Origin of the sequence: Guptibacillus algicola (assembly GCF_020171805.1) — a bacterium.
Lineage (GTDB): Bacteria > Bacillota > Bacilli > Bacillales > Guptibacillaceae > Guptibacillus > Guptibacillus algicola.
The window spans coordinates 1-57,671 of the sequence record NZ_JAIVAF010000001.1 but is presented as its reverse complement, the minus strand read 5'-3'; the positions used below and the strand labels follow the sequence as shown (position 1 = coordinate 57,671).

At 36.6% G+C, this 57,671-nt stretch carries 62 protein-coding genes (1 of these 62 running past the window's edge); 53 read left to right on the top strand and 9 right to left on the bottom strand.

The features are described from left to right. Together LCM09_RS00300 and LCM09_RS00295 are read left to right on the top strand one after the other, a co-directional pair. On the top strand, positions 1 to 82 hold the final stretch of the coding sequence (locus LCM09_RS00300; RefSeq protein WP_224877869.1) for a M20 family metallo-hydrolase. The gene continues 1,166 nt to the left of window position 1, outside the view; only the last 82 of its 1,248 coding nucleotides appear in the window; the start codon falls outside the window, past its left edge; its stop codon occupies positions 80 to 82. Between the two features lie 86 nt (positions 83 to 168). Next, on the top strand, positions 169 to 1,473 hold the full coding sequence (locus LCM09_RS00295) for a hypothetical protein (protein WP_224877867.1): 1,305 nt from the start codon (positions 169 to 171) through the stop codon (positions 1,471 to 1,473). A gap of 24 nt (positions 1,474 to 1,497) precedes the next feature. Here the strand turns inward: LCM09_RS00295 and LCM09_RS00290 are convergent, their stop codons facing one another. Beyond that, the gene (locus LCM09_RS00290) at positions 1,498 to 2,565 is read right to left on the bottom strand and encodes a DUF3900 domain-containing protein (protein ID WP_224877865.1); all 1,068 of its coding nucleotides are present in this window, start codon (positions 2,563 to 2,565) and stop codon (positions 1,498 to 1,500) included. 227 nt (positions 2,566 to 2,792) lie between these two features. Here LCM09_RS00290 and LCM09_RS00285 point away from each other — a divergent pair, with 227 nt between their 5' ends. The 9 genes from LCM09_RS00285 to LCM09_RS00245 all read left to right on the top strand — a co-directional run bounded on the left by LCM09_RS00285 (position 2,793) and on the right by LCM09_RS00245 (position 12,297). Continuing rightward, complete coding sequence (locus tag LCM09_RS00285; RefSeq protein WP_224879996.1) at positions 2,793 to 4,280, top strand: UDP-N-acetylmuramoyl-L-alanyl-D-glutamate--2,6-diaminopimelate ligase; 1,488 nt, start codon at positions 2,793 to 2,795, stop codon at positions 4,278 to 4,280. Between the two features lie 106 nt (positions 4,281 to 4,386). Continuing rightward, positions 4,387 to 4,989 carry a trimeric intracellular cation channel family protein gene (locus tag LCM09_RS00280; RefSeq protein ID WP_224877863.1) on the top strand — a complete coding sequence of 201 codons (603 nt, stop codon included), beginning with the start codon at positions 4,387 to 4,389 and terminating at the stop codon, positions 4,987 to 4,989. Positions 4,990 to 5,375: 386 nt separating this feature from the next. Then, positions 5,376 to 7,916 carry a KAP family P-loop NTPase fold protein gene (locus LCM09_RS00275; protein WP_224877862.1) on the top strand — a complete coding sequence of 847 codons (2,541 nt, stop codon included), beginning with the start codon at positions 5,376 to 5,378 and terminating at the stop codon, positions 7,914 to 7,916. Between the two features lie 116 nt (positions 7,917 to 8,032). Beyond that, positions 8,033 to 8,302: a hypothetical protein gene (locus LCM09_RS00270; protein WP_224877861.1), complete on the top strand. Its 270-nt coding sequence runs from the start codon at positions 8,033 to 8,035 to the stop codon at positions 8,300 to 8,302. Positions 8,303 to 8,387: 85 nt separating this feature from the next. After that, the gene (locus tag LCM09_RS00265) at positions 8,388 to 8,609 is read left to right on the top strand and encodes a hypothetical protein (protein ID WP_224877860.1); all 222 of its coding nucleotides are present in this window, start codon (positions 8,388 to 8,390) and stop codon (positions 8,607 to 8,609) included. A 469-nt stretch (positions 8,610 to 9,078) separates the two neighbouring features. Further along, the gene (locus tag LCM09_RS00260; protein ID WP_224877859.1) at positions 9,079 to 9,666 is read left to right on the top strand and encodes an NUDIX hydrolase N-terminal domain-containing protein; all 588 of its coding nucleotides are present in this window, start codon (positions 9,079 to 9,081) and stop codon (positions 9,664 to 9,666) included. A 77-nt stretch (positions 9,667 to 9,743) separates the two neighbouring features. Next, a complete protein-coding gene (locus LCM09_RS00255; RefSeq protein ID WP_224877858.1) occupies positions 9,744 to 10,103 on the top strand; it encodes a hypothetical protein in 360 nt (119 codons plus the stop codon). A 560-nt stretch (positions 10,104 to 10,663) separates the two neighbouring features. Continuing rightward, positions 10,664 to 10,933: a hypothetical protein gene (locus LCM09_RS00250; RefSeq protein WP_224877857.1), complete on the top strand. Its 270-nt coding sequence runs from the start codon at positions 10,664 to 10,666 to the stop codon at positions 10,931 to 10,933. A gap of 794 nt (positions 10,934 to 11,727) precedes the next feature. Next, entirely contained in the window at positions 11,728 to 12,297 is a 570-nt protein-coding gene (locus LCM09_RS00245; protein ID WP_224877856.1) for a hypothetical protein, read from the top strand. Between the two features lie 138 nt (positions 12,298 to 12,435). Here the strand turns inward: LCM09_RS00245 and LCM09_RS00240 are convergent, their stop codons facing one another. Beyond that, a complete protein-coding gene (locus LCM09_RS00240) occupies positions 12,436 to 12,786 on the bottom strand; it encodes a winged helix-turn-helix transcriptional regulator (protein WP_224877855.1) in 351 nt (116 codons plus the stop codon). Positions 12,787 to 13,105: 319 nt separating this feature from the next. Here LCM09_RS00240 and LCM09_RS00235 point away from each other — a divergent pair, with 319 nt between their 5' ends. The 9 genes from LCM09_RS00235 to LCM09_RS00195 all read left to right on the top strand — a co-directional run bounded on the left by LCM09_RS00235 (position 13,106) and on the right by LCM09_RS00195 (position 21,199). After that, positions 13,106 to 13,465, top strand: a complete 360-nt coding sequence (locus LCM09_RS00235; RefSeq protein WP_224877853.1) for a DoxX family protein — start codon at positions 13,106 to 13,108, stop codon at positions 13,463 to 13,465. 757 nt (positions 13,466 to 14,222) lie between these two features. After that, positions 14,223 to 15,743: an AbgT family transporter gene (locus LCM09_RS00230; RefSeq protein ID WP_224877851.1), complete on the top strand. Its 1,521-nt coding sequence runs from the start codon at positions 14,223 to 14,225 to the stop codon at positions 15,741 to 15,743. A gap of 443 nt (positions 15,744 to 16,186) precedes the next feature. Next, complete coding sequence (locus LCM09_RS00225; protein WP_224877849.1) at positions 16,187 to 16,696, top strand: GNAT family N-acetyltransferase; 510 nt, start codon at positions 16,187 to 16,189, stop codon at positions 16,694 to 16,696. 248 nt (positions 16,697 to 16,944) lie between these two features. Then, entirely contained in the window at positions 16,945 to 17,304 is a 360-nt protein-coding gene (locus LCM09_RS00220) for a hypothetical protein (RefSeq protein WP_224877847.1), read from the top strand. Between the two features lie 310 nt (positions 17,305 to 17,614). After that, positions 17,615 to 17,956, top strand: coding sequence for a YunG family protein (locus LCM09_RS00215; RefSeq protein ID WP_224877845.1), 342 nt, complete (start codon positions 17,615 to 17,617; stop codon positions 17,954 to 17,956). A 107-nt stretch (positions 17,957 to 18,063) separates the two neighbouring features. After that, positions 18,064 to 18,522 carry a 2-thiouracil desulfurase family protein gene (locus LCM09_RS00210; protein WP_224877843.1) on the top strand — a complete coding sequence of 153 codons (459 nt, stop codon included), beginning with the start codon at positions 18,064 to 18,066 and terminating at the stop codon, positions 18,520 to 18,522. Positions 18,523 to 18,704: 182 nt separating this feature from the next. Next, the gene (locus LCM09_RS00205; RefSeq protein ID WP_224877841.1) at positions 18,705 to 19,667 is read left to right on the top strand and encodes a helix-turn-helix transcriptional regulator; all 963 of its coding nucleotides are present in this window, start codon (positions 18,705 to 18,707) and stop codon (positions 19,665 to 19,667) included. Between the two features lie 74 nt (positions 19,668 to 19,741). Next, positions 19,742 to 20,368: a type 1 glutamine amidotransferase family protein gene (locus LCM09_RS00200; RefSeq protein WP_224877839.1), complete on the top strand. Its 627-nt coding sequence runs from the start codon at positions 19,742 to 19,744 to the stop codon at positions 20,366 to 20,368. A 438-nt stretch (positions 20,369 to 20,806) separates the two neighbouring features. Then, positions 20,807 to 21,199, top strand: a complete 393-nt coding sequence (locus LCM09_RS00195) for a hypothetical protein (protein ID WP_224877837.1) — start codon at positions 20,807 to 20,809, stop codon at positions 21,197 to 21,199. A gap of 126 nt (positions 21,200 to 21,325) precedes the next feature. On the opposite strand, the gene LCM09_RS00190 is transcribed toward LCM09_RS00195, so the two are convergent. Further along, on the bottom strand, positions 21,326 to 21,511 hold the full coding sequence (locus LCM09_RS00190) for a YjzC family protein (protein ID WP_224877835.1): 186 nt from the start codon (positions 21,509 to 21,511) through the stop codon (positions 21,326 to 21,328). A gap of 523 nt (positions 21,512 to 22,034) precedes the next feature. Between LCM09_RS00190 and LCM09_RS00185 the strand changes: the two genes are divergently transcribed. The 19 genes from LCM09_RS00185 (at position 22,035) to LCM09_RS00105 (ending at position 40,145) form a co-directional block, all read left to right on the top strand. Further along, positions 22,035 to 22,739: a hypothetical protein gene (locus LCM09_RS00185; protein WP_224877833.1), complete on the top strand. Its 705-nt coding sequence runs from the start codon at positions 22,035 to 22,037 to the stop codon at positions 22,737 to 22,739. Between the two features lie 75 nt (positions 22,740 to 22,814). After that, positions 22,815 to 22,940 (top strand): hypothetical protein, encoded by a 126-nt coding sequence (locus tag LCM09_RS20650; protein ID WP_263622798.1) that lies wholly within the window; start codon positions 22,815 to 22,817, stop codon positions 22,938 to 22,940. 154 nt (positions 22,941 to 23,094) lie between these two features. Continuing rightward, positions 23,095 to 23,511, top strand: coding sequence for a hypothetical protein (locus tag LCM09_RS00180; protein ID WP_224877832.1), 417 nt, complete (start codon positions 23,095 to 23,097; stop codon positions 23,509 to 23,511). 341 nt (positions 23,512 to 23,852) lie between these two features. Then, positions 23,853 to 25,121 (top strand): L-lactate MFS transporter, encoded by a 1,269-nt coding sequence (locus tag LCM09_RS00175; RefSeq protein WP_224877830.1) that lies wholly within the window; start codon positions 23,853 to 23,855, stop codon positions 25,119 to 25,121. A 245-nt stretch (positions 25,122 to 25,366) separates the two neighbouring features. Then, complete coding sequence (locus LCM09_RS00170; RefSeq protein WP_224877828.1) at positions 25,367 to 26,299, top strand: zinc-binding dehydrogenase; 933 nt, start codon at positions 25,367 to 25,369, stop codon at positions 26,297 to 26,299. Between the two features lie 176 nt (positions 26,300 to 26,475). Continuing rightward, a complete protein-coding gene (locus LCM09_RS00165) occupies positions 26,476 to 26,781 on the top strand; it encodes a hypothetical protein (RefSeq protein ID WP_224877826.1) in 306 nt (101 codons plus the stop codon). A 125-nt stretch (positions 26,782 to 26,906) separates the two neighbouring features. Continuing rightward, entirely contained in the window at positions 26,907 to 27,446 is a 540-nt protein-coding gene (locus LCM09_RS00160) for a GNAT family N-acetyltransferase (RefSeq protein WP_224877824.1), read from the top strand. Positions 27,447 to 27,517: 71 nt separating this feature from the next. Further along, entirely contained in the window at positions 27,518 to 29,302 is a 1,785-nt protein-coding gene (locus LCM09_RS00155; protein WP_224877822.1) for a M3 family oligoendopeptidase, read from the top strand. Positions 29,303 to 29,428: 126 nt separating this feature from the next. Continuing rightward, a complete protein-coding gene (locus LCM09_RS00150; protein WP_224877821.1) occupies positions 29,429 to 30,682 on the top strand; it encodes an aminopeptidase in 1,254 nt (417 codons plus the stop codon). Positions 30,683 to 30,872: 190 nt separating this feature from the next. Beyond that, complete coding sequence (locus LCM09_RS00145; RefSeq protein ID WP_224877819.1) at positions 30,873 to 31,307, top strand: GNAT family N-acetyltransferase; 435 nt, start codon at positions 30,873 to 30,875, stop codon at positions 31,305 to 31,307. A 247-nt stretch (positions 31,308 to 31,554) separates the two neighbouring features. Further along, positions 31,555 to 32,439, top strand: a complete 885-nt coding sequence (locus tag LCM09_RS00140) for an aminoglycoside 6-adenylyltransferase (RefSeq protein WP_224877817.1) — start codon at positions 31,555 to 31,557, stop codon at positions 32,437 to 32,439. Between the two features lie 188 nt (positions 32,440 to 32,627). Next, complete coding sequence (locus LCM09_RS00135) at positions 32,628 to 33,734, top strand: flavin monoamine oxidase family protein (protein WP_224877815.1); 1,107 nt, start codon at positions 32,628 to 32,630, stop codon at positions 33,732 to 33,734. A gap of 516 nt (positions 33,735 to 34,250) precedes the next feature. After that, complete coding sequence (locus LCM09_RS20645; protein ID WP_263622797.1) at positions 34,251 to 34,577, top strand: beta-lactamase family protein; 327 nt, start codon at positions 34,251 to 34,253, stop codon at positions 34,575 to 34,577. Between the two features lie 41 nt (positions 34,578 to 34,618). Continuing rightward, on the top strand, positions 34,619 to 35,269 hold the full coding sequence (locus tag LCM09_RS00130; protein ID WP_318246473.1) for a serine hydrolase domain-containing protein: 651 nt from the start codon (positions 34,619 to 34,621) through the stop codon (positions 35,267 to 35,269). A 590-nt stretch (positions 35,270 to 35,859) separates the two neighbouring features. Beyond that, the gene (abc-f, locus tag LCM09_RS00125) at positions 35,860 to 37,587 is read left to right on the top strand and encodes a ribosomal protection-like ABC-F family protein (RefSeq protein ID WP_224877813.1); all 1,728 of its coding nucleotides are present in this window, start codon (positions 35,860 to 35,862) and stop codon (positions 37,585 to 37,587) included. Positions 37,588 to 37,697: 110 nt separating this feature from the next. Continuing rightward, positions 37,698 to 38,045, top strand: coding sequence for a hypothetical protein (locus LCM09_RS00120; protein WP_224877811.1), 348 nt, complete (start codon positions 37,698 to 37,700; stop codon positions 38,043 to 38,045). A 118-nt stretch (positions 38,046 to 38,163) separates the two neighbouring features. Next, positions 38,164 to 38,820 carry a Type 1 glutamine amidotransferase-like domain-containing protein gene (locus LCM09_RS00115; RefSeq protein WP_224877808.1) on the top strand — a complete coding sequence of 219 codons (657 nt, stop codon included), beginning with the start codon at positions 38,164 to 38,166 and terminating at the stop codon, positions 38,818 to 38,820. A 267-nt stretch (positions 38,821 to 39,087) separates the two neighbouring features. After that, positions 39,088 to 39,555: a DinB family protein gene (locus LCM09_RS00110; protein WP_224877805.1), complete on the top strand. Its 468-nt coding sequence runs from the start codon at positions 39,088 to 39,090 to the stop codon at positions 39,553 to 39,555. 218 nt (positions 39,556 to 39,773) lie between these two features. Beyond that, complete coding sequence (locus LCM09_RS00105; RefSeq protein WP_224877803.1) at positions 39,774 to 40,145, top strand: GNAT family N-acetyltransferase; 372 nt, start codon at positions 39,774 to 39,776, stop codon at positions 40,143 to 40,145. Positions 40,146 to 40,304: 159 nt separating this feature from the next. On the opposite strand, the gene LCM09_RS00100 is transcribed toward LCM09_RS00105, so the two are convergent. Continuing rightward, positions 40,305 to 41,201 carry a LysR family transcriptional regulator gene (locus LCM09_RS00100; RefSeq protein ID WP_224877801.1) on the bottom strand — a complete coding sequence of 299 codons (897 nt, stop codon included), beginning with the start codon at positions 41,199 to 41,201 and terminating at the stop codon, positions 40,305 to 40,307. Between the two features lie 127 nt (positions 41,202 to 41,328). On the opposite strand from LCM09_RS00100, the gene LCM09_RS00095 reads away from it, so the two are divergent. After that, on the top strand, positions 41,329 to 42,504 hold the full coding sequence (locus LCM09_RS00095) for a serine hydrolase domain-containing protein (protein WP_224877799.1): 1,176 nt from the start codon (positions 41,329 to 41,331) through the stop codon (positions 42,502 to 42,504). A 124-nt stretch (positions 42,505 to 42,628) separates the two neighbouring features. Then, a complete protein-coding gene (locus tag LCM09_RS00090; protein ID WP_224879994.1) occupies positions 42,629 to 42,850 on the top strand; it encodes a hypothetical protein in 222 nt (73 codons plus the stop codon). A 74-nt stretch (positions 42,851 to 42,924) separates the two neighbouring features. On the opposite strand, the gene ltaE is transcribed toward LCM09_RS00090, so the two are convergent. Next, on the bottom strand, positions 42,925 to 43,950 hold the full coding sequence (gene ltaE / locus LCM09_RS00085; protein WP_224877797.1) for a low-specificity L-threonine aldolase: 1,026 nt from the start codon (positions 43,948 to 43,950) through the stop codon (positions 42,925 to 42,927). Positions 43,951 to 44,226: 276 nt separating this feature from the next. Between ltaE and LCM09_RS00080 the strand changes: the two genes are divergently transcribed. From LCM09_RS00080 to LCM09_RS00070, 3 genes are all read left to right on the top strand, one after another. Beyond that, on the top strand, positions 44,227 to 44,508 hold the full coding sequence (locus tag LCM09_RS00080; protein ID WP_224877795.1) for a hypothetical protein: 282 nt from the start codon (positions 44,227 to 44,229) through the stop codon (positions 44,506 to 44,508). 78 nt (positions 44,509 to 44,586) lie between these two features. Then, positions 44,587 to 44,979 (top strand): VOC family protein, encoded by a 393-nt coding sequence (locus LCM09_RS00075; protein WP_224877793.1) that lies wholly within the window; start codon positions 44,587 to 44,589, stop codon positions 44,977 to 44,979. A gap of 382 nt (positions 44,980 to 45,361) precedes the next feature. Further along, positions 45,362 to 45,790 (top strand): DUF4362 domain-containing protein, encoded by a 429-nt coding sequence (locus LCM09_RS00070; protein WP_224877791.1) that lies wholly within the window; start codon positions 45,362 to 45,364, stop codon positions 45,788 to 45,790. A gap of 91 nt (positions 45,791 to 45,881) precedes the next feature. Here LCM09_RS00070 and LCM09_RS00065 read toward each other — a convergent pair whose 3' ends face one another. After that, a complete protein-coding gene (locus LCM09_RS00065; protein ID WP_224877789.1) occupies positions 45,882 to 47,081 on the bottom strand; it encodes an iron-containing alcohol dehydrogenase in 1,200 nt (399 codons plus the stop codon). 534 nt (positions 47,082 to 47,615) lie between these two features. On the opposite strand from LCM09_RS00065, the gene LCM09_RS00060 reads away from it, so the two are divergent. Both LCM09_RS00060 and LCM09_RS00055 read left to right on the top strand, forming a co-directional pair. Further along, positions 47,616 to 47,990, top strand: a complete 375-nt coding sequence (locus LCM09_RS00060; protein WP_224877786.1) for a VOC family protein — start codon at positions 47,616 to 47,618, stop codon at positions 47,988 to 47,990. Positions 47,991 to 48,018: 28 nt separating this feature from the next. Then, the gene (locus LCM09_RS00055; RefSeq protein WP_224877784.1) at positions 48,019 to 48,264 is read left to right on the top strand and encodes a hypothetical protein; all 246 of its coding nucleotides are present in this window, start codon (positions 48,019 to 48,021) and stop codon (positions 48,262 to 48,264) included. Positions 48,265 to 48,475: 211 nt separating this feature from the next. Here LCM09_RS00055 and LCM09_RS00050 read toward each other — a convergent pair whose 3' ends face one another. Then, entirely contained in the window at positions 48,476 to 49,303 is an 828-nt protein-coding gene (locus LCM09_RS00050; protein WP_263622795.1) for an STAS domain-containing protein, read from the bottom strand. A gap of 622 nt (positions 49,304 to 49,925) precedes the next feature. On the opposite strand from LCM09_RS00050, the gene LCM09_RS00045 reads away from it, so the two are divergent. Together LCM09_RS00045 and LCM09_RS00040 are read left to right on the top strand one after the other, a co-directional pair. Next, the gene (locus LCM09_RS00045) at positions 49,926 to 50,261 is read left to right on the top strand and encodes a hypothetical protein (RefSeq protein ID WP_224877782.1); all 336 of its coding nucleotides are present in this window, start codon (positions 49,926 to 49,928) and stop codon (positions 50,259 to 50,261) included. 375 nt (positions 50,262 to 50,636) lie between these two features. Further along, positions 50,637 to 52,094 carry a UDP-N-acetylmuramoyl-L-alanyl-D-glutamate--2,6-diaminopimelate ligase gene (locus tag LCM09_RS00040; RefSeq protein ID WP_224877780.1) on the top strand — a complete coding sequence of 486 codons (1,458 nt, stop codon included), beginning with the start codon at positions 50,637 to 50,639 and terminating at the stop codon, positions 52,092 to 52,094. An 81-nt stretch (positions 52,095 to 52,175) separates the two neighbouring features. On the opposite strand, the gene LCM09_RS00035 is transcribed toward LCM09_RS00040, so the two are convergent. Then, positions 52,176 to 52,601 carry a VOC family protein gene (locus LCM09_RS00035; RefSeq protein ID WP_224877778.1) on the bottom strand — a complete coding sequence of 142 codons (426 nt, stop codon included), beginning with the start codon at positions 52,599 to 52,601 and terminating at the stop codon, positions 52,176 to 52,178. A gap of 162 nt (positions 52,602 to 52,763) precedes the next feature. Between LCM09_RS00035 and LCM09_RS00030 the strand changes: the two genes are divergently transcribed. The 5 genes from LCM09_RS00030 (at position 52,764) to LCM09_RS00010 (ending at position 57,335) form a co-directional block, all read left to right on the top strand. Further along, the gene (locus tag LCM09_RS00030; RefSeq protein WP_224877776.1) at positions 52,764 to 53,885 is read left to right on the top strand and encodes an NAD(P)/FAD-dependent oxidoreductase; all 1,122 of its coding nucleotides are present in this window, start codon (positions 52,764 to 52,766) and stop codon (positions 53,883 to 53,885) included. A 126-nt stretch (positions 53,886 to 54,011) separates the two neighbouring features. Continuing rightward, positions 54,012 to 55,049, top strand: coding sequence for a PQQ-dependent sugar dehydrogenase (locus LCM09_RS00025; RefSeq protein ID WP_224877774.1), 1,038 nt, complete (start codon positions 54,012 to 54,014; stop codon positions 55,047 to 55,049). Between the two features lie 236 nt (positions 55,050 to 55,285). Next, positions 55,286 to 56,107: a MerR family transcriptional regulator gene (locus LCM09_RS00020; RefSeq protein WP_224877772.1), complete on the top strand. Its 822-nt coding sequence runs from the start codon at positions 55,286 to 55,288 to the stop codon at positions 56,105 to 56,107. A 30-nt stretch (positions 56,108 to 56,137) separates the two neighbouring features. Continuing rightward, positions 56,138 to 56,617: a hypothetical protein gene (locus tag LCM09_RS00015; protein ID WP_224877770.1), complete on the top strand. Its 480-nt coding sequence runs from the start codon at positions 56,138 to 56,140 to the stop codon at positions 56,615 to 56,617. 163 nt (positions 56,618 to 56,780) lie between these two features. Continuing rightward, positions 56,781 to 57,335, top strand: a complete 555-nt coding sequence (locus LCM09_RS00010) for a hypothetical protein (protein ID WP_224877768.1) — start codon at positions 56,781 to 56,783, stop codon at positions 57,333 to 57,335. Positions 57,336 to 57,476: 141 nt separating this feature from the next. Here LCM09_RS00010 and LCM09_RS00005 read toward each other — a convergent pair. Beyond that, a partial coding sequence (locus LCM09_RS00005) for a transposase (protein WP_224877766.1) occupies positions 57,477 to 57,671 on the bottom strand: 195 nt, incomplete at its 5' end.

Sequence of the window (57,671 nt, the reverse complement as noted above, 5' to 3'; positions counted from 1 at the left end):
CCACCCTTCTGAGTATGCGACCGAAGGGGATATGGTCATGGGTGCTGAGATCTTAGCCCATTATTTGAAAAACGAAGCTTAGGAACAATCCCCTTCTATCCTGGAGGGGTTTTTTTCTAGTATTGAAATCTTTGGTATAGTAAAAGAAAAGGTGTTGGAGGGTGTGCGATGAGAACGAAGCTTGGGATTCTCGGACCAGAAGATTCAATCATGAGAATCAAAGAAATTGCAGAAAAAATGACAGACCTTGACGTACTTTATTTTCCTTATGAGCACGCCGGTCAGTCTGAATCGATTATTCGAGAAAATAACCATAAAATTGATCACTGGTTTCTATCTGGACCAGCATTGTATCAATATTTATTAAGAAAAGACTTAATTAATGAAGGGAATGCCAGCTTTCCAGATCTTTATGGAGCGAGTTTGATGGGCTCGATCGTTGAAATGATGACAACATCTCACACCTCAATCAATCGTGTTAGTTTAGATACGATTCAAAAGTCTGAAATGGACCGGGTAAGAAGTGATTTTTCAATCGACAATATAGCTTTCACCTTATATGGACAGCAAGAATTTCTCCCTGCAGAAGATGTCATCACCTTCCACAAAGACCTTTATGAACAAGGTAAAGTAGATGCTGTGATGACGTGTATAAAAACAGTTCATCTTAAAATGGAGGAGCTTGGGATACCATGTTTTCGAATATCTCCGTCTCGACTAGGAATCGAATTAGAACTCAGATACATTAGGGAGTATGGTCAGGCGAACTGGTATAGGAAATCTTCTCTTGGAATTGTAGGTGTAGAAGTAAATGCAAAAAGTCTCCACCAAGAACAACAGTTTTATTCCTACAAGATCAAACAGCAGATCTTGGATCTTAAACGACTATTATTGAATTTTTCTGAGCAAGTTCAAGGCTCTTTCGTTGAAGTTGGAGATGGATTGTTTTTTATCTATTCAACAAGAGGAGAGCTTGAAGTCAGAGAGGATAAATTCTTACCAGCACTCGTTCTAGATGATATGGAAAAACAAACAGGATTGTCTGTTCATCTTGGCATAGGTTATGGTATGACCGCATGGGGGGCGGAACAAAATGTGAGACATGCGCTTCAATTATCGAATAATAACGAGGATAAACAAGCGGTCCTCGTTGATGAAGAAAAGAAAGTAACCCTTTATAAGGACGATGAACGTGTTAGCTACCAAGAACGAATTCTCGGAGACGAATGGAGTGAGAAATTAAAAGAAGCAAAACTCAGCCCTGCAGTCGTCTCTAAACTTTCTTCCTACTACCGTCACTATGGAAGAGAAGCCGTAACGGCAAATGATATAGCTGGATGGTTAAAAAGCTCTGATCGAAATGCGAGGAGAATCTTATTGGAATTAGAACGCTTAAACTTGGCTGCGGTAAAAGGTGAGGAGGCTGCAGGTCAGAGAGGGCGTCCGAAAAAGGTATATGAGCTTTACATATAAGTAAAAGCCAGCGAACGCTGGCTTTTACTGTTCATTCTCATTCTTTTTATAAATCCGCTCTACCACTTCCTGAAGCGTATCAGGCTTATGGAACTCAACTGGAGAAAAACCTTTCTCAAACGTAATCGAATCCGCTTCGATCGCGAGTACATATTTTCCGTTTACTTTCGCAAGGTGAATGGATTCACCAAAGTCAGAAAGCATCGCTTTCACTGACACATGATCAAGTTTCAACTTCCATTCCACATCAGGAGACTGTTCAACGATCTGAGAAGTAGCTTCTACTACCTGTTCTGTGGTAAAGTGCTCCTGTAGTTCTCTTTTCGGACTCGATGCCCATTCTTCCATGACCTGCTCGAATTGTTCCTTTTCATCACTTTCAGGCTGAAAGGTTTCCTGAATGTGCTCCTGAACAATCCCCATCGTTTGCGTTTTGACGATTTCAGGCATCGACTTTTCATATTCAACCCATTTCAAGAAGTCTTCAAAATAACGTGCGTGTGAGGACTGGTGAACTTTTACCTCAGCGCTGTCGATCATGCCTTCTTCTGGCATGTATGGGTATTGGACGGATTTCATATTTTTCGTCGTAATCGCCATCTCTATGTTTTGGATGAGCGTTTCTTCGTTGGTAATGGTTGCCACTTTCGGTTCGAAGTCACATTTCATAATAAAAAGGAAAGGGTCATCGAATAGTTTAGTGAGCTTAGCAGTTGCAACAATCAATACACCACCGCGAATCGCGCTCGTATCGAGGTACATTTGAACGATTTGATCAGCTTCTGATTCGAAGTCGTCAGCAGTTTCAGAGTATCTAGCTCGGTGGAATAAGTTGAAGTTCGGGTTTGAAGTTAATTCGTGCCCAGGCTCAACCATAAAACGTCCGATTTTTGTTGGTGCGCCTTCTGATTTAGCATGACGATCGACTTTTCTTTTCGTAATTTTAGCGAGCTCTCCATCCAGAAAAGATTTGAGAGGGCTATCGTTATATTCTTCTTCATCTAACGTTTGAAAATGCTTATACTGTGCTTCTTCATTTTCCTTAGGACCTTCAACGAGGTAAAAGGATAAATATCTCATAGAAAATTCCATATTATCACCTGTTTTCTTAATACGTTTATCAAGTATAGGCAAGGAACATACATACGTCAATTACTCTCAAGCAAAAATGACCAGTAATTTCTTGATATAGGCTGCCGGGCAGTTGTAAACCATAATAATGTTTAACCCTATTCGGGTTAGGGGAACTAAAGCATAAATATGCAATATAAAATCTTATGATTAAAAGCATTATCTGACAGAAAAAGTGAGGCTACATGATGAATATACAATTTGACCTACTTAATGCCCAAATAAAAGCGATATACGGTCCAACAAATCAAGATATACAAAAGCTTACGTTTCATTCGAAAAATGCGATTGCATCATCATTGTTTTTTGCAATAAAAGGAGAAAATCATGACGGTCACTTGTATATTGAAGATGCTCTTAAAAGAGGGGGAGTCGCTGTTGTAGGCAGCGATCAATCGTTGTTAGAAACGTTATCAGAAAAATATCCTAAAATAACGTTTATCGTAGTGGAAGATGTTCGTATTACGATGGCTCTCTTTGCGAAATATTTTCATAATAGCCCAGATGAAAAATTAAAAACAATCGGCGTCACCGGAACGAACGGTAAGACGACGGTAGCAGCATATGTTAGGTCACTGTTAACCTTACTCAACATGCCCTCAGGGTCTATCGGAACGACCGGTATTTACACATCTGAACATAAAATACCGTATAAAAAGAGTACTCCTACAACTCCAGAGTCAGTAGATCTCCACCATATTTTCAATGACCTTCACAGCGCAGGTGATACTGCAGTTGCAATGGAAGTAACGTCAATTGGACTTGATCAGAAAAGAGTCGAAGGAATAAACTTTGATGTCGCGATTCACACGAATTTGTCTGTCGAGCACCTTGAATACCACAAAACGTTTGAAAATTACAAACAATGTAAGTTAGATTTATTCCGACAGTCACGGACAGCTGTTATTAATGTGGACGATGAAGGGATGGGGCAAGATCTTATCGATTTATTCAGCGGCCCGACTGTCACGTATTCATTACATCCATCTCAGGAAGCCGATCTAAAAGCAGTAAACATCCTTCATGGAGAAACAGGCACTTCCTTTACTCTCCAAGCGAATAATAAGGAATATGACGTCTTTGTTCCCGTATTTGGAGAATACAACGTCGCTAATGTCTTGTCAGCAGTAGGTACAGCGTTGTTATTGGGTTTTAAACTCCAGCGAATCCTCCGCGTACTTGCAAAGCTTGAAAGTCCTGAAGGAAGATTTCAAATCATTGAAGTCCCTCCAAGTCAAAAGATTATTCTGGACTATGCTCATACCCCAGTCGCATTAACGAGACTTGTGGAAGAAGTGCGCAAACTAGAGCACAACAGGTTGATTGTGATGATTGCGGGAATTGGGATAAGGGATTTTGAGAAGATGCCGAAGATGGCAATGGCGATCGAAGGAAAAGCGGATGAAATCATCGTTACTGTCGATCACCCAGGGCACCATGAACCTTCTCTCATTGTAGATAAAGTGATGACAGGATTTGAAAACCCTCAGTCACCACATATTCATCGCACGAATACGAGAGAAGAAGGTGTGATCAAATCTCTTGAGCTCGGTGGTGATGGGGATATCATCCTCCTTACAAGTGGTTGTATTAACGGAGCACAAATCGTTAAAGGACAAGAAATTCCGCATTCTGATGAAGATCTTATTCATTCGTTCTCCTATATGACATCTTAACCCTCCTTGTAGAGGGTTTTTGTGTTTATTTCAATATTTAGTTGAAATAATCGAAAAGGTAACGTACAATTTTATCTTTGAGATTCGTTAGAAAGGACGTAATGGAGTGACCTTTGAAATATTAAATATAATTGGAACTATTGCGTTTGCAGCGAGTGGTGCACTTGTAGCTCTCGAGGAAGAGTTTGATTTCCTCGGTGTCATAGTTCTTGGTCTTGCTACTGCTTTTGGTGGAGGAATCGTACGTAACTTGCTTATCGGTGTTCCGATCCCATCGATTTGGGAGCAGGATAAGTTAATCATGGTAGCGATCGGAACGATCCTAATCCTGTTTGTTTTACCTGCGGGCTGGATCAATTACTATTGGGAAAAATGGGGAAGCTTCTTTGATGCCATTGGCTTATCAGCATTTGCAATACAAGGTGCACTCTATGCCGAAAGTATGGGTCTACCATTCATAGCTGCAATGGTCGCAGCAGCTATGACAGGAACTGGTGGAGGAATTATCCGTGATTTGCTTGCGAGAAGAAAGCCTACAGTCCTCCAAAAAGAAGTGTATGCAGTATGGGCGATGATGGCAGGTTTGTTAATAGGGCTAGGATATCCTCAAGGGTTAACGCCACTCATGATTCTGTTTGGTTCGATCGTGTTTTTACGAATGTTGTCTCTCAAACTCGGTTGGAAATTGCCGTATAGAAGTCTTTCATAGATCGATAATGAATCCAGCATGGATATGCTTATTGGGTTTTGTTATCGTGTACAGAACTTAATATCTCACATAAAATGGAGCACCAAATCACAATGATTTTGGCGCTCTTTTTTTTGTGGTTTTACAATAGTTATAGAGCTGAATTGCATGAGATATGGCATTCTAGATTGGAATCTTACTAATATTCTTTCTCCAAATATAGAAGTGCTATATGAGAGATCTTGTAGGTTACGTGATCGTTCAGGATCGGAATTTATATGGTAAAATATAGGTAGTGTTTATTCAATTAAAGAGCGGGATTGTGGAATAACAAAACTAATTGGTGTAGAAATTAAAACTATCTTCTATTTAAAGAAGATAGTAAAAAGATTGGGGTTAGACGCTAATTGAAAAATGGAGTTGAAAGAGCTAAGATAGTTTTATTTATTACAAGCTTATTATTTGTAGGTTTTATATTATTAGAAAAACTCATTATAAGATTGAAAGACTATAATGTTACAACAGTGATTAAAGATTATTGGTATGTTTTCCCATTCATATTGATTGTTTTAATAATTTCGATAGATGAAGTTAGGAAAAGGAAGTTTCTTAAAAAACTTATTAAACATCCTGTGTTCACATATAAGATAGATTATTGGATTATTTCTTTGTTAATATGCACTTTAGGATATTGGTTATCTTCCAGATATAATCTGGTAGAAGGAGTTCTATCCTCAAAGCATTATCTATTTCTAATACTCTTTTCAATAATATATATTTTATTTATTTTATTTAGATTTTTTTTCATCGCTGAGTTAAAAAATAACTCTAATAGAAATGTAGAGAAAGTATTTTTAGATCAACCAATTAATAATGAGGGTGAAGACATTTTTAAACGCGCTTCATTCGCAAAGAGATTAACAAACATTATAAATAATAATAATGAAAAGGAAAGCTTAGTTATTGGACTTTATGGTAAATGGGGATCAGGTAAAACTTCTGTTCTAAACCTTATTAAGAATGATATTAGTGAAAAAGATAACCTAATATCAGTACCATTTAATCCATGGTACTTTAGAGATGATGAACAACTAATATTACAATTTTTCAATGCATTTATTAACGAAATTGAAAAAGCATTTGGAGGAGGGAGGAGCGAATTAGTTAAAAACTTAGAAGGCTATTCTATAAAATTAGCACCTATAACCTTGAAAATGGGGTTGTTAAATTTTTCATTCAAAGATATTAAGAGGAATAATGAGGACATATTTACTCTTCGGGAAAAAATAGACAGGGATTTAATGGAAGAAGGGAAGAGAGTAGTCGTACTCATCGATGACTTAGATAGGTTAGACAATAAAGAGATTGCATTAGTTTTTAAATTGGTTAAATTAATTGCTGATTTTAAATATATTTCCTACATACTAGCATTTGATGAAGAAATAGTTTCAAAAGCTATAGCCGACAACTATAATCATCAAGGTGAATTAGGTATGTCATTCTTAGAAAAAATAATTCAAATTCCTATACACCTACCTCCGGCTAATAGACAGGAAATTCGTTCAACCCTTCTTGAAGGAATCGAGAAGATACTAATTGAAAATGAAATTAACTTATCTCAAGATGAAATACATAGGTTGATAAGTAATTGGGATCGCTCTTTTGGAAAGCTTAGTTTTACCCTAAGAACAATAAAGAGATATCTAAATTCAATATCTTTTTCAGTTCCTCTAATAAAAAATGAAGTTAATGTGGTTGATTTGTTAGGTATTGAAGGGATCAGAATATTCTTTCCGAAAGTGTACAAGTTTATTTACAGCCATTCAAAAGCATTTTTAACAGCAGGTAGATCTAGAGTTAGAGACCAAATAAATGCATTTGATGAGTACAAACCACTATTGAGTGGGTTGTTTGGTAACTATACTGAGGGTGAAAAATATGCAATTACAATAATAGTTAACGACTTATTCCCGCGTAGCAAATTTCTTTTTACTGGCAATAATACCTATGGTTCCGACTGGGAAAAAAAATGGAGTCTTGAACAAAGAATTTGCTCAGAAGACTATTTTCAAAAGTATTTTCTCTACAACGTCGAGGATGGAAATATTTCTGATCAAGAGTATAATTTGCTTTTAAAAAATCTTCAAGTAGGTGATTTAGTTAAAGTTAATGAATCGATAAATAAAGTTATTGAGGAGAAAGGATTTTCGAATTTAATAACGAAACTTAGATATTTTGAAAATGAATTGTCATCTGAATCAGCTGGAAATTTGTCTATATGCTTAGCTTCTATGGCTTCAAAGATTCCTGATACAGATGAGTTTATGCATATATTTACAAGCATGGGACGAGCAACAAGTTTTGTAAATACTCTTATCTTTTCACAAGAGGAAGATAAACGTTTAGATTTAGCTATCACTGTTATAAAGAAGTCTACCTCTTTAAAGTTTTCTGTCCAAGTATTTTACCTATTAATCCCATCAGAAGAAACGCAAGAGGAAAGATTTACACTTGAAGAAGCAAATATACTAGCACAAGAAATAATCCCTATAATAAAACAGGAAATTGAGAATGAAGACTTTTTAGAAGAAAATTATCCCATTTCAGTTCCAATATTGAACTTATGGTCTCAGTGGGGAGAAGAAAGTGAAGTAAGAGCAGCAATAGGCGTCTTAATCGACCGTGATAAGGGTATAGAAAGGTTCCTAAAGGCATTCACTTCAAAAGGTCAGGAATTAGAAACCGGCATACCTGTTAAAGGATCATTTAACGATTCAAATTATGAAAAAGTTCAAAAATTATATTCAACAGGTGAACTAGCTTCGAAATTATTGGAAACCTACCAAATGCCAAAGACCTATGAAAATGTTATTGAAATGAATTTTACAACTGAATATGAAAAAATCGCAAAGCAATTTCTTTTAATTCATAATAAAAAGCAAGCCTAGATTTTCTCCAGATTTAATTAAACCGTAACTCTAGAACATGCAGGCTAAAAGATGGCAGTGCCAGATTTCATACTAAGGATTGCTTTCGGGGGATGGAAAGGAGAAGAAGGAGGGACTTGAAGTTTATTATTCGAAACATAAAAATCATATTAGCTTTCTTGTTGACCATTTTTACAGCTCTTTTAGACATGGGGATGAGTTCAGAAAAAGACAATACATACTACGGCTTCCCTGCTAGAATTTTAAGTGTATATGGCTATGAGGAAGGGCTATTTAGTTTTGAAATTTGGGGACTTCTATTTAATCTCGCTTTTTTCTACTTATTGATAATGTTTACTGTTAAGTTATTGAGAAGCACTCCTAAAAGAAAGATGGACGAAGACTAAGTTAGAGCATTGATAAGTTATCCTCCTTCCATTAATTCTTCTTCAATTATAGGGAGCGTTGATCTAAAAAGGATTACGCTCCTTTTTGTTTAAGTTTAAAAGAGAACAGGACCAAGGAGTTATAGGTGGAGTATACGCCATTTCTACTTCTGCTGTTTTTGGTACTGCAGTAGCTGGTACCGCTGGAGGTGTGACTGGAGGAGGAGTTGCTTCATTTGGATTATCATGGGGGCAGGAATGGATTTATAACGGATCTAAGCTAACATATAGGGTGATTATTTGTATAAAATTGTTATTGGATTTGTGATTGCTAGTATATTAGGGTTAGTTTTATCAAAAGTATCTTCTATATTCGCAATAATAGCGTTTAGTGCAATTTTAGGATTAGTATTTTATTATGAATTTGATAGATATAGACCTTATCCATGGAATCTTATTGGTGGACTTATTTATCCAATAGGTGTGTCGATAATAATGTTAACTCGATCGGATATCATCTTGATTGTTATTATAGTATTAATGGCTCTTTTTTTAGTTTTAGCTCCTTCCAAAGATTAGTAAGTGAGTTAAAATCTTTAGTGAAAAAAAGTGGGTAATGAAGAAGTAGGAAGCCGACAGAGGATTAATTGAAATTAAATCTATAACTATCATAATACTAAGTCTTCGACAATCGGGAGCGTTAGTCTAGAAGGGATTACGCTTCTTTTTGTTTAATTATGAAAGTGGGCTGGATCTCAGAGATTGCTATTTTAACTATTGAAAGTGAGGATTGAAAATTGAAAAATAGAATTTCCTTATTAGAACAAGTTCGTTCTATTGCGCAATTGGGGTTACGCTATACAAGAGACCCTTACGATATTGAAAGGTATGAAAAGTTACTAGAATTGGCAAGTGAAGAATACTCTGAAATAAGTGATATTAAGGAAAGCATAGTTCTGGAAAGGTTTAAGAATGAACTTGGGCATATCACACCAAAAGTGGGTGTGAATGGTGTCATTTTTTCATCTGACAAAAAAATACTTTTAGAACGTCGAGCGGATGATGGAACGTGGGGAATTATCGGTGGGTGGTGTGATGCGGGGGAGAGTCCCCAAGAATCCCTAAAAAGAGAGTTTCTAGAAGAAACAGGACTAAATATAGAGGTCCAAGATTTAGTAAATATATTTACAAGAAAACCAGAAGATTTTGGGCAGCCTCATACATCCTATCATCCTCTTTTCATATGTGAAACAATTGACGGAAGTCTTCAAAGATCTATAGAAAGTTTAGAACTGAGGTTCCATAACCTTTACGAAGTAGAAAACTGGCATGCAGATCATTTTGAAATGGCAAGAGAAGCATATAAGTTTATAGGCAATTATTAATTTCTGTATTCAACTAAAGGGAGCGTTTGCTTCATAATATTGAAAAGATATAGATAAAAGGGTATGAGGATGAGAACATGTATATGTTAATGAGATATTTAATTGAACATAAAGTGCTTACAATTTCAATGGGAATTATCTCAATGGTGATAGGTATTATTCTTCAAGAATTTTTCTTGAAATTTGAGGCTTATATTCTTAATAATACTCTAACAATATTCTTTATGGGGATAGGATTTAGTTTACTAAGCTTAACTATTTTGGGTGAAAAAGAAGATAAAATAAGTGTAGTCGCAATTAAATCATTCTCACTTTTTTTTCTGATTATATTAGTTAGTAGCATTCTCACAAAAATGAATGTATCTAATGATTCATGGATTAGGTCTATACTTATTGTTTCAGCAGGATTTTTATTGTTTTTGAAAGTTAAGAAATAAATTAAAAGTATTTTATGAAATGTATAAATATTACAATTGTTATTCAAGAATCGGGAGAAACTGAATTAACAATCTATACTTCTTTCTAATACGGAGAATAAGGCTAATAGCAAGAATTACTACTAGCCTTATGATTGTTGAATGCTCAAATAATGAAGTTTTGAATTTCCATATTGTGTTAAAGTTTATTGACATCATTTTAATAGGTTATGTTTGGAACGGAGGTTTTACTTTGTGTGTACAATTTCAAGAACTTGTGTATGATCAAAGCTACTTTACTATCATGTATCTAATCGATTTAAAAGCTGAGGGAGAAATCGAGGATATTATCTAAGCGGCTAGTGACTCTGGTTATTTTGCGCAAGGCTTAATGGAGGTTACAGGGTTTTCTTTTGAAGCGTTGGAAGTGGAAGTGAAAGTAGGGGTAAAGGAGTAGCAAATGAAATTTCTTGTAAAGTACTCTAGTAATAAAACGGAGATTAGTGGTTAATAATACCAGACTAGCAAGAGGGTTCTTCATGTTAAACTTTTTTAGAACACATACTTTTAAGGGGATTTTCATGACACAAGAAATGTTTTGGACTTACATAGGACCGCACTTTTTTATCGTAGTTGGTTTGTTTATACTGTATGCTGCACGTGGGTATACAGAAGAATACCACGAAGAAATGGATTGGGAAAATCAGAACTGGGCAGGTGCAACTTCAAAAAATGTATTAGAGAATGTTCCGTACTGGGTTGTAAAAGGCTTGTTTGCCCTTATGGGATTTGGATTTTTAGGACTATATCTTTATGCGTTTTTCGATGTTATTCTACCCGCACTAACATAACTATTTTTTAACGACCGGGAGCTTATCAAAATGTAGCTCTCTTTTTTATGAAAATAAAGATTGAGTTTAGTAGGGCGTTTTGAAATAATTGGTAAAAGAGACTGAAGAAAGGGAGGAAGCCGTTGAAAAAGATTGAAAGTTCTATCCTTCATCTTTCTTATCTTATGATAGGCTGTAGGGAAAGTAAGTCGATTTGCGCATTCAACTTTCCAACAAATTCTCGGATAATTAGAAAGCGCCAGTGATATATTTACAGAGCGAGATCTGACCAAACACAGGAAAAGCTGCAGACCACTGCATCAGCAAAAAAAACTAAAATCGCACAAAAGAAGCCAGGAAGCTCAAATGCAAGAAAATTAACTCAAAATATAAAGGTTACATTCAATAAAGGGAGCACATGCCGAATAAAAAGATAAGCCATTTATGCAAACGCTCACTTCCAAATCTATCAATAGGAATGATGTAGATGAATCTCTTGGACCAAATAAGATACTTGTATTGGTCGAATTATCAATCTTGAAACTAATCTTGAAACTAATCTTGAAACTAAGTCTTCTAGTATAGGGAGCTTATCCGAAAAGGTAAGGTCCTTTTATATTTCGTAAAGAATTGATAATGTTTAATTTATTTGAAATAATAAACGTTGTTCTTAATGAAATCATGTAAGGTGTGGGAGTGTTTGTGTTGGCTGTAGTAGGTATTTTAGGAATGACACATGATGAAGAAATGGCAGAAAGAAGTATAATTACCCCTTATCCCTGGTCGAGGAGTTAATTAAAGAATTTAATCCTGATGTGATTTGCGGGGAAGTACATCCGGAAAGTTGGAAACTTTATTTAAATGGAGGCGAACCTTTTGGGATCTTAGGAGAAACGCAAAATGAATATCCTAATTTAATTTACCCATTATGTGAAGAGCGGGGTATTGAATTCGTCCCAATAAATTGGTTTGAAGAGGATGTCTTTGAAGAAGAGACTTTTGATAAGTTCGATTACGAAACTAGGGAAAGGTTAGAGAATGAATTAAGCCAATGGAATGATAAGCAACTTTCTACTTGGGATAACGGTAGTATCCCTTTGAACTCACCTGAATACGACACTATTACTAATGAGATGTACACGTGGCTTCAAACTATAAATCCTGATGTTCAGAATATCGTGTGGAACTCCAGGCACTATATTATGCTTGCTAGGGTGAAGAATACAATTGAAAAGTATCCCGATAAGAGAATTCTTTGTATTCATGGTGCTGATCATAATTACTGGTATAATCAATCACTAAAGAAAATTGATAATATCGAGTTAGTGTACCCTTTGTGTAAACTAAGGAATTGTGGGGACGGTTCTGCCGATTCTACTCGATAACAACAGAGAAAAGCCAGGTAGACAATATGTGCCTACCTGGCTTTTCTCTGTTGTTAATTTTGTGTTTTGGTGGTGAAGATATTAGCTGTTAGAGAGCGTGGGAATCAGGAAAACCGTCCCTACTGATTCAGCTCTCGGTTAGTTACTTTTCTCCGTATTATTTTCACCATATATCTTATCTAAGTGCGCTATATGTGATAATCCCCATTCATGCATTGACTCCAAAAGTGGTGTTAAGCCTTTTCCGTAATCAGTTATTGAATATTCAACCTTAGGTGGGACCTGGGGATAGACTTTACGATTAATAATATCGTGATATTCTAGTTCCCTTAATTGAGTTGTAAGCATTTTCTTTGTAATATTAGGTATTAAACGTTGTAGTTCACTAAAACGTAAAGTTCCGTGTTGAAATATATTAAAAAGGATAACAGGCTTCCATTTTCCAACGAGTATATCTAATGCTGTTTCCACTTTGCATTCATGAGACATTTAACTTCCCCCTCTAGGTATCCTTTTGTATACTATGGCACTTTATTGTGCCTACTTCCAAAAAATAGTCCTTGGTTCTATTATAACTATATAGTTAATTCAAAAATAATTCTAGGAGGTAAACGATAAAGGCAAAAGATCGCCAATTACGAAGGTGTAGAGAGTGCTGATTACAATTTTTCGTATTTAGGAAGACCGAATGAATCGCAAAATTGGTGCATAGATTTAGAGAATTGCCTACTTGAGCGGATTCGTTTACATCGTTCGAAAAGGCAAACAAAGCATTAGGAAAGTTTATGAAGGGGGAGTGTAAGTAGTTATGAATATTCTTTTATGGATTGTACAAATATTACTAGCATTAATGTTTTTAATGGTGGGGAGCCAAAAAGTAGTTCAGTCAACTAAAAGAAATGAAGCGGCAGATAATACGGCAAGTCCTTCCAATAACAATTTGTTTGTTTTTATTGGCATTGTTGAAATTTTAGGAGCAGTAGGCTTAATCTTACCCTGGTTACTTAATATTGTTCCTATTTTAACACCGCTTGCTGCAATCGGCATTTCGATTATCATGGTATTAGCAGCCATCCAACACGCAAAGCGTAAAGAAATGAAATCTGTTGTAACCAATATCGTTCTATTAGCATTAGCACTATTTGTAGTAATTGGACGGTTAATTTAATGTAAACCCCTCTCATGTTACTAGTCATGGGGGTTTTTAGAATCAAAGTAAAAAGGTGCGTTTATAGGCTAATTTGAATTTGAGTCTTCAACTAAAGCGAGCAATTGATCAAGAAGCCAATAATATCTGCTTTGGTTAAGAGTGCCTGACCCCGCTGCTAAATAACTGTGAAAGATTAGGGATCAGGGGCTGATATTGTGAAAAGTGAGTTAATAACCGATTTAATAAGTGAGTCCACCCTATGAAGGGATAGGGCTCTTTTTTGGCAGGAATTAGGTCGAATGACCATGGATTACGATGTAAGTACTTTAACAATATAATTACTATTTTTGGAAGTGACGCAATGGACAGAGAGCTGACGAAAGGGAGCATTGATATCTTGATGCTTTCAATCCCGGGTGCAAGCGCATTTCGCTTGTGATTTCCAATACAGAAAATAAACCAAGAATCACTGAAATTTTCAGAAAGAAAATCATTGAATGTGATTCATTTGAAAGATCTTTTTGAGGGGGATTTTCTCCTATAATGGTGCCTGACATCCAAGGCAAAATTCCTTTAAAAGATCGTGGGTTAGGCACCTTCCTCCGTTCCTCATACCTCCTTTGTATTTTTTCGTAATAATAAGAATTTTATATATTTTTGAAAACGTCTTCATTTGTATCGAGTATGCTTTATACTAAAAACGACAGCAATAGACAAAAACGGCTGCGGTACGAATATTCATTGCTGTTTTACAACAAGAGAGGAGGAAATATTATTGATTAAAAAAAGTAAAGGGATGTTTCAAAAAGGATTGGATGCCATTGAATATGTAGGGAATAAGCTGCCCCATCCAATTACACTATTTGCTATCTTAGCCCTATTGGTTGTCCTATTGTCTGCTATCGTTTCTAGTTTTGGGCTGAGTGTAGAGCACCCTGGGGAAGAAGGAAAAATTGTTGAAGTAAACAACCTCCTCAGTGCAGAAGGTATTGAGTATATTTTCTCCAGTATGACCGAGAACTTTATTGGATTTGCTCCTTTAGGGGTCGTTCTAGTGACAATGCTTGGGATTGGAGTAGCAGAAAGAACCGGACTAATTAGTGCATGCTTACGTGGTTTTGTGCTGTCTGTTCCAAAATCATTGATCACTTATGGACTTGTATTTGCAGGTGTCATGTCCAGTGTTGCTTCAGACGCTGGTTATGTAGTATTACCTCCACTCGGGGCTGTCATTTTTGCAGCACTTGGCCGTCACCCATTAGCGGGGCTTGCTGGTGCATTTGCGGGTGTTTCTGCAGGCTTCAGCGCTAACTTGTTTTTATCAGCGACGGACCCCTTATTAGGAGAGTTAACGATTGATGCTGCTGCTATCATTGATCCTGCCTATGCGGCGAATATGAACATAGCGATGAACTACTATTTCATCTTTGTTTCTGTATTCTTGCTAACATTTGTAGGGGGCTGGGTCACAGAAAAGATTGTCGAACCCCGTTTGGGACAATACAAAGGCGAGTTCCGTGAAGATTTAAAGGGATTGGATGCTACAGAAAAGAAAGGTTTGAAATGGGCAGGTATTTCTGTCGCTGTAGCAACCGTTCTTATTGCTCTTTTGATTCTGCCAGCTGGAGCGCCTTTAAGAGGAGAAGATGGAGGGATCATACAATCTCCGTTTATGAGTTCCCTTGTGCCAATTATCACCATTTTATTCTTTATTCCTGGGTTGTTTTATGGCATCGCCGTCAAAAGTATTAAAAATGACAAAGATGTGGCAAACCAGCTTTCTGAGACGATGGCTTCCATGGGGATGTTCATTGTACTTGCTTTTACTGCCGGACAATTTGTAGCTTACTTTTCAGAAACAAATATGGGACTCGTCATCGGTGTTTATGGCGCGGAATTTTTAGAATCGGCCAACCTATCAGGGATCCCATTAATCTTAGGTTTTATTTTAGTGGCCGCTAGCATTAACTTGTTTATTGGCAGTGCTTCTGCAAAATGGGCAATGATGGCTCCGGTATTTGTACCGATCATGATGCAGCTGGGTTATTCACCTGAATTAACTCAGATGGCCTACCGTGTGGCAGATTCTACAACAAATATCATAACGCCTCTAATGACTTACTTTGCTATCATTATTGCATTCGCTCAAAAATACGATAAAAACATGGGAATTGGGACTCTGATTTCTGTAATGTTCCCATATACGGTCTTTTTCCTTGTATCTTGGACACTCATGTTAATTATCTGGATGATGACGGGCATTAATTTGGGACCAGGCTCTCCTATCCACTATTAATGAGTCAACCGAATACTAATCAAAGATCATTCGGTGTATGCTAATTCATTTGCTTAAACTAAGAGAAATTAAGAAAGAGAGCTAAAATTTTTAGCTCTCTTTCTTATATGTTGAAAACAAAGTGAACTTTTCCTTGAGTAATAGCATGTCCTCTTCATCAACAACTATTAGCATCTTCATATGACAATAAGAACATAGAGTCGCGATATATTAGTGGTGTAATGAGGAGGATGTAGGACTTTGAATTAAGCAGAAAGCGAGGGGACAGTTCAAGCGCTTCCGAAAAAGACAATAGAAGTTTGGGGATATCTTGAAATTGAGTTTTGTAAAAACGGGAGCGATAATCTAGAGGGGATTACGCTCCTTTTTGTTTAAGTTAATAACAGGGCAGGTTACTTGAAAAAGGAATCCAAATATCGATGTACGAAAGGCTGGAATAAATCATGGCAATAAAAGAAGCACCGAAAATTCAAACAGAACGATTGGTTTTACGTCCGAGAGAGGAAAAAGACATTCCCAATATGCTTAAAATGTTTAACAATGATGAAGTAAGAGAATTTCTTGGAATTAATCCTCCTCGTGATGAACACTCAATGTTAGAAATGGTTAGGAATCGTACTGAAACAAAATGGACGGTTGCATTAAAAGATACTGATGAATTCATCGGTGATGTAATGATTCCAGAAATAGCAGAAGGTTATCTTGGCGAAATTGGTTATCGCTTCATGAGGGAGCATTGGGGAGGCGGTTTTGCGTATGAAGCGGTTACCGCGGTCATTGAGTATAGTAAAAGCACATTAAACCTTAAACGCCTATCTGCTACCATAGATAATAAAAATATTAAGTCAAAAAAGTTAATTGAAAAACTCGGATTTACTTTGGTAGCGGTGTTGCCTGAATCGAATTTGAGAGGCAGAGTTACCGATGTAGCTTACTACTCTCGTATAGTATAATCATGCTTGAGTGATTAAAACAATTAATAATAGATTCTGAATTTGAAAGAGTATTTAGTCGTTGTGAATAATAGGCTTATTCCACTAACGGGAGCATTTGCTTTAAAAAAGTAAGCGCTCTATATAGTTTCAGTGCAGTTTTGTTGAATTAGGTCTTATAATTTGAAAGGGGGATTATGTAAAATTCGTAAAACATTATTATATTGAAAATTAAAGATTTATAGATGAAAGGTTACGAGGATGAGAACATGTATAAGTTAATGAGATATTTAATTGATCATAAAGTGCTTACAATTTCATTGGGAATTACCTCAATGGTAATAGGTATTATTATTCAAGAATTTTTCTTGAACTTAGAGTCTTATATTCTTAGTGATACTCTAACAATAATCATTATGGGGATTGGATTTAGTATACTAAGCTTAACTATTTTTGGTAAAAAAGAAGATGAAATAAAAGTAGTCGCAATTAAATCATTCTCACTTTTTTTTCTGATTATATTAGTTAGTAGCATTCTCACAAAAATGAATGTATCTAATGATTCATGGATTAGAACTATAATTATTGTTTCAGCCGGTGTTTTATTGTTAGTGAAAGTTAAGAAATAAATTATGAATGGCTTACAGGCTGTAAAAATACACTTATTGTTATTTATGAATCGGGAGCTTTGTACTAATAAATGTAAACGCTTAATGTACTATCAACAGTTGGTCAAATATAATTTTTCTTTCTAATGGACTAACACGTTGAGTGAAAGGAGATGAACGAAATGGAGTTTACTCAAGAGAACAGGAATTAAAGTGATGGTTAAATTAGACTTACCACCATTAATATTGAGATGAGGTAGGTGGTTAGTTAATAACGGCAGAATTATTTAATTTGAAAGCAGTATGAGAAGTAATTAAGGAGAACTATAAAATGAGGAAATCAACATTCATCAAAATACAAGAAGCATTATTAAAATCTTGGTCAATTCATACAAGTTCCAAATGGACCAAAGACAATCCAGCTAAAGGCCAATGCGGTGTAACAGCGTTAGTAGTAAATGATATACTCGGCGGGCGTATAAGAAAGACCGCATTAAATGATGGATGGCATTTTTACAATCAAATTAATGGTATTCGTTATGATTTTACTGTTTCCCAATTCAATGAAAGTATTAGGTATAGGGACGTGCCCTCAAATAGAGAAGAGGCATTCTTAGATACCAATCAGAAACAATATGATTTACTCAGGCATAGAGTAAAGATACATTTATAAGAATGTTTTAATAGAAAATCCTGTGAAAAGTGAGGGGGAGGAGTACGTTCCTTATAAGTTCACTTACTAACAGAGCAGGATTACGGAATAAGAATGAGGTGTGAGCTTTGATATTAGTAAGTTCCTGTTTAGCTGGGTTAAAAGTAAGGTACGACGGTCAACATAGTTTAAATGATAAGATTAGAAAATTAGTAGAAGAGAATAAAGCCATTTCAATCTGTCCAGAATTGCTTGGGGGATTTTCAACTCCAAGAGAACCTTGTGAAATAATAGGTGGGGATGGAGAAGATGTCTTAAATGGTAAAGCGCGAGTCAATGAAAAATCAGGAAGAGATGTAACGGATCTTTACCTAAAAGGGGCTTATACTACTTTGGATAAAGCTATAGAAATGGGTGCAACCATTGTAGTTCTAAAGGAGAATAGTCCATCCTGTGGTAGTTCAATGATTTATAATGGAGAATTTACCGGAAGTAGAGTTCAAGGTAATGGTGTTACTTCAGCATTACTAAAAAGGAATGGATTACGAGTCATTTCCGAAGAACAGTTTGCAAAAGGTGAATTCTAAACAATCGGGAGGGTTAATCTAGAAAGGATTACGCTCTTTTTTGTTTAAGGAATAACAGGGCAGGATTGTTGAAGACTTAGTTCAGAGATAAGCCCTAATTATATAGAAAGCTATTGGAAAGGAACAGTTGATGAGTTATACCAAAAATCGGAAAAATGAAATTCATTTAGAGGTAGAGATATATGCCTAAAATTGACAGTATGTTAGCAATTCTGTGGATGCTTCGTTCAGGTGAAAAAATTACTGCTAAACAGATTTCAGAAAAGTTAGAGATGAATATAAGGACTGTGTATCGTTATATTGATACGATTTCAACGAGTGGAGTACCTATCATTTCAGAGCCAGGTCATAATGGTGGATACACTTTATTGAACAATTTTATAGAGGCTCCTCTATTTTTTGATTCTGAGGAGCAAACTTCACTATTTCACGCTGCTGTGTTTGCAGAAGAAGCAGGATATTATGGTGGTGAGGCACTAAATAGGGCAATTTCGAAACTAAGTAACTACTCAAATAAAGATCAGAAAACAAAGGTGGACCAACATTTAAAGAATCTTGAAGTGATCAGTCAATCATGCTCACTTTCTATGGAATCCCTTTTGAAGGAGTTGGCGCAGGCAGTAGCTGACGGGTACTCAATAAAAATTGTTTACCCTAAAAGTGGCGAAAAACAGTTAGATGATAGATTGATCGATCCGTATAGAATGATTTATTGGAATAATAAGTGGTATGTGATTGGATTTTGTCATTTTAGAAATGCTATCCGTAGTTTTAGAGTAGATCGCATTGAAAGTCTAATGCTAACCGAAAATATGTTTAACCGGCCCAAACATTTTTCAGCACGTGACTTTTTCACAAGAAATCTTCTTCCAGCTATAGAAGATAAGGAAGGGGGAATTTCTTTCGTTATTAGCGGAAATAAAAGTGTATTGGATGATATTTGTCAACATTGGTTTTTAGGACATTATTTACAAGAACGGACTTCAAATCGAGCCGTTTTTCTTCTTGAAGAAGATGTCATCCATAAATATGTACCTTATTTACTTTTACCGTACAATCAATCTATTAAAGTGATTGAGCCAATCAGTCTAAAGAAACGACTTGTTGAAGTTCTGTCGGAATTAATAAAATTTCATGAAGTATAATCACTTCCCTGACGCTAACTGTCAGGGAAGTTTTATTATACTGGCTATATCAAATGTGATTGGAGTGTTATTGGATGCAAACAAAAAAAGTTTTTTTATATGTATTTAATACAATGTCAGACTGGGAATATGGATATTTAATTGCTGAACTAAACTCAGGAAGGTATTTCAAAAAAGATTTAACACCTTTAAAAGTAATGACAGTAGGAGCTAATAAAAAAATGATTACGACGATGGGAGGGTTGAGCATAAAACCAGATATGTCCCTTGAGGAATGTACACTTGAGCGTAATAATCTTTTAATTTTACCAGGAGGGACTACTTGGAGTGAAGACATTCATCAGCCTATCTTGGAAAAAATCGGCCAGGCTTTAAAGCTTGGCACGATTGTTGCTGCAATTTGTGGCGCCGTTGAGGCCCTCGCGAATAGGGGATACTTAGATACTAGAAGGCACACTAGTAATGACTTAGAATATACCAAAATGGTAAGTCCTAACTATAAAGGAGAAAAATTTTATGATTTGGGGTCTGCTATATCTGATGAGAATTTAGTTACCGCATCAGGAATAGCTCCGCTGGAATTTGCCATGGAGGTACTGAAAAAAATGGATGTATTTACACCTGGTACATTACATTCATGGTATAACCTAAATAAAACGCATGAACCTGAATATTTCTTCCAGTTGATGAATTCCAATTAATAAATGAAGTGACACATTTGGACGTACATCTTGAATCACTCGTGTCTCTAATGATTCAAGATATACGTCCCCTTATTTCATTCAAAAGCTTGATTTACCAGTCATCTCACTGAAATAATTGGTATTTGAGTGGAATCGAGGGGACGGTTCGAACGCTTCCAACATGAAGCATAAGAAGCGTCCCCTCGCTTTAAATGTCTTCATTCGATTTGTACCTGAAACCGTAGTAGTTAGAGATCAATCGTATGCAGTCAAGGGAGAATAATTGTTCATAAACAGCGACTGAAATATCTTGATTTCAAATCTTGCGTTAAAGGGAGCAATAAGGAATGGATTTTTATGAAGATAGTTCTTAAAATATTGAGGGAATAACCCTTCTTGTAACTTAAGGAAGGGTTATACCGTCTAGTTGATAGAATGTATTATGGGGGTGTTATCTTGAAAAAAATCATTCTACTTTGTATGTTCTCAGTTCTAACAGTAGTGGGAATCGGCTGTACAAATCAAAGTGAAACAGTAGTCAACAATCTTCAAGCAAACGTTGATGTAAAAGAACATACTGAATATTTAGATGCGAGAAAGGTAGTTTGGGATCAATTGCAAACGGACCAAAGAGAATTTATTGACGGAACTTGGGAAGATGGAACTTTATCAACAATAAAATTAACTGAGAGTATGTTTGTTAAACAAACAGATGAAGTAAATACATATGTAGGAGTAGAAGTTTATGCTATTGATTTTCCTACAAAAAGTACATCTTTTACCAACAATGTTATTGTTTATGCTGATATAGAAAACCTTAAATTCATTGGGAATGGGCTAGTTGATTGATTACTTATGTAATCAATCTTCCACAATAGGGAGCTAAGGTGTAATAAAAGGTGAAATCATTATTAGTAATGAATTTAATTATACAAACAAATACCCTAAGGACTTTAGTCCTTAGGGCTTCATCCTTTATGCCTTCTTCCAGTATGCTGATTCCTTACTTGAACGTACAGGAGGGAAAGTTTCGCCACTCTCAAGGCTAATATATTTTTCATCTTCTGTTACGTTTCCACTACCATTTCCATTTGTTAATCCATCAAATTCGTACTTTCCGTTCTCAGGTGCTTTTTCTCCAGTTTTGTAACGATCTGCCATGATTTCATCACTCCTACTTTTAAATTTAGTTAACTACATAACGTATGTATCACGATTTTATGAATTTCAAACAGCTGAATGTGTTATCAAGGTTAAAGATATTTATCTATTCGATAATAGAGAGCAAGAGTGGGAATGATTCTTTTATATGTTAAGTAAATTTCATCAGGAGTGAACACAATTGGAGTTAATAAGATTAGCTTTTGGTATTACCGCTATAGTTTTAGCGATGATCTTGCTAGTACAAATGGTAGGATTTAAACAAGAATTCAAAAAGGCGATTAAGGATGATAGGAGCCTGTCTAGAAACTTTGTGAAGAGATGGAATAGGAAATGTGCCCTGGGACTACCTATAGGTATTGTGGTGTTCATATTAGGGATCCTCACTATATTTTTATCGTAGAGAGTTTGTTAAACAAAAGGGAGCGTTAATCTAAAAAGGAATAAGCTCCTACTTGTTTAAGTTAATAACAGGGCAGTTATCTGAAAAAAATCAGTACGTACTGGTGGGAAGGGATATGGTATGCGGAAATTATTTAAATTCATAATGATTACCCTTGCTATAGTTTCTAGTTGGTTTTATTTTGAGAGTTTAAAAGAAGAAAAGGCAGCGGAAAAATTATTAGAAGGTTTGACAACAAATTATGAAGGTTTCTATAGGATAAGCTGTAAAGGTGATTTAAAAAAGCTAGAAAAAGAGTTTAATGGAAAATTTAACGCTATTTATAGAGAACATCGAGATATACTCGACGGCTATGATACTAATCGCAATCCGCCTAAAGAAGTTTTAGATATTCTTAATATAAAAAAAACACCGATATGCTTAGTGCTTGATCATAAAGAAATCATATACAGAACCCATACGTTAAAAGATCTTGACCACTATTTAAATGAATTGGAAGAAAAAGTTTATAATTCTATCGAGTCTAAACAGGCTCACCGTTTATTTTCTGAGGATGCTAATAAGTATTCCTTATTAGTAATAGGAGAGAAAGGGCTAGCAGAAGAAGATGGGTTTGAATGGATGGAAAAGAATGAGATTACCAATGTAAAATCCATTCAAAGGGAAAGCTCACTGAAGTACATCAATGAGCAATATGAAATTCTAGACCTAGATAAGTCTCCAGCTTTTGTTGTGTTTAATACTAAAAGCATTGTTCTTAAAACGTACAACGAAGATGAGTTAATCCAATTCCTGAGATCGAACAACCCTAAGGAACATCGGTAAATGATAACAGTTCGATTATTTTAATGTTTGTGACTAATGCTGAAAATGAAATAGGGAAAATGCATATGGATATAGATGGAAGGGCATGGGGAGCAACCTTTAACTCCTGTTCAAGCTATTGTAACGTGGGTGCAGCCGATAGCCAATACAACAAGTTATAAATTCGTAACTATCGATATTACGATAAGAATGGAAGATTAATTGAAGAGTAGTAGTTCTTTAACAAAAGTAAAGGTTGACGACAAAGGTCTTAGGGGGAGAAATGTTCAAAAGAATTATTTTTTTTATGATAGTTTTATTTCTACTTGTAGGTTGTAACAGTCCGAGAACAATGGAGGAAGTCTTCCATGTTAGTATGAATGATAATCTTGATATTGATGAATACAAGATAGTTGAGATAGTGAAAGAGGACAATGTAATTATCTTCACTGCTCATTCAAAAAACGGAGCAATTAATAAAAAAAATAATAATGAATATCCCAAGATTGCCTACTTTACAAAATTTAATGGTGAATGGCACTTGAGTAAGACAGGAGAGTGTCTTATGGATAAGTGGAATGCAAATCTTGTTGGAGAATCCTACTTATGGTGTGGAACGCTAACTGGAACAAGACATGAAAAAGTTATTGTGGGCGATACAGAAGCAAAGATGATTGAAATGAACGATGACGTTAAACGTGTTTGGTATCATCTCAGCGAAAACAATAAGGAAGAGGTTAAAGTATTTTTAGAAGGCGGCTCAGAAGAGTGGCTGAAAGAAATTAAATACTAATATTGTTCAGTAATCGGGTTTTTATTTTGTGTTTTTTTTAGTTAGTTCAGCTACCTATTATTTTGTTTTTATGTTTTAGGAGTTACTTCCTTGAATGAATACATTGAGTCAATAAGCGTCTGTTATCCCTTTAAATTTCGAGTTTCAGTTGAATAAGCAATTGAAAATCAATAGAAGAAAAATCTCAGTTCACTGAACTGAGTTTTTTTTAATTTTAATTACAATACCACTATGTGATCCTGTTGTAATTTCAAATAATTTAAAATAATTTGATTTTTGTAGTCACTCGTTGTATTCTGTTTTATAAACCGCTTACAAAGAGAGTGAAGGAGGTACATAATATGCAAGCAATGAAAAACAGGTGGTTAATTGCTTTATCAGCTATTTCCATCCACCTTTCCATCGGAGGTGCCTACGCATATAGCGTATATACCACCCCTGTAAGTGAACAAATGGGTTGGACCCCAACTCAAGTAACGATTGCATTTACCATAATGATGGCACTGGCTGGGTCATCCGCAGCATTGTTTGGGAAGTTTGTTGAAAAAAATGGTCCAAGAAAATCAGCAATTCTGGCTGGTGTTTTGTTTGGGTTAGGACAAGCCGGTTCAGGGATTGCGATCGCGATTGATTCACTTCCACTTTTCCTATTGTCCTACGGGGTAGCAAGTGGACTTGGACTTGGCATTGGCTATATTTCACCCGTATCAACTCTTGTAAAATGGTTCCCTGACCGAAGAGGTTTAGCAACCGGATTAGCTGTACTTGGTTTTGGAACAGGAGCTCTCATTACAGCACCAGTTGCAGCCAACTTAATGACTTCCATTGGAATATCTAATACATTTTACATATTAGGGGCAGCTTATTTCGTTTTTATTACATTAGGTGCTTCTTACATTGCCCCACCCCCAGAAGGCTGGATGCCAGCTTCTATGAAACAAAATATGGCCTCTGGGAATAAAGTTTATAAAAAAGACTTACAACAATTGACTTCAAAAGAAGCGGTTAAAACAAAGCGTTTTTGGCTACTTTGGACGATGATGCTTATTAATACGACCGCAGGGATTATGATGATTTCAGTTGCTTCACCGATGGCCCAAGAAGTTGTAGGATTATCAGCCGCTGCAGCTGCCACGATGGTCGGAATTATGGGTGTGTTTAATGGTGGAGGTCGTCTAGGCTGGGCAACAGCTTCAGACTATATTGGCCGCCCAAATGTTTTTCTGATCTTTTTCTTAATACAGTCTGTTGCTTTTTTTATGCTTCCGATTACTACAAACATCATCATATTCCAGCTTCTAATTTTCCTCGTTGTTACTTGTTATGGCGGAGGATTCTCTAATCTCCCTGCATTTATTGGTGATTTGTTTGGAACGAAACAACTCGGTGCCATACATGGGTATTTATTGACAACATGGTCCCTAGGTGGCGTATTTGGACCTATGATTGTTTCGCAAATTCGGGCTAGAACCGATAGTTACATTCCTGTATTTTACGTTTTTCTTGCTTTAATATTCTTAGCGCTTGTCGTCTCCATTCTTATGAAGTTAGATATTAAAAAGACTGAGAAGGCTCTAGAACACCAACAAAAAGAAGCTGTTAATTATTAAGTAGTGAACCAAAGCATTTGCATTGTTAAGTTGGATCGCGTCTTACCGACGAGATTCAACTTATTTCTTAGGGAGAGTATTGTCGATTGAATCGGAATCTAGTTGCGACAGAATATCTCGAAACCGAGCCTTCAAGTAATGGCAGCAAATAAAGAATTGGAGGAAAACTACAAAGATATATAGAAGGCGAAAATAATTGCTAGTAATGTGAAGATTTTATCTAACATATAAAAGGGTGTTTTCAAATGATACAACAATCATTGGTCCTTATGGGAAAAGGAAAACTAGAATGGGAACGAAAAGTATTAGACCCTATTGAAAAAGATGAATTATTAATTCAAACGATTGCAGGTGCGATCAGTATTGGTGCCGAACTTCCTCAGTACAATGAATCGGATGTTACGGATCTCAATCCTGAATATCCTAGAGAGACAGGTTATGAGAGTTTTGGAAAAGTAATAGAAGCTGGAGAAGACGTATTAGACATCAATGTAGGAGATCACGTTCTAGCATTTTATGGACATAAAGACTATGGCGTTGTAAAAGCTGAAAAGGTAGTTAAGGTCCCTGAAACCCTTGATTATACATATGCTTTACTTAATACCCTCTCTTGCGACTCTGCGAAAGGTGTTATGAAACTGGAACCTAACAAATTGGATCACGTCTTGGTAACTGAATCAGGAACAATGGGGTTATTGACACTTCATTTTTTAAAAGAGTACATGAACGTTGAGAAAGTTGATGTATTAGAACCTAATAAAGCAAGAGGTGAATTAGCCAAAACGTTTGGAGCAACTAATGTTTATATATCAGAGGAAGAAGTTCCTAGAGAACATTATAAGTATGGTTTTGAGTGTTCTTCAAGTAAGAATGCATTTCACGCAATACTAAAAGCGTTGAATCATAATGGGGAAGTTTGTGTGTTATCAGACGGAAACAAGGATCTTTTCTTCTTGAATGAAGACTTCTATGAAAAGGAACTCAAAATCGTTGGTTCAAGTGACGGATGGGACTATCAACAACATAGTCAATGGTTCTTTGAGAATATCAAGAAATCATATGTAACTAGTATTTTTGATAGGCATATTGATTCGAATGAATTAATTGATTGCTTCGCGTATCTGAGTGAAACTAGTGAATGTCCTATAAAAGTTTTGGTTAATTATCAAGGTTCTTAACGGTAGTATCGCTTAAGATTTAGTTCTTCCACTTAGTATTCAAAAAAAGGAAGCATAACAGAAGTAGGATATGTTTTATGAATTTATGATTGAGTTAAATCATTACATTTGAAATGTTCGTCATTAAACAAAGTGCAACATTTTGCAGATCGTATACTGGAGTAGGGGTGAAACATTTGAAAAAATGGATTAGCGTAGTGTCTGCTATTATAGTTTTATTTATTTTATTTCATACCACACCTAGTATGGCATTAAGAACACAAGTACTTCTTATGGGGTATCCCAAAGCTGCAATTACATCAGGAATTATTGAAGATGACTACCACAACGAAGTAGATAAAGAGAAATTTACCCAATTGAATGCTAAAGCATATACTTTAACAAATCCACCAATTGAGAAAGCTACTCAAGGTGAGTTAAGAAGCTTTCATGTTAGGAAAATTGGATTTTTTCATTTTGCAGAATACTATGGTGAAGGGTAATTATTTAGTTCCAGAAAAGAGAGGTTAATTGTAATTAGGTTAAGCTCCCTTTTCTTAATGTAATTTGAAATAATTGGTATTAGGCCATTAGCAGTTTAATTGAATATTTAGAGGAGAAAGCAAATATGAAAACAAATGAATTACCTAAAGTCCATATAAGAGAATTGACTCTAAATGACGTTGAAGACCGGTATCAATGGTGTTTTGATAAAGAAGTGACTAAACACTTGAATATGCCAGAGAAATATCCTCCCTTTAGTAAAGAAGAGACTCAAAATTGGATACAAATGTGTATTAACAAAAGAAATGGATATGAACAAAAAGCTATTGTCACCGGAGAAGGTATACATATTGGTTGGATTGATTTGAAAAACATCGATAAACTCAACAAACACGCTGAATTAGGCGTAGCGATAGGTAACAAAAACTACTGGGGAAAAGGATATGGTTTATCTGCAATGAATCAAATGCTCTTGTGGGGATTTAACGAATTAAGTCTTAACAAGATTTGGCTTAGAGTTGAAGTTGATAATGAAAAGGCTATTAAGTCGTATAAGAGAATGGGTTATGTTGAAGAAGGTATCTTAAGACAAGACCGATTAAGAAATGGTAAGTTTGTTGATCGTTTAAGAATGAGCATCCTGAGAAATGAGTTCTTAAATTAAAGGGGGGCGTTGTTTTAAAAGGAAAATATACGAGATAGTAATGAACCTCAAATTTTTTTTCGGAGGAGATTATGGAGAAGTTAAGTTATTCAGAAGTATGGAATTTAGATAAGGTTTTTAGAGGCGGGAGTAAATCAAATCAATTTTTAGTACATATCGAGCAATTAGAGACACTTACCCATGAATTAGAAGGCTTTGTTAACTCTTTCACTGATTCAACAAATGAAATGGTAAATTTGGTGGGGAAAATGGGGAACATGCGCTTGAACCTTACTCAAGCGAATTCATTTATCACTTGTCTCCTTGCGCAAAACCCAAAGGATCAAGACGCTGCGAGTTTAAGAGGAATAGTTGGTCAAAAAGAAGCCCGCTTCGAAAAAGTAATAGCGAAAGTGAAAAAGAAACTTTCAAACATAGATGAAGGTGTATGGAGCAAATTACTAGAAACTAAAGAGTTAGAAGGTTATAAATTCATTCTCAATGAATGGCGAGAAAACGCAGATTCGCACTTATCAGAAGGTGAATCAAGTTTAATTTCTGACTTAATGGTTGATGGATACCATGCTTGGGGCCATTTTTATAAAGATTTAATTAGTAATATTAACGTAAAAATATGGATTGATGGAAAAGAAGAGAACATATCAGTTGGACAAGCCATCAATTTGCGGTCACATCATTGTGAAGAAGTGCGAAAGGAAGCTCATTATTCACTGGAATCAATATGGAAAGAGAAAGAAGAACTCTTTGCTAAAGTTATAAATCACATTGCTGGCTTTCGTATAAAAGTTCATAACAAACACGGGATTAAAAATGCACTAGAACGGCCACTGAAGAAGAACAGAATGAAAGAAGAAACGTTGAATACAATGTGGTCGGTTATCAATACATATAAACAACCTTTCTCCAAGTATCTGGATCGAAAAGCTGAAATGATGGGCGATTCTAGTATGAAGTCTTATAACTTTTGGGCTCCGGTTACAAACGTTAATCAAGAAGTGCACTATGGTGAAGCAGTGACATTCATCACGGAGCATTTTAGTCAGTTTGGTAATGAATTAGGAAGCTTTGTTAAAGAAGCCTTTGATGAAGGTTGGATAGAAGCTGAAGATCGTCCTAACAAGTCGGCTGTTCCCTTTTGTGCTAGTTTTCCAGCTACGGGTGAATCAAGACTCTTCATGACGTATAGTGGTTCTTTTATGGAAATGTTAACTCTTGGCCACGAACTAGGGCATGGTTTTCATAATTACGCCATGAAGTCAGTTGATAGCTTGAATAAGGGCTATCCCATAAGTATTGCTGAAACCGCTTCAACTTTCTGTGAAGCTATTATTCTTGATGCGTCAATGAGAAAGGCAAATACTAAGGAAGAAAAAATAGCTATACTAGACGAGAAACTGAAACGGAGTATTATGAACTTCATGAATATTCATTCGAGGTTCTTATTTGAACAGAGCTTCTATGAGGAACGTAAAGGTGGAATCGTATCACCCGAACGGTTAAATCAATTAATGGAAGAATCTATAAATGAAGCGTACGAGGGATCCTTAGATCAACCCTCTATCTATTCATGGATTTGGACACCTCACTACTATATTACTCAATCCCCTTTCTACAATTTCCCTTATACTTTTGGGTATTTATTTGCTTTAGGAATTTATGCTAAGGCAAAAGAAAAAGGACTAGAGTTTGAAGAAGATTATCTAAACTTACTTCGTGATTCTGGAAGTATGTCTTTGGAAGGTCTAGTTATGAAACATATAGGAGAAGACATTACTTCAAAGGAATTCTGGGAAAAAGGAATGGAGCTATGCGTGAAAGATGTAGAAGAGTTTTTAGACTTAACTTCCGAAAATTGAGTGATTCTTATATGCTGAGAACTATTATGTTTCGAATATCTAAAAAGTAAATATTTCAGAATAGGGAGAGCTAATGTAAAAGTTCTGAAGTGAAATTATCCAAGAACATCATTGGGGAGATATAAAATGATTAAAGGAATATATGAATTTATCAGTGAAGCACAGTTAAGAAAGTATGCAGAACTTGCTGTACGAGCTGGAGTGAATTTGCAGAAAAATCAATTGTTGATCATTCATAGTGATATCCAACATGCTACGTTTGCACGTCTAATTCAAACGGTAGCCTACGAGGCAGGAGCCTCAAATGTATTTATAGATTGGACAGATGAACAGTCTACCAAAGAATTTTACTTACATGCAGCAGATGGTGTCATCGATCACTTTCCTGATTGGCAGGCTTCTCGTTTTAAGGAATGGGGTGAGGAAGGTGCTGCTTACATCCATATTATTTCTGAAAACTTAAAGGTCTTTATGGAGGTTTCTACTGAAAGGATAAATCGTTCCCAAAAAGCTTCTCGTACCAAATTGAGGGATTATCATGCGAAAATTAGATCCCACGAGGTACGCTGGTGTCTTCTAGCTGTTCCGAGCGTTGAATGGGCAACGAAAGTACTCCCCAACCTAAGTAAAGAAGAAGCTTTACAATCATTATGGAAATTTATCTTAAAAGGGGCTCGGGCAGATGGGAAAAACCCTATAAAAGATTGGGAGATTCACAATAGAGCCTTCGAGTCTCGGAAAAAAATCCTAAACGAGAGCCAATTTGAATCCTTGTATTTCACAAATAGCCGTGGAACTGATTTATTAGTTGGTCTACCTAAAAATCATCACTATATCGGTGGAAGAGTCATAGATAAAAAGGGAATACCTTTCTTTCCGAACATTCCTACGGAAGAAATATTTACTGCTCCACATAAAAATAAGGTGAATGGCAAATTGGTAGGTACGAAACCTCTTATCTATGGAGAAAGTGTCATCGATGAATTTTATCTAATTTTTAAAGATGGACGGATTATCGACTATTATGCTGCAAAGGGCCAGGAAGTGTTACAAAACCTCATCGAAACAGACGAAGGATCACATTATCTAGGTGAAATTGCCTTGGTCTCTAATAAATCTCCTCTTGCTCAGGCAGATACTCTTTTTTACAATACCTTGTTTGATGAAAATACGTCCTGTCATATTGGAATCGGAAATGCATCTCCTTCCAATATTCAAAATGGCATTGACCAATCTGAGGAAGAGTTGCAGGTAGCGGGTCTAAATACTTCACTTTTGTTAGTCAATGTGACCTTTGGTACCGAAGATATGAAAGTAGAGGGCATTAAAGAGGGTGGAACTGAAGTCCTGCTAATGAAGGATGGGGATTTCCAATTCTAAATGGACTACAACTTAAAACAAATGAAAACTGATTTTTGCTGGATTATACTTAGTGCTTGTTATAGTGAAAACGAACTGGACAGCATTACTGTAGCAAATATTGAGTAAGACAATGTAATTTGAAATAATTGGTATGTTGGGCAGTAATGTTGAAATAGAATGCCCCATTTTGGAAGGGTTGAGTTGATAAGTGGACATAAGAAAACCAAATGAGGTAGAAATTGAAAAAATAATAGAACTATCTCCACAGGCTATATTTGAGGGAACTTTAGGTGAAGCAGAACCAACGATCGAAAAAACAAAACAACTAGTAGAATCTCTTTTGAAGAAGGGGAGTTATTATTTAATATCAACTGAAAACGATGTAATAATGGGTTGGATTCTTATAGGAGGAAGTAAAGACCAGTTTTCAGATAAGGCACTAGGATTTATTTATGAATTATTTGTTATCGAGGAATGCAGAGGTAAAGGTATTTCAAAACAATTGATTAAAACTGGTGTGGAACAATTGAAACAAGAAGGATACTCCGAAATTCGTTTAAGCGTTTTTGATGGAAATCAAGCAATTAAGATATATGAAAGTCTGGGCTTTAAAAACAGAACAATTACTATGAGTATTTCATAATAAAATTATCTTCCACCATTAATAATTGAGAGATTTTCCATTTTTATACTAACCTAACAAGGGATTATATTTTGTGATATCGAACCATGGCTAAAGAGATATTTGAGAGAAAGGAATTTACATATGAAAAAGAGATTTAATAAGTTATAAACACCACTCTTAAGAAGTGAGAGGTACCATTCACGAGATCCTCCCAAGATGGAACATAAGACCATTCTAAACTATTACATCTATGGAGGGATTATAAATGAGATGTGAACAAGAAATGATGGACCTCATAATCAATAGAGCTAAGGAAGATGAAAGAGTTCGTGCTGTGTATATGAATGGTTCCAGGACAAATCAGAAAGTGCCAAAAGATATATTTCAGGATTACGATATCGTATATGTAGTTAAAGAAACCTACTCCTTTATAAATGACGAAGATTGGATACACGGTTTCGGAGATATACTTATCTTCCAAGAACCAGATAGAAATAGTCGGGAAAACGGATTGGAAACGAATTTTGAAGAATCATATGGTTATTTAATGCTCTTTAAAGATGGCAATCGGATTGATCTTCATATTGAAACGAAAGAGCATATGAGAGGGCATTATTTGAATGACAAATTAACGGTCCCTTTGTTAGATAAAGATAACTGTTTACCTAGTATCCCAGAGCCCACTGATAGCGACTATCATGTTAAAAAACCAAGTGAGTCCATGTATTTAAGCTGCTGCAATAACTTTTGGTGGTGCCAACAGAATATTGCTAAAAGCTTATGGCGGGATGAGTTACCTTACGCAAAGTTTATGATGGAATCCGTGGTCAGACAGGATTTAAATAGGATGGTCGAATGGTGGATTGGGACAACCACTAATTTTGGAGTGTCGACTGGAAAAGTAGGTAACTTACTTAAAAAACAGCTTCCAGAGTCTCACTGGAATAAGTATAGCGCTACTTATTCTGATGACAACTACGAAAATATATGGGACTCTTTGTTTATTAGTGGAGAGTTATTTAGAGAGCTAGGTAAGGATATTGCGAACCATCTGTCGTTTAGCTACCCATCTCATGAAGATGAAGAGATGACTGAGTATTTAAAGCAAGTGAGGGGATTATCCTCAGATGCTAAAGAAGTTGTGAAATAATTCAAATTACCCTGCTGAATCGGCAGGGTAATTATCTTGGGTTAAAGTCTTGAACAATAAGGAGCTTATCCGAAATTAAGGATAAGCTTCCTTTCACATCCAATAAAAATTGAATTAGTTTTCGGGATTTGCAATAATTGGTTTAAAAAAAGCAAGTACAATACACATAAGCGGAAGGAGGGAGGAATGTGGACAATCCTGTAGTCATAGTTGGTGCTGGTTTAAGTGGTCTTCGAGCTGCGTCTTTACTTTCTGCACAAGGTACCAATTGCAAGGTGCTAGAAGCTAGAGATAGGATTGGCGGTAGGGTCTTGAGTACATCAGATCCAAATAGACCTGACCTAGGAAAATTTGACCTCGGTCCGACATGGTACTGGCCGCAGTATGAGAGCACAATTAAGAGCCTTGTTAATGAACTGAAAATAGGAACGTTCGCCCAGCACACAAAAGGGGCAATGCTTTCAGAACGATCCCAACACGTACCGCCAGAGCGCTTTGTACTTCCAGAAAATTCGAATGTAAGGTCAAATCGTTTTATAGGTGGGGTGCAGTCTCTTATTGATGCTGTAGCAGATACGATTCCTGCAGGGGTAGTCGAGCTTGAAACGAGAGTTACAGCAATTCGACTTGACGGAGATGGTGCTATCACAGTTGAAGTAGTTCGTGCTGATGGAAGGAGAATAGAAGTTTCCACCAGAGCTGTTATCCTAGCAGTGCCGCCCCGGCTTGTGGCGCGTCATATTAACTTCTCTCCTTCATTACCCAAAAATAGTATAACTGACCTAAAAAACAAACCTACTTGGATGGCAGGACAAGCAAAAGCAATTGCAGTCTATGACCGTCCCTTTTGGAGGGAATCAGGACTCTCTGGATACGCTACAAGTTGGGTCGGCCCCTTGCAAGAAATCCATGATGCCTCACCTGAATCTGAATCTGGATCCGGTGCTTTATTTGGATTCTTCGGCATGTCAGCGAAAATGCGCCGAGAAATGGGTGAGGATAACGTTAAAAATTTGGTCACGAAACAATTGGTCAGGCTCTTTGGAACCTCTGCTCAAAATGTAAAGGCTATGCTATACAAGGATTGGTCCAAAGATTCCGAGACGGCGGCAGAGGAAGATTTAGAACCGCTTAGAGAATTTCCGATTTATGGTCAACCACCAAAATCAGGGGTATGGGAGAAGAAAATAGTTTTTGCTGGTACAGAGGCTAATTCACAATATGGTGGCCATCTTGAAGGTGCACTCCTGGCAGCTGAGCAGGCAGTTTATGAAATCAATAAACTAGAGGAATAAGGAGCGTTGATCTAATATAAGATCACGCTCCTTTATAGTTATTTTTAACAATAGCTATGAAACCCAGTAAAGTGTATGTGAATAAATATGGTAACAATCTAGAATGATGGTAAAAGTTAGTGATCATATAGTGATATGACGCGATTGCTATATATAGCTGGCATTTTAGGTTCAGGAGTCCTTTTTTATCAGGAGTTACTGCTTAAATTGCAGGACCTGCATCATTATTATCCTGGATGATAGTCATCTTTTTTCAGCTTTCCACTTTATAGCAGCTTTTGCGCGGCAAATACACCTCATGTCTGATATCAAAAAGGTTCACTTTCTTAACAGAGAGTGAACCTTTTGTATTCAATCAACTTAAGAGCTAAAAGATTGTGATAGATCTTTCCTATTGAGTTAGAAGAGTGCACAGAATACTGCTATAAATATCCTATTATGAATATAGATAAACAACCATCTTGAAAGTTGAAGGGAAAGGTTAAGATTGTGTGAATTGAAAGGAGGATATTATTGTTGATTCATACAAATGAATCATTTGTTTCTGAGTTAGTGTCATCTGCTGTCTCAAAGAAGCACATTTATGGTGCTATATTATGTGTCGAAAATGAAGATGATTCTCTTTCATTTTTACATGGTGCTGGAAATCTATCGATCAATAGGCCTTATTTTATCGCAAGTGTAACAAAATTATATGTCACTGCTGTTTTATTAAGATTAAGATCAAAAAATTATCTGAGCCTTCATAATAAAATTGAAGACTATTTGTCAGATGAAATTCTACATGATCTCCACATATTTCAAGGGAAAGAATACTCTAGAGAAATAACATTAAACAGTTAATGTCTAACACATCGGGAATTCCTGATTATTTTTCTTCTAATGTGATTAGGGAATTAACAGCAGGAAAAGACCAGAAATGGGGTTTTGAAAGAACAATAGCGAGTGCGAAGAAAAAGGAACCGAACTTTATTCCTGGTAAAAAGGCTCAATACTCTGATACAAATTATCAGCTTTTAGGTAAGATCATTGAAACGATCACCAGCAAAGACATTCATACTGTTTTCAAGGAATTTATTTTTGATGAATTGAATTTAGAAGATACGTATTTATTTGAAGATGTAAATGATTATCGACCTGCATCTTTCTATTACAAAGATAAGAAACTTCATCTCCCCCAATATATGTCATCAATAGGACCAGAAGGAGGCATTGTATCAACCGCGAAGGAATCTATGATATTTTTAAAGGCCTTTATCAATGGGCAGTTCTTTCCAAGAGAAGATTTTAACGAGCTTAAAGACTGGAAACTTCTTTTTAGTCCTGGAGTGTTCTTTTATGGAGTTGGAATTGCAAATCAACCATTATTTTTTAAAGAAATAAAAAATGGACTGATAGGACATTGGGGACAGACAGGGGCTTTTTCATTTTACCATCCAAAAAGTGAGCTATACTTTACAGGAACAACAAATCAGTTTCATGGTCAAAATGTCGCAGCAAGGATGATGTTGAAAATAATCAAATCTATAAAATAACGACGTAATTTAAATTGGTAAATCAGCGATACTTAGATAAAGTGTGAAAAGTTTCATTTTAAGAAAAAGGAACTTTAATCTAGAGAGGGTTATGCTCATTTTTTTAAATTTAATAATAGGGAGTGTAAGTAAAGAGTAGTACAGTCCTTTGTTAGATATTTAAAATTCTCTATTATCGCATTAACATAATAATGTGTAGTGTGATGACGCGTTGTCATTCTAATTAAAATCTCTGTTGACAATCTTATCGATGGTAAATATACTGAATATGCAAGGAAAATTTGGAAAGGAATGGTACTTAGCGGATGTGGAATTAATCTTATTTAAAGGGTATAAAACTCATATTTTCTTGAAAATGAGAACCTGGAGAAATAGGATTAGTCTGTCCATTTACGCTATCATTTCTATATGTGACGTTTCAAATAAAGGTGATGCAAATTCTGCATTTGTGTCAATGTCTTTATTTGTATATAAGCGTTTGCATTTAATTTGATATGGGACTAGATACAAGCCTCTCCAGGATTCTTGGAGAGGTTCTTTTATGTTATAAAAACCTCTCTCAATAAAAAATAAATAAAGAGGTGATCTGCATGACTCTTGTAACACAAGTTAAAGGACTGCAGAAAAGTTTTGGAGAACGGAAAATCCTAAGTGAAGTTAGCTTTGACATACGTAAAGGTGAAAAGATTGGTCTCGTCGGTTGGAATGGTGCTGGGAAATCCACTTTAGTAAAAATTCTTATGAATAGGGTTGAGTGTGATCAAGGCTCTGTCACAATGTGGCCTCCCAACATGAAAATTGGATATTTGCCTCAATCATCAGATAATGATTTATCAATTGACTCTGAATTACTCGATAACAGTAGAGGGTTAATGGAAAAAAGCAAGCAGCTTGGTTTACCCAAAGATCGATGGGATGGAGAGGATCTGCACCATTTAAGCGGAGGAGAAAAGCTTAAGTTGTCTTTAGCAAAATTATGGACAAATTTTCCGGAGTTGTTAATCTTAGATGAGCCGACAAATCACTTGGATATGCAAGGGGTCAACTGGTTGGTTGAAGAAGTAAGAACCTATTCAGGTGCTGCTGTTGTTATTTCACATGATCGGTATTTCCTAGACGAAACAGTGTCTAAAATATTTGAGCTAGAAGATGGAAAATTAGATGTGTATGAAGGAAATTACTCATCCTATCGAAGCGAAAAGCTGAGAAGAACCGAACAAGATAAGCGTGACTACGAAAAACAACAACGTAAAGTAGAGAAGATTGAAAAGCAGATCAGTACCTTAAAAGATTGGTCAGGAAAAGCTCATCGTCAAGCAGGAAAACAGGGGTCAAATGCTGAAAATCGTCAAATGGGATTGCGAGAATTCGAACGAGCGAAAGCAAAGAAAAAAGATAATCAGATAAAATCAAAGCTGAAACGCTTAAATTTAGAATTATCAAAGCATGAGGTGACAAAGCCAAAAGAAGAGCAATCAGTATCTTTTCAATTTGAATCAGCTCAAAAAAGAGGTAAAAGAATTCTTGAAGCGAAAGGAATTAAAAAGCAATTTGGTGAACACGTACTGTTTGATAAAAGCAACTTCTATATAAAGCATGGAGATCGAATCGGGCTACTTGGATCAAACGGAGCAGGGAAAACAACGTTTATCAAGCTCCTGCTTCAGAAAGAAACGCTTACGAGAGGTAGCCTTTGGATAAGTGAGTCTACAAAATTGGCATATTTATCTCAGGATATAAGTGATCTTCCAGGAGAAAAAACACCATTAGAGTACCTTGACCTGAATCATCGGCAACAGGAAACAAAAGCTAGAACTCTTTTAGCCAATATGGGCATCGAGCAAGAAATCTTTAAAAGACCAATTTCTGAATTGAGTCTTGGTGAACGTACACGAATTAAGCTTATCCATATGTTTATGATGGAGTATGATTTATTAATTTTAGATGAACCCACTAACCATTTAGATTTACCAAGCAGGGAAGAACTAGAAAAAGCACTAAGTACTTTTTCAGGCACACTCTTGATTGTGTCTCATGACAGGTATTTGATTGAGAAATTGTGTACGAAATTACTAGTAATAGACAATGGTAAAATCAATCAAGTTGAGATGGGGATCAAGGATTATGAGGAGCGAAAAAAGAAAACGTTTACACGAGATGAGCAACATGTAACTGAAGAATTAGCGCTCATCGAAACAAAAATGACAGAACTCCTAGGAAAAATCAGTTACTTGTCAGCGGGTACCGAAGAATATGACAGAATTGATGAAGAACTAATGAAGTGTATGGATAGAAAGCGAAAATTGAAAAAACTGTAATGTCTTTTATAACTCAAAAGGAAACAATACAATCGGGAGCACTTCCTTATTAAAATAGTAACTGCTCTATTAATGACTAAAACAAGAAACTATATGATAGGAGTGTTCCTTTGAAGAAAAGCATATCGTTTGGAGTATTGTTGACAACGTTAATGTTTGGGTTGGTAAGCTGCGCAGGAAACAATTTGGAGAAAAAGGTAGAGAGCAGAGAAACGGTTAGTGATGAAATAGCTGAGAAGAATGGCGACTTATCTAAGGATGATGCGGAAGAAATGATCTTTAATAAGCTAACCTTCGAAGAGAAGCAGAAATACACCGTCGATTTCATCAGAGAAGAAGGAACAAAGTATTATATTAGAGTTTATGATAATAGTAGCGGAGAAATAAAAGTGAAGAAGATTTATACTATTGATTACCATACAAAAGAAATTAAAAAAATTGGTTTTAAACAGCAATGAGCTATCAATAAGCGTGAGCTTAACTCTCGCGTTTATTAAAAGTATTTTGATAGTGACAAGATAACAGAATGAGTGAAGTCAGTGATAACTATTTTTATACTTTGCAACGGGGGCATTTATGAAAACTCACTATTATTTAGGTTGGTTTAACAATTTCTTTCCAGAGACTCTGCGCAGGTTATTACAGGAGGATATAACTGATAGAAAATCGATGGCTATGATTAGCTCGAATCCATCTATATATGAAGATGATGGTGCTACTGAACGCTCCTGGCTTGAACATGCTGGCATTGCGTTTGATGACTATCATTTAATTAACTATCGTGTACCGAAGGAAGAAGCCCAAACAAAAATTGAAAATGCTTCAGTCATTTTTTTGTTGGGTGGTAATATTCTGGAACAAAATGGTTTTTTGATGGAATATGAATTGTCTGGTTATATAAAAGAAAGTAGCGCAGTTGTGATGGGAGCAAGCGCTGGTGCAATCAACATGTCTGCTAAATGGTTATGCTCGAAAAACCTTGGAAACAAAGGTGAATTGAGCTCTGTTTACGAAGGAATCGGTCTTGATGATTTTTCCGTCCTGTCTCATTTTGATCTTGAAAATAATATGGCGATTGTTCAGAGTGAACTTTCTCCCCTATCGGAAGAGATAAATATTTATGCGTCGAACAAAGATTGTGCTGTTCGTGTAAAAGGAGGCAGGATCGACATCTTTGGCACTGTTTTTTTAATTTCTGATTCGAAGATGCGCAAATTGGATGAGACGCTCTGATTGTAATTAATTACTATGGCTCATTGAATTACTTTCTATATAAACTTGAATAATAGGTCTATAGTTCCTTCAACAATCGAGGAGCTTACCGTATAAAAGGGAATTCCAATGAAATTGGAGTTCTTTTTTTATGTTAGAAATCAATAAAATTGCTTTAGTTTGAAGGGTAAGAGAGAAATTATGTGTGAAATAGAAAGTCCAATAGAGGTAAATAAGCTTCAGAAAAGAAGAGTATAGACAGTATATCAATGCAGTAAGGGAGTGAGAATGTTGTCTATGATCATTTTAGATCAGTTCAATAAGGTAAGAAGCTGGAGTATTGGAGAAGCAGAGAGCTTAAGTGAGGATATAGTAAATGTTCAACCAGAAGGGTTTAATAATACGATTAAATGGCACCTCGGCCATATCATTACGGAAACAGAGTACTTTTTGTTTGAACTTACCCGCATGGAAGTGAAGCTACCAAACACATACAATGACTTTTTTGCGCCGGGGACAAAACCAGCGACTTGGCAAGGCGAATCCCCTCTTTTATCTGAATTAGTCTCATCACTCAAAATCCAAGCAGAACGAGTGCATCTACTATCTGAAGAAAAGCTAGTTCATAAGTTAGATAAACCTAAGCATGGATTTAACACAGCTGCAGATAGTGTATCTTTTTCAGTATTGCATGAATCTCTTCATTTAGGACAACTAATATCAATGAAACAGATGATAAAGTATACTTCAAAGTAATTACAACAATATATAGAAACTTAGAAATGTTATCTTTATTAGGAAGAATATGAATTACGTTTTTCTCAAGCGACATAATTATGATTGGCCCTAGGAAAAAGTGGTAGAAAATATGAATAAAAACGATTGGAGGAGAAAAACATAATGAATTTCCATATTACTGAAAAAGTAAATGAGAGTAAAAAAATCAACTAAATAACAAACTCTATGAATTTAATTTGACCCACTTCCCAAAAGATTTAAGAATTACACACAGTCTTAAAACAGAAAATCCATTTCCTATTTGGTATTTAATGTTGCAATCTGAACAGATTATTGGCTGTGCCGGACTTATAACAAATGATTTTATAAGTCGTATGGATTTATATCCATGGATATGCGCTATTTATATTGAAGAAAACTTTCGTGGAAATTCGCTTGGGAAAGAGCTACTTATGCGTGCGCAAGTCGATGCTAATAAACTTGGATACAATGAGACTTTTCTATGTACTGATTACGTTGGGTTTTATGAGAAATATGGATTTACTTATATAGGTGATGGATATCATCCTTGGGGTAGTAACTCTAGAATATATCAATGTAAGATATGATTTTATTTATATTCACTATTTAATAATACAGAGCTTAATGTAAGGAGGGCCTCCCACTTTAGAGAAGTTGTTAAGGTGTAACATGCAAATGCATTCAATTAAAGGATCCCCATCATTCTAGAAAGATGAGGGTTCTTTAACGTTTACTATCCTTCACACTTACCTCCTGTAATAAAAAGACTTCAATTCAGTTATAAACTGTAGCATAGAAGAAGGATAATACCGATTTTTCCTATAGATTAAGTATAATAGCTTGGGTTGAAATTCTAGTCCCTCCACATGCAACACCTTTACACGTTTATCGATAACAATATGAGAATCTGTTGAGATGGGAAGAAAAGAAACGCCAAGACCCATTTCAACCATTTTAATCATTAGGTCAATATGGTTTGTTTCCATTAGTATGGAAAGTGAAATATCTCTTTCTCTTAACGCTTCATCGATTTCATTTCTTAGTTTGGTTTCTTTTTTGAAAACGATGAATGACAGGTCTTTTAGCTCTTCTTGTGAGATTGAATTCTGGTTGTGGTAGTGGTTTGAATTAGGAACTATAAGTTTGATTGTTGAATCGATTCCTAATGGGATAGATTCAATTTGTTCGTTTGTAAAAGACGTATCCACTAAGCCTATGTCTAGTTCATATTGATCGATGAGGTGGTGAATGAGGGAAGCGGGTCCAACCTCATTCATTTCGTAAGTAACTTGAGGATACTTATTAGTAAACCAATCCATAAAAGGAAGTAAGGTAGTGAGCAATATCTGATAGCCTCCCCCGATGCGAATATGCCCGGTTTCTGGGTGTTTATATAAACTCATTTCTTCTTGAATAGTTTCTACCATCTTTAACACAGGTTTCGTTTGCTCATACAATTTCTTTCCAACAGGATTGAGTATTAATTTTTTACCTTCCCGGTCAAATAGTTTTACGTCCAGCATCTCTTCAAGCTTTTGAATTCGAACAGATAAGTTTGGTTGATTGGCATGCATTTTTTTGGCAGCCGCCGAAAGTGATCCGCATTCCACCACGGATACAAAGGTTTCCAATAATCCTAGCATAATTATCTCCCCATATATGAAATAGTTATATGTTTTATTAATAATATATATTTTACATATGAATTTCTGATAAATACAATAATATTGAGGTATTTATCAGAATTTAGTGAAAACGAAAGGGGAAGGCATGAAAACTTGGAAAGTAATTTTAGTTACCACTTTGCTGATCGGTCTACTTATGGCATGTAGTGAGCAAGGATTAGATAAAGAGGGGAGCGGAAGTCCTACTTCCAGTGGTGATTCGATTAGTGAGAAAGTATCTGGCGAAATTGAAGATGAATCAGGCGTAGTTAGAGAAGCGGTTCCAGAAATTCTGTCTTACTGGCCAACAGAGGCTTGGCAAACAACTACTCCAGAAAGCGTTGGAATGAGTTCAACTCTTCTAAGAAATATGTTTCTACATATTGAAGAGGAGAACATTCCTATGGAAGGAATGCTTATAATAAAAGATGGATATATTGTCTCTGAAAAGTATGGAGGTGACTTTGATGAAGAAACACCCCATCCCATCTATTCAGTTACTAAAAGCATAACTTCAGCATTAGTTGGTGTCGCTGTTCAACAGGGAGCGATCGAAAGTGTGGAGAGTAAAGCGCTAAGCTATCTTACTTCAGAAAACATCACTAATTTAGACCAGTGGAAGCGCAATCTTACTATACAAGACTTTTTAACAATGAAGAGCGGGCTTGATTTCCCAGAGCAAACAGAAAAGGGTTTCTATCAATCAGACACATGGAAAGAATTTATGGAGGGCACAGATCCTGCTTCTTTCATTATGAGTCGGCCGTTAAGTGAAGATCCAGGCAGATGGAATTATAGTACAGGTGACGCAAGAGTAGTATCAAAAATACTTCAGGAAGCTACGGGTACGAAGCTTTCGGAGTATGCTGAACAAAACCTATTCTCTCATTTAGGAATTAGCAATGTAGAGTGGCCGACTGATCGTTCAGGAACGTCATTCGGAGGAACTGGGGTAAAGATGAAGCCAAGAGATATTGCAAAGATTGGCTACCTCTATTTAGAAGAAGGAAAGTGGGAGGAGAAACAAGTGTTGCCAGAAGGATGGGTACAAAAGAGTATCCAACCATATGGAAATACGAACGGTAACTTCGACGGTGGTCACTATGGGTATTTCTTCTGGTTGAAGTCTATCAATGGCTATGAAACTTATCGAGGGATGGGATTATATGGTCAGTATCTAGTTGTGGTACCAGAGCTTGATTTAATAGTGGTTCAAACTTCGAGTGGGATGGATGTGGACCCTTTATTAGAAGAGTATGTTATTCCTTCTATTGAAAGTTGAGTAGGGTCGGATGGTGCTGTTTTAACTGGAAGAAGTCAATGGTTACTGTTACAGGGGACCTCTTGCACAATAAATGATAAGCGCTCGTGTGTAGGTTTGTGTAATATTATGGAAGTAATGGGTTATAATTGACTTATCGAAGAGATGTAGGTATTCTAATTGCTCACATACGAAAGAAACAAATTGCGCTGTAAAAAAAGCGATTGATGAGGGGAATCTTTCGAGGGAAAAGTTCTTTTTATTTTATCGAGAGAAGAATGAAGCATTTTATGTTTCAAATGAAAGTAATAAGACTAAAGCTATTGAGTATATGAAAAAAAAGGGATCTTTTAAGAGTTCCACCTAATCCATAAGATGAGGGGGACCTTAGTAAAAAGAAGAGCACTTACTGAACAAACAATAAGTACTCTCGAACGGGCATTATCCCTTAACTATTTTCTTCACATTTTCTAAAACAGTATGGATCTCTTCTTCGCGTATCCTATTGTTCGTAACGAAACGGATTGTATTTGGGCCGAACGCACCCGTTAAAATATGGTGGCCTTTCAATTGCTGAACAAACGCATCGGTACTCATACCACAATCCGAAATGTCCACTAAGATAATGTTCGTAGCAACGTTATTCGTTACAGTCAAACCTTCGATTGCTTGAAGCCCTTCGGCAAGGTGTTTTGCGTTCGTGTGATCAATCTCAAGACGCATTACATTTTCTTCGAGAGCGATAATGCCAGGTGCGGCGAGTACGCCAACCTGCCTGAGTCCACCGCCTAAGCGTTTCCGCCATTTACGAGCGCTAGAAATGAAGTCAGAAGAGCCTGCTATGATAGAACCAACAGGTGCACCTAGCCCTTTCGATAAGCAAAACTGTACAGAGTCAGTATACTTTGCGAACTCTTTCACAGACGTTCCAGAAGCTACTGAAGCGTTGAATAACCGTGCTCCGTCTAAGTGAACAGGAATTCCGTTTCGTTTCGCTACTTGATAAATTGCCTCCATGTTTTCAAGAGGCACAACGGCACCACCTGCTTTGTTGTGTGTATTTTCAATGCAGACTAGCCCAGTTTCAGGTTGGTGGATATCTTCTCCGCGCACAGCTGCTTCGACCTCGGCTGGATTCATAGCACCATTATTACCATCGATCGTCTTAATTTGAACTCCCGCAAACGCTGATAGAGCAGCAGCTTCGTAAAGAAAGATGTGAGCCTGAGATTCCATGATAACTTCCTGTCCTGGACGGCAGTGTACCAATCCGGCAATCTGATTTCCCTGCGTACCACTCGTTACAAATAGGGCATCCTCTTTTCCGAGAACAGCAGCTGCTATTTCTTCGAGTTTATTTACCGTCGGATCTTCCCCATACACATCATCGCCAACTTCAGCTTCGTACATTGCTTTTCGCATTTTCTCGTCTGGTTTCGTGACCGTGTCACTTCGTAAATCTATCAAAATATGTCCTCCTCGGCTACAATAAGTATAAGTGTATAATGGAATGCACGAAAAGTATAAGGGTATTTACCGGGGGAATCAAGATAGGATGAAAAAAGGTAAGACTTTAGTAAGAAATTAGCTGGACAAAATAATGGAGCGGTGACAATTGCCTTCTAACATGATGCTTCCTGAAACTAGGGATATAGTCGTTTCTGGTTAACCTTGATGAGGAGTATATTTAGATGACCGTGATAATAATAGTAGAAAAGTAACGAAGAAAAAAGGGTGTTAGAGATGAAGAATGGAAAGCAGGAATATACGAAGAGTAAGAAGGGTCTACTACTAGCGTTCTATATCATAGGTGGTATATTCGCTATAGGTGCAATTCAATTTACTTTTGATAGTGATCACACAAATGACATGATCGGAAGTTACTTTACGTTAGGAATTGTGGCCGATGGAATGATTATTCAAATGCTTAAAGAACTTTGGGCAGGTAGGATGAAAGCTGCAATGATGGAATTGCTGTTCACATTTGTTTTTGGAGCGGCTATAGTATGGGCACTCATGGGATAAAGAAATAATACATATTTTGGGTAAGTTAGGTCTAATAGATTAATAAATTTTACTATACCTATTGGAGGCGAAACGACTATGAAAATTATTGTTACCAGTATATTTGTTCAGGATCAGGAAAGAGCATTACAGTTCTATACTGAAACACTGGGATTTGTAAAAAAGGAAGATAAGCCGGTTGGTGAATATAGATGGATCACCCTTGTTTCTGACGAAGATCAAAGAGGTACTGAACTTGTACTTGAACCTAATATTCATTCTGCCGCCAAAGAGTATCAGGAGAAGATATACGCTGATCGTATCCCGGCAACAATGTTTGGCGTGGAAGATGTTCATAAAGAGTACGAGGAATTAAAGAAACGCGGTGTTCATTTTACAATGGAACCAACAAATGTAGGAGAAGTTACAGTTGCTGTTCTCGATGATACATGTGGTAACCTTATCCAGATTGCTCAAATGCATGAGAGTTAACTCAAAATATACAATTACATTCATTAAAGGGAGTGATTTGTGATTAAAAGGTAATCAATAGTGCAAACGGTCACTTCCAAACCTATTAATAGGATTAATGTAGGATCTGGTATAAATGTCCAAAAGAAGGTGATACATATGGAAGGTGGCATCCAGTAACTTATATCATAATGAAGTTGTTGGTTTCCAATGTGAGGCTCTTTGGACCAAATAAGGACAAAAGCATTCAAGAATCTTATGATAGTAACATTTATGGCAGTTGAAAAGCTAGACTTCTAGACTCTCCTTGTTCAACTAAGGGAAGCATTGACTAAAAAGGGATTGCTGTTCCTTTTGTATCATACCTACGATGCATTACATTTTATTAGCAAGGGTTGATAAGATGAAGAAGATCTTATTCATTCTATTATCTTCAATATTACTTGGGGGTTGCAGCTTTACACCATCTAATAGTGATATCGTTATTGGTCTGGGAAGCGAAATCACTAACCTCGATACTTTTGAACTATTCCTTGAGAATGTTAACGGCGGTAAAACAGATCGTATCAGAATCGTAAGTTATACCGATGAAGGCGACCCAATAATTAAAGATGTTAGTTATGATGGTAGCTCAATTTATGCTGAGACAGACACAACAAGAGATAAGTTTGGGCCAAGTAGAGTTGAGAGCATCACTTGTAAATCAATTGAATCAAAAGTAACTGTAACTTCTGAAAAGAGTGAGGAATATTTTTTAAGCGGGTGTGAACCATCAGAACTCGGTGGGAATTTTGGTTCACATCTTCTAACAAAGTATGAAGGATCTAGTTAAGGGAGTGTTTGCACAATAAAATATGACAGTCCATCTCAAATATATTTGTATGTTAAACCTATCATTTTTCATTCATGCGTAAACAGTACTATTATTTTCCTCGGATAACATGATAGAGATAAAATAACTCATCGTTCTTCAAAAGTTTCGGTACAGGGTATAAAGGAATTGTTTCAGCTTGTGCATGCTTAATCATTTTCGAAATATCTTGATCCAGAATTTCCTCAATTTTATTTGGAATATCCATCTTAGAATTCATTTCTTCAATCGCTTCAATGAACAAGTTGGCTTTTCGCTGTAAGGTTTCTCCTTTACCAATTCCTACTACATCTGCAAGCTGTGCTAGCGAATGGTGCGCTGCTTCTCCATAATAGTTAAGCACATGTGGCATAATGACTGCATTCGCTAATCCATGCGGGACATCGTAAAATCCACTCAGTGTATGTGCAATGGAGTGAACATAACCTACACAAGAGCGCGAAAATGCAAGTCCAGCAAAATAGGATGCTTGCTGCATTTGCTTACGTGCTTCTACATTGCTTCCATTCTCGTAGGCTTCATATAAATTCTCGAAAATCAGTTTCACTGCTTTTATGCAATAGCTTCGCGTTTCAGCTGTTGTACTTTTCCCAATATACGCTTCAACAGCGTGCGTTAAAGCATCCATCCCAGTCATAGCTGTAATGTGTTTCGGTAGTCCTATTGTTAATAAAGGGTCTAAAACGGCTACGTGTGGAATGAGGGCATGATCAGTAATCGCAAATTTTTCATGTGTTTCTTTATTTGAGATGACAGCCGCTAACGTTCCTTCACTACCTGTACCTGAAGTCGTTGGTACTGCATAAAATGGCGGCATTTTCTTGCGTACTTTTAAGATGCCTTTCAGTTGTGTCACTGACTTATTTGGACGTGAAATACGCGCAGCAATTGCTTTTGCACAATCAATAGGAGAACCACCACCAAAGGCAATGAAGCCCTCACACCCGTTGTATTCATAGATTTCCCGTGCTTCTTCAACATTTTCAATCGTTGGATTTGGCACGGTTTTGTCGTAGATTGTATAAAGAATTTCTACTTCATTCAACTTACGTAGAAGGGGCTCAATTAACCCAATTTTCGTAATCCCAGCATCCGTTACAATGAGTACATTCTTGATATCTTTTTCTTTTAATTTAGCCGGGAGGGAAAATACACTATTTTCTCCTTCTACTAGATCTGGTACTCGCCAGGGCAGCGCCGGTGATATGATTCGAAGAATGCGTTGATAGTTACGAGCATAAAGTGTTCTCATTTAAAACCACTCCTCATTAGTGAATGACAATCTACGAATCTAAGCCAGGATACATTAGTATGTGGGCTCAAATAGCACCATGAATTGTAACGATATTGCTTTAGACAAATGATAATATATCTTCATAGGGCTCAGTTAATAATTGTTCACCGTAATCTTTGACCTCAACATTTTCTTCTATAAACTCTGCAAAGTTCGTAGAAATAAAGATTATATTTCTCCTCGTTCACATACATACTTGTTACTAGTCTATATATGCTATTTGCTACAGATAATCCTTCTTCATGATCAAAAGTAGCATGCATTTGCCCATCTTTTATAAGCTCAAATGATTTTAACGTGGTGATTTGAGAGCAAGCTGAATTTATAGATGTACGATGGTCGTTTCAGGTAGGTTAACATTAGACATTATTATACGAAAACAATTAAGTCTAACATCATAGATGCTTTGTTGGTGATTTCATGTAAAAATATTGGAAAGAAGGAAGTCACTATAGAAGTTGGAAAAGTGATTGAAATGAGAGGAGAATTTATATGAGCAAAGATAAGAGTGATGTTGGTCAGATACATTGGCGAGATTTAACGGTCGGAAATGCTGAAGAAATTAAAGATTTTTATACTAGTGTTGTAGGATGGGAAGCAAGTAAACACGATATGGGAACGTATCATGATTTCGATATCAAAACTCCAGCGGGTGATACAGTGACAGGAATTTGTCATGCAAGAGGAGACAATGCTTCGCTTCCTCCGCAATGGCTAATGTATGTAAAGGTTGAAAGTGTTAAAGAAAGTGCCGATAATTGTATCGAACACGGAGGACAGATATTAGATGGTCCTCGGTACATGGGAGAAATGTTCTTCTGTGTTATTAAAGATCCAGCTGGTGCGGTGCTAGCTATCTTTGAGTAATACGATTTTTTAGGAGGCGTTACATAAGATGTCGATCGTAGATAAACTAAAGTTATCAAAATACGAAAATATGGCTGTTCTTCATAACCCAGAAGGATATGAATTCTTTGAGGAACAGGCGAAGTCTTTGTCTGAGAAGCACGACGCAATATTTATATTCGTGAAAACGATTGAAGAAATGGCTGAGAATCTCAATGTCGTTCTGGGATCCAGGTTTTATCAGAGGGCTATAAAACGCTTGATCTATATCGTAGAAAGAAGAAGTAGGGAGTAGTTCTTTAAAATGCAATGAGCGGAATAGTTATGGTGATTTATGAATAGCTGAGGGGCCCCCTATTTAGATGGGGTTCCCATTTTTAGTTCCAATATCACACATAAGCCTTAACATAACTTTCTTTTTCAAAAAAATACTGAGGTGAGTTGTTTTGAAATAATTGGAAATTGGAAGTGATACAGGATTAAATTGAAAACATAAAAGATTATTGTTAAGTAATAAAATACTCTCTTAATGCCTGTTGTAATGTACCTAATGTTTTTATTTCTTTATCTAACTTTATGCCAAGCTCCGTTACTTTCATTACGACTAACTTCCTTAATCCAGTTATAACAGTGGTGCACCCCATCAGCGATGCGCCATCAATGATTTGAATCAATCGGTGAACATCGTCACGACTTATATCTGCAACTCCGGATAAGTCTATAATCAAAGTTTGGATTCGCATATCGCTAATTGCGGATAAAACCTTATCTTCGAGAATTTCGGTTCGTTGCTCATCAATAGCCCCTATTAACGGTAAGATGCTTACCGAGTCGTTAATCGGAATGATTGGTACTGAAAGATTTTCAACAAGTTCTTTTTGAGCCTTTATAAGCGAATCTTTGTATTCCGTATAACTTATGAAGAAGGAATTCAAAAAGTTGTCTACTCGATTGTTAATTTGTTTTTCCATTTCAAAGAAATTAAATCTCTTATCATTGCTTACTAATTCAGAGTATTTCTGAAAAAATACCCACAGTGTTCGACGTATAGCTTGTACCCATTCTAGTTTAAACGAGACAGCTAAGGAATGCGTGGCCCAAGCAATTCCTTCTTGTTGCGCAAAAGAGTGAAGCTCCTGATCATTTTTTTCTATAATATATACAACCAGTGTATGAGCATTAGTTACGAGATCGATATTGCCTATTTGTAGTATTTCATCAATTTTATCTTCAACATTAACCGCTTCTTTTAGTAGCGTTTCTGTAAAAACATTACTGTTTGCTTCGAAGAAATCTATGAATTGAAATGAATCTTGGTATGTAATTGTGTGCAATCATCTCTCCTCCTATATTAATAAGTTCGTCACTGTTATTATAAATCAATCATCACTTATATGCAGTATTTTCAATACAATTAGGTTATAAGCTTATCCTCAATTATAGTAAGCTCCCTTTTTATATGAAATAGAGATTGAGTTAGTTACTGGGATTTGAAAATAATTGGTAAGGTGATGTGAAATTAAGCTTGAAGAATTTTTATCCTTGAGTATGAATGATATTTAACAAAGGCGTGTTTATTATTACTAGAGAAGATAACTTTATGAGTAAATGGAACAATACCAGAAAAAAGGTAAGTGGAAATATTTACTCTTACAAGGGGTTTTCATAGGTGGGACAGTTTTTTTGTTTGTTAATATGGTTTTAGATCTAATTCTTTATTAAGAGATTAAAAATCTCTCAGAGTATATCATGACTTCACTTTTGTTCGGTATTCTTTTTGGGACAGGTACTTGGTTCCATACTGAGAAAAAATATAAGAAGTAAAAAGACAGGCTATTTTCTAATGAGGATTCTCTTGTCTGATTAACATCTTTCTGAATTAACCTTCACCCAACGTGAGCGTTAATCTAGCAAGGATTACTCGACTTACTGAGTAATTAAATTAAATGCAGGTTAATGACATTAGGAGGATTGAACGTGATCGATTATGGTTGGCTTAATATTGGTAGTCTAGTGCTTGGACTAATTGCTTGGGTCTTACCCATTGTTACTTTAGCGAGAGAAGATAAACTGAAATATAAGAAATGGGTAGTTATGTCTATTAGCAGCTTCAGCGCCTGTGGTTTTTCGCTTTGTTTCCAGATTTTTTATACTAATCATAAGGTTGTAGTCGAAGATTTCGGGGCTTTAACTGACACAATGTATGCTGTTGCACTTGCTTCAGCGGTTCTAATCATCGTCACGATTGTATTAAATGTAGTAGCTCTAAATCGCTTATCAGGAGTGAAGTAGCTAAACTAACAAAACTCGTTTTGATCATGCTTGTTTTAAGTTGTATTCTAAGTGGGAATGGTGATACTCAGACTCTTCCTTAGTCATGCGATTAGGCAATTGTTGAAATTTAGTTTAAGTAGTTAAATTAAAACTCCTATACTTTTGCCGCCCATCAAAATTCGGTTAGTATCGAAATGTTTTCTTATATGATAGCGTGTAGATTTGCTACGATTGCTCCTATTTTAGTGGGTGTAACCATCACATAACGCAACCTACATACATATTACGTTTAAGATATGGCTATTACGCTAAGAGTTTTTCTATAACTTTCTCTTAAATTAAACTGAAATATTTTTAAGATACTAAAGATCATTTTATTAAAGGAGAACAAACATGGAACTTCACGAATTAGTCGACATCCTTGAGGTTATGGAACCTGTAAGTAATAGTGTACATCCTAATACCGTGATAAAAGGTATTACTTCTAACTCACAAGAAATCAAGGAAGGTTATTTATTTTTTGCGATAAACGGTTATCAACAAGATGGACATCGTTATATAGAGCAGGCGATCGAAAATGGAGCGTGTGCTGTTATTGGTGAAAAAAAGATCGCTAATTTATCTGTTCCTTATTTTCAAGTTAAAAATAGTCGAAGTGCTTTAAGTTTAGTAAGTAATCATTTTTATAACTTTCCTACTCATGATAAAATTCTTATCGGCGTTACAGGAACTAACGGAAAGACGAGTACAAGCTATCTGATCAAACAAATTTTAGATGATAATGGTTTTTCCTGTGCTTTTTTCGGTACCACAAAAAACATAATTAATGGTGAGGTTTATCCTACGGTCAATACCACTCCAAACTTAGTAGAAATCAACAGACTTTTAGCTGAAAGTAAAGATGAAGCGGTAGTCATCGAAGTATCTTCTCACGCCTTAACACAGCATAGAGTTGATGGGGTTTCTTTCGATTATGCACTGTTCACCAATCTGTCGCACGATCATTTAGATTATCATGGTTCAATGGAAGAATATTTTCAGGCCAAAAGGAAACTGTTTGAGATGCTAAAAGATGACGGGAAAGCTGTCATTAACACGGATGATGAGTGGGGCGAGAAATTGGCAAACCAGCTTAAGGCTGAAGATATTCACACCATAGGTATTGGTGAAAATGAGAATAGCGATGTGAAACTGACAAGCTATACTTCTAACCCACCAAGTCTACTATTAAAAGAAAAATCCGAAAGTATTTCAATTACCCCATCTATTTATGGAATCCATAACATGTATAACATTGCTATGGCGTATGGAACCGCAAAACAAGTCGGAGTGGATTCGAATGGTGCTATATCCTCGATTGAGCGCTTTAAGGGAGTCGAGGGGCGGTTCAGCCTTACTAAATTAAATAATGGTGCTACTCTTGTTGTTGACTATGCACATACGCCGCATGCCCTGATAAGTTCCTTGAATACAGCAAGAGAAATGTGTGATGGGAAAATTATCCATGTATTTGGTTTCAGAGGAGATCGAGATCCTTCCAAAAGAAGGGATATGGTATCGATTTCATCTGAAATGAGTGATTATTATATACTCACTTATGATGATTTGAACTCCGTTTCGCCCGAGGAAATGAAAAATACTTTGGTCAGCTTTCAAGAACAGTATGGGAATGATAAAGGTAAGGTGATCACGGATCGTACATTGGCTATTGAGGAAGCTATAAAGATTGCTGAAACCGGAGATTGCATTATCATCACGGGTAAAGGGCATGAGAAGTACCAGCAACACTATCATTATCCCGCTAACAGTGATGAAGAGGCAGCCATTTATTTTACTAACGCTGAAGAGTAATACTAATGAAAACAGTTCGCGCACGATTACTGCGCGAACTGTTTTTATATCAATGGCTACTCACACTGACCGTTTTTTCGATTACCTTGGTATATGTATCGGATAATCGCAATATTCGATAATTGTACCTTCAGTGTCAGCGGGATTTAAATAGACTAATCTTCTTCCGTGCTTATTTATTCGGAGGGTTTCCTCCATGATTCGAATGTTTTGTGTTTTCAATTCTTCCAAAGCGTCATCAAGATTCTCCACTCGATATGCGATATGATGGACACCCTTCCCTTTTTGTTTCATGAATCTAGCGATTGGGGAGGTTGTATTATTTGTAGGCATTAAGAGTTCGACTCGACTGTTGTTTATATCGATTACAGCGATCTCACTTTCAACACCTTGTGCTTCGCTTCGATAACGATCGAAGAGTTTACCGCCTAGAATCGTTGTATAAAATGTTATGCTTTCATCAAGGCGTCTCACTGCAATTCCTATATGATCAAGCTGCTTATTCAATATAGATAACCCCTTTTACTGTAATGGCACTAGTTTAACATAGGGGAAAGAAAATCATGAAATGGTACGCCGTTAGGTTTTTCAAAAAGAGCAAGATTGAGTGATACGACTCAATTCTGTAGAATAGCGATAGTAAATACTTTAAACGAAAAGGTGTTCACAATGAAGTCATATATAGTTATTGGTGCAGGAATTCTAGGTGCTTCAACCGCCTACCATCTTGCAAAAGAAGGTGCAAAGGTGACAATCATCGATCGAGAAGATGAAGGACAAGCAACAGATGCAGCAGCTGGTATTGTATGTCCGTGGCTATCGCAACGAAGGAATAAAGTATGGTATAGGCTTGCGAAGGGCGGAGCGAAATACTACCCAGAACTGATCGAAGGGTTAACATCAGAGGGTGAAACGGAAACCGGCTACAAAAAAGTTGGGGCAATCAGTCTTCATACGGATGAGAAAAAGCTTGATAAGATGATTGAACGAGCTCTAGAAAGACGAGAGGATGCTCCTGAAATAGGGGAGATCAAGAAATTAACTACTGAAGAAACGAAAGCGATGTTTCCTCCTCTTTCTGATGAATATCAGTCGGTGCATGTAAGCGGCGCAGCAAGAATAAATGGTTCAGCGCTAAGAAAGGCCTTACTTCGTGTTGCGAAGAAGAATGGTGCAGAAATTCGAACAGGCGAGGCAGAGTTAGTGCATTCAGAAAGTGAAGTGACTGGCGTAAACCTTGCTGGAGAGCAGATCAAAGCAGATAAAGTAATCGTCACTGCTGGAGCGTGGGCGAATGAATTATTTGAACCACTCGGGTTAGAGTTTCACGTTTCATCACAAAAGGCTCAAATCGTCCATCTCGATGTTCAAGAAGATACAAGTGAATGGCCTGTTGTTATGCCTCCTAACGATCAATATTTATTAAGTTTTGATGATGGGAGAGTCGTTGTTGGTGCAACGCACGAAAACGATGTTGGCTTCGATAAGAGAGTAACTGCGGGAGGGTTACATGAAATCTTTAGTAAAGCGCTAGAAGTAGCTCCAGGTCTCGCTAACAGTACGATGGTAGAGACGAAGGTAGGCTTTCGTCCATTCACACCAGGCTTTCTTCCTGTTTTTGGAGAAGTGCCAGGCACTTCGCGTTTACTAGCTGCAAATGGTTTAGGTGCTTCAGGGTTAACCGTTGGACCTTATCTTGGTCTAGAGCTTGCTAGAATGGCGATGGGAGAAGAAACAGAGCTTTCTCCTCTCGATTACGATTTATCTGAGGCAATTAAGAAAGTAGAGTAAGGCACAGCGCTGAGCTGTGCTTTCTTTTTGCTTTATAAAAGGGTTAGAAATATTGGTCTAGAAGAAAGGGTAAAGGTACATAGGATTTTATTCTTTCGACGCTTATAGATAAAAGGAGTGGTAGTGATGAGAATGGTAATGCTTTTAACGTTACTTTTTATTACGGCATGCGCTTCACCTAATGATCGTGATAAACCTGCAAGTGAAGGGCAAGAAACTAACGTGATTGGTGAAAACCTAAAGATTCCATGGGAAATTGTTAAATCAGGCGAAACGTTTTACATGACAGAAAGAGAAGGAACGATTGCCACCTATGAAGACGGCGCGATCGAGCGCGAGAAGGTCGTGCTTGAGAAACCACTACTAACAAAAGGAGAAGGTGGACTACTCGGTTTAGAGCTCTATCCAGATTTCTCAGATTCAAGAAAAGCGTTTATGTATCACACGTATGAAGAAAATGGAGAAACGTTTAATAGAGTGATTGAGGCAACGAGAACGGAAAACGGTTGGAAAGAAACAGACGAAATCATTAGCAGCATACCCGGATCGCTTTATCATAATGGGGGGAGGGTCAAAATTGGTCCCGATAAGAAGCTTTATATTACCACTGGCGATGCTACCGATCCTGATCTTGCTCAAGACAAATCAAGCCTTGCAGGGAAAATACTTAGACTAAATCAAGACGGTTCAATCCCTGATGATAACCCGATCGACAACTCGTATGTTTACTCCTATGGTCACAGAAACCCTCAAGGGATTGCCTGGGACAAAGAAGGGCAGCTTTATTCGTCAGAACATGGAGATTCCGCTCATGATGAAATTAACAAAATAATAGGTGGTGAAAATTACGGCTGGCCGATCATTGAAGGGGATCAAGAAAAGAAAGGAATGGTACCTCCAATCTATCACTCCAGCAATGACACATGGGCACCTTCTGGGATTGTTATAAAGGGTCAAACACTTTACGCTGCAACCCTTCGAGGAAATGAAGTTCGTTCTTTTTCTCTTGATGAAATGAACTCTGAATCATTACTCAGTGGATTTGGAAGGTTGAGAGCATTGTATTTTCAAGATGAAGCCTTTTATGTCATCACAAACAATACTGATGGCCGTGGTGATGCAAGTGAGGAGGATGATCGTTTTATAGAGTTTCAACTAAACTAGTACCATATATCGTCATTTCACCAATTGTGAGATGGCGTTTTTTTATGTGATTTGTTGAAAGAGCTTCCACTCCTTCGTTAGTAAAGCTAAAAAGTTACAATTTCCGTGTTGAAATGGAGCATCGTTGTCTTATTTGCGAAACGCTGACTGTTTTTAAGAACCTTTGTCATCTTGCAGGAAATTCCATATACAGGCATGGAATTGAACTGTAATACATTTGGGGAGGACTGGCAGTAATGAATAATCAGTTGATGATTTCTGGTGTTGCTGACCTGTTTAAAGTGACCAAACATACATTGAAACAATGGGAGAATCAATTTGCTGAGTTTCTTGAAATTCCACGTGATGAAAATAACTCACGAACGTATACGGACAGGGATTTAGAAATTCTTTATTTGATAACGAACATGAAAGCTAGCAATACGGATGACGAAGCGATTTCCCTTGCACTTGAACAACATCTCATAGAGCTTGAAGAACAAAAAGCGATCGATGAGATGGAGGAATTAGAGAGCGATGAGGCAGTAGAGGAAGATGAGTTTGAGGAGGAAGAATTACAACCGGATATAGAACCTGAAATCAAAGCGGAAGAACCGATCGTCTATACAACGTATGAAGATCAGAGCGAGATCAAAGAATCTTTGTCAAAGATCGTATCCTTTGTTGAGTCAGAAGAAGTAAAACAGCTGTTGAAGATGGATAAAACGGTTAAACGAATGGAGAAAGATATCGTTCATCAAATTCATGAGATCGTCCATGAGGAAATTGCGACCGCTTCTGATGCCCATGCGTCAATGAACCAGTTAGAATTAAATGCGATCGGAAAGAAAATTGATGATTTAACAGATGCTTCTGTTGATGAAAGAGAATACTATCAACAAGAAGTAGAGAAGGAACGAAAAGTAGCTGAAGCGCATATGTCAGAGCGAGAAGAGCGGTTGATGGCGATCGTTCAGAATCGTTTTCGAAGTGAAGAGAGTCCAGTAAAGAGAAATGAACAAACTGAATCAAAGTGGGGCGTTGGCAAAATTAAACATATGCTAGGTTTCGTTAGATAGAGCAGTAGAAACTTGATAGGGGGAAAATCAATGGAACATGCTAGGGTCATGTTTTCCATCATCAGTCTCCTCATTGCCGCTACTTTCGCTGCTTTATATGTTTATATCTTCTCCCTTCATACCGAGATGGAGGGATCCAAGGCAACGGCTACAAAAGTATCTGCCGCAACGTTTCCTGCTGAGTATGTACACGTTGAAGATTTTGTTTCAGATTTTCATGCATTCTATAATCGAACGACAGGTTACGGGATGATAGAGCGAGTGGAAATGGAAGCTCAAGAAAAACAAGCAGAAGCTGCTATTGCGTATATTAATGTTTTTCTTGATAAGGGTGTTGAACACCATGATCTTAAAGTAGATCTTCAAGATATCAAGTTGATCGCGTCAAGTGACCTTGACGAAGCAGATGTAAGATTACTGCATCGGTACTTTCATGATCTCGACAAATCAATGAACGGCTACGATCACCCTGACACGTTCGGTGTAACCGAGACATTCGGTGGGAACTAATATGATAATAAAAACCTTACACTTAGTAGCGTAAAAGCGATGTTTTAGTAGTAGATAAAACATCGCTTTTCGAATTGATTGTTAAGGCCAATTTACTTGTAAAGATTGAATGATTTCCTTTTGTTGGATAAACTAGTTAAAAAGGCACATGAAAGGGGAATCTATGAAAACAAAAACGGTGGTGGTCTGGCTTGGCGTTGCAACGATCTTAACACTTGCTTTAACAGCATATTATATCTTTTCATTAGATAATGAAACGAAATCAACCCAAGGTAGTTTTATTTCAACACCTGAAGGAGAAGCGATCGAGCGTGATGAAAGTTTGTCAGCTGAAGAATTACGTGAATTAGAATCAAAAGCCGTTTCAAGTCCTGAGTTTGGTAGTGTCAAAGAATTCATTTCAAAGATACACGAATTTTATAACGATACAGCTGGCTACGGCGGAATCAATAACTTAAATGATACCGAACAAAGTCAAAAAGCGATTGAAATTATACTTCATTCTAACTACTACATAGATCGAGAAGCAGAAAATAAGGATCTTGTTAAAGATTTAAAAGATATTAAGAAACATGCGCTTCGCTATCTTGAGAAACCGGATGTGAAGCATGTCAAAAGCCTACACCGTTACTTTCATGATTTAGATATTGCACTTAATCAATACAAAGCTTATGACAGGGTATGGGGTGTAACCGAATTACAGGGTAAGAAAAGGTAAACAAAAAAGTCACCGAGTAGGTGACTTTTCAGCCTGTAGAGGAACCCCATGTTCCTCTACAGGCATTTTTTATTGGTTTATAATTTGAGATATGTGTTTTCGAAATTTGACGTTAGTAATATAAAAAAAACTCTCCTTCACCTAGCTCACCCGGTCTAGGTGAAGGGCAATCTTCTTCATATTCTGACAGGCTGCGGTCAGTAACGCTTGTTCTCGCACTTTTTGTTTTCCACGCAAGCGACAATAACGCAGCCCATGCAGTTCTTTTGAATCTGCGAAGCTACGCTCAACCTTCTCTTTTCTCATGCGATAAATCCACTTTCCCTCATTGGAAAG

Coding starts and splice junctions, on each gene's coding strand:
- LCM09_RS00190 (WP_224877835.1), bottom strand. CDS start 21,511: ATGGCAGATCGTTACAAAACTGGAGAAAAAGCACCTGAGAACGGAAAG.
- LCM09_RS00025 (WP_224877774.1), top strand. CDS start 54,012: ATGAGAATGGTAATGCTTTTAACGTTACTTTTTATTACGGCATGCGCT.
- LCM09_RS00115 (WP_224877808.1), top strand. CDS start 38,164: ATGAAAACTCACTATTATTTAGGTTGGTTTAACAATTTCTTTCCAGAG.
- LCM09_RS00290 (WP_224877865.1), bottom strand. CDS start 2,565: ATGGAATTTTCTATGAGATATTTATCCTTTTACCTCGTTGAAGGTCCT.
- LCM09_RS00255 (WP_224877858.1), top strand. CDS start 9,744: ATGTATATGTTAATGAGATATTTAATTGAACATAAAGTGCTTACAATT.
- LCM09_RS00040 (WP_224877780.1), top strand. CDS start 50,637: ATGGAACTTCACGAATTAGTCGACATCCTTGAGGTTATGGAACCTGTA.
- LCM09_RS00075 (WP_224877793.1), top strand. CDS start 44,587: ATGAAAATTATTGTTACCAGTATATTTGTTCAGGATCAGGAAAGAGCA.
- LCM09_RS00185 (WP_224877833.1), top strand. CDS start 22,035: ATGCGGAAATTATTTAAATTCATAATGATTACCCTTGCTATAGTTTCT.
- LCM09_RS00285 (WP_224879996.1), top strand. CDS start 2,793: ATGAATATACAATTTGACCTACTTAATGCCCAAATAAAAGCGATATAC.
- LCM09_RS00235 (WP_224877853.1), top strand. CDS start 13,106: ATGAATATTCTTTTATGGATTGTACAAATATTACTAGCATTAATGTTT.
- abc-f (WP_224877813.1), top strand. CDS start 35,860: ATGACTCTTGTAACACAAGTTAAAGGACTGCAGAAAAGTTTTGGAGAA.
- LCM09_RS00170 (WP_224877828.1), top strand. CDS start 25,367: ATGATACAACAATCATTGGTCCTTATGGGAAAAGGAAAACTAGAATGG.
- LCM09_RS00060 (WP_224877786.1), top strand. CDS start 47,616: ATGAGCAAAGATAAGAGTGATGTTGGTCAGATACATTGGCGAGATTTA.
- LCM09_RS00045 (WP_224877782.1), top strand. CDS start 49,926: ATGACATTAGGAGGATTGAACGTGATCGATTATGGTTGGCTTAATATT.
- LCM09_RS00240 (WP_224877855.1), bottom strand. CDS start 12,786: ATGTCTCATGAATGCAAAGTGGAAACAGCATTAGATATACTCGTTGGA.
- LCM09_RS00225 (WP_224877849.1), top strand. CDS start 16,187: ATGGCAATAAAAGAAGCACCGAAAATTCAAACAGAACGATTGGTTTTA.
- LCM09_RS00220 (WP_224877847.1), top strand. CDS start 16,945: ATGTATAAGTTAATGAGATATTTAATTGATCATAAAGTGCTTACAATT.
- LCM09_RS00110 (WP_224877805.1), top strand. CDS start 39,088: ATGTTGTCTATGATCATTTTAGATCAGTTCAATAAGGTAAGAAGCTGG.
- LCM09_RS20650 (WP_263622798.1), top strand. CDS start 22,815: ATGGAAGGGCATGGGGAGCAACCTTTAACTCCTGTTCAAGCTATTGTA.
- LCM09_RS00015 (WP_224877770.1), top strand. CDS start 56,138: ATGGAACATGCTAGGGTCATGTTTTCCATCATCAGTCTCCTCATTGCC.
- LCM09_RS00070 (WP_224877791.1), top strand. CDS start 45,362: ATGAAGAAGATCTTATTCATTCTATTATCTTCAATATTACTTGGGGGT.
- LCM09_RS00055 (WP_224877784.1), top strand. CDS start 48,019: ATGTCGATCGTAGATAAACTAAAGTTATCAAAATACGAAAATATGGCT.
- LCM09_RS00150 (WP_224877821.1), top strand. CDS start 29,429: ATGATTAAAGGAATATATGAATTTATCAGTGAAGCACAGTTAAGAAAG.
- LCM09_RS00250 (WP_224877857.1), top strand. CDS start 10,664: ATGACACAAGAAATGTTTTGGACTTACATAGGACCGCACTTTTTTATC.
- LCM09_RS00095 (WP_224877799.1), top strand. CDS start 41,329: ATGAAAACTTGGAAAGTAATTTTAGTTACCACTTTGCTGATCGGTCTA.
- LCM09_RS00155 (WP_224877822.1), top strand. CDS start 27,518: ATGGAGAAGTTAAGTTATTCAGAAGTATGGAATTTAGATAAGGTTTTT.
- LCM09_RS00175 (WP_224877830.1), top strand. CDS start 23,853: ATGCAAGCAATGAAAAACAGGTGGTTAATTGCTTTATCAGCTATTTCC.
- LCM09_RS00180 (WP_224877832.1), top strand. CDS start 23,095: ATGAATGATAATCTTGATATTGATGAATACAAGATAGTTGAGATAGTG.
- LCM09_RS00215 (WP_224877845.1), top strand. CDS start 17,615: ATGAGGAAATCAACATTCATCAAAATACAAGAAGCATTATTAAAATCT.
- LCM09_RS00295 (WP_224877867.1), top strand. CDS start 169: ATGAGAACGAAGCTTGGGATTCTCGGACCAGAAGATTCAATCATGAGA.
- LCM09_RS00205 (WP_224877841.1), top strand. CDS start 18,705: ATGCCTAAAATTGACAGTATGTTAGCAATTCTGTGGATGCTTCGTTCA.
- LCM09_RS00020 (WP_224877772.1), top strand. CDS start 55,286: ATGAATAATCAGTTGATGATTTCTGGTGTTGCTGACCTGTTTAAAGTG.
- LCM09_RS00100 (WP_224877801.1), bottom strand. CDS start 41,201: ATGCTAGGATTATTGGAAACCTTTGTATCCGTGGTGGAATGCGGATCA.
- LCM09_RS00160 (WP_224877824.1), top strand. CDS start 26,907: ATGAAAACAAATGAATTACCTAAAGTCCATATAAGAGAATTGACTCTA.
- LCM09_RS00010 (WP_224877768.1), top strand. CDS start 56,781: ATGAAAACAAAAACGGTGGTGGTCTGGCTTGGCGTTGCAACGATCTTA.
- LCM09_RS00030 (WP_224877776.1), top strand. CDS start 52,764: ATGAAGTCATATATAGTTATTGGTGCAGGAATTCTAGGTGCTTCAACC.
- LCM09_RS00140 (WP_224877817.1), top strand. CDS start 31,555: ATGAGATGTGAACAAGAAATGATGGACCTCATAATCAATAGAGCTAAG.
- LCM09_RS00065 (WP_224877789.1), bottom strand. CDS start 47,081: ATGAGAACACTTTATGCTCGTAACTATCAACGCATTCTTCGAATCATA.
- LCM09_RS00200 (WP_224877839.1), top strand. CDS start 19,742: ATGCAAACAAAAAAAGTTTTTTTATATGTATTTAATACAATGTCAGAC.
- LCM09_RS00080 (WP_224877795.1), top strand. CDS start 44,227: ATGAAGAATGGAAAGCAGGAATATACGAAGAGTAAGAAGGGTCTACTA.